The sequence below is a fragment of the Pseudorhodobacter wandonensis genome (genome assembly GCF_001202035.1).
GTDB classification, from domain to species: Bacteria; Pseudomonadota; Alphaproteobacteria; order Rhodobacterales; family Rhodobacteraceae; genus Pseudorhodobacter; species Pseudorhodobacter wandonensis.
Map to the genome: position 1 here is coordinate 1 of NZ_LGHT01000020.1, position 55,190 is coordinate 55,190.

Here is a 55,190-nt window from a genome sequence, read left to right on the forward strand (position 1 = left end):
CTTCGAAGACGCGGAATGCATGCCAGTGGGCATCAAACAGCATCTCATGCGTTTGCAACAGATAGGCCCGCACCAAAAATGCCCGGCTGTGCGACAGCTTGATATGCGCGACCTGCAGCTTGATACGCTCGCCGCCGACATAGGCCCAGTCCTCGCTCCAATCGAACTGGAAAGCCTCGCCCGGCGCGAACACCAGCGGCACGAAAGTCCCACGATCTGTCGTGTGATGCGCACGCTGCCGGTCACCCTTCCATTCCCGCACAAAGGCCGCAACACGTTCGTAGGAACCGTCATATCCAAGCTTTACAAGATCGGCATGCATCAGCTTCGCCGTTCGGCGTTCCTTGCGTGATTTGCGCTGATCAGTCGTCAGCCACGCAGTAAGATGCTTAGCATAAGGGTCCAGCTTGCTGGGGCGATCTGGCACCTGAAATGCAGGTTCAACAATCCCCTCCCGCAGATACTTCTTGATCGTGTTGCGAGATACGCCCGTCCGCCGCGCGATCTCGCGAATAGGCATCTTATCCCGCAGTGCCCATTTCCGAATTACCCTCAAAAATCCCATGTCTATCACTCCATGCGCCCCCAGCTGATTCAAGCCGGGGCAAGGTTACACATGGGTCAATTCTCAATGACAATTTCTGCTGGTGCCGGGTCAGTTCTCAATGACAATCAACAGTCTACGGATGCTCAACTTAGCCATATGCTAGCTTTTGAAGCAGCTTGGACGCGCGCGCTGGCTGCGACCAACCGGTTAGATGCGCGTTCTGCCGAGCATACTGCCATGGCGATAAGTTTGCACCGAACCGATATTAGCGACTTGGCAAACGGCGCGGCACAGGACGGATTGCCCATTCCTGCTTTGATCCGGCAATTGAAGAGAGGCGCAAATAATCCAGCAGAAATCCACACTGGGACGACCTCTCAAGATGTTTTGGATACAGCATTAGCCATTACATTGCGGGGTGTGACTGACCTCATCCAAACGCGGCTTGCAAATCTGGACAGCGAGCTGCGGCGGCTTGAAGATACATATGGAGCAAACGTCCTGATGGGGCGCACTCGCATGCAGGCGGCCATGCCAATCACGGTCGCTGACCGAGTGCGAACATGGCGCTTGCCCATTTTGGATCACAAGAAAAGGTTTGACGTGCTTCGTCTTAGGACAGAACGGGTACAGATCGGCGGTGCTGCTGGAGACAGAGCGGCGCTTGGAAAGGATGGCATGGCAATTGCAGCCCATGTGGCCCAGGAATTGGATCTTGGAAACCCTGCCTTCGCTTGGCATGCGATGCGCGATGGACTTGTTGAATATTCAGGTACGCTCTCGCTAACCACCGGGACGCTCGGAAAGATGGGGCAGGACATCTGCTTAATGGCACAACAAGGTATTGACGAGATCGTGCTTTCTGGTGGCGGCGGTTCATCCGCGATGCCCCATAAGCAAAACCCGGTGCTGGCCGAACTCTTGGTGACATTGGCGCGTTTCAACGCGGTACAGGTTTCAGGGATGCATCAATCGCTTGTGCACGAACAAGAACGGTCGGGCGCGGCCTGGGCATTGGAATGGATGCTCTTGCCGCAGATGTGCCTTGCCACCTGCCGAAGCTTGGCTGCCGCAATCAATTTATGTAAAGGGATCACTCGAATCGGCATGGAGGGCAATGAAGGATAAATTGGCGCCGCCGGAGTGATCGTAAAATCACTGTAGGCCAAGGTGAAAAACCTTGATGCCAGAGTTTTTTTGAAGGCATTGCGACAATTTTTGGTTCGAATATAAGGTTTTCTGCTGATTTGGGGCGCCAAGCGTTCTTGAGCCCGCGCGCGGACATTTTGATAACTATCTGTAACAATTAAAGAAACAAATTTTCATTAATCAAATTTTAATGTGTTTGCATCGCAAAAATCCGTGGTGATTTCAGAGAATTCTTGGCGAAGAAAGTTTGCACAAGTTACGCAGACGGCAGTCACGGCTTTGTCAAAAACTGGCACTGCCGCCAAAAGATTTTACCGGTGCAGCGTGCAAAAAGGTTTCCATCGTGATGTTTCGCGCGGGTCGAGCGTGGCCAACTCCTGAACGCGGGAAAGCCCTTGGCGTCGATTTGTTCTTTTCCGATCATTTGGGCATCTCTATCCCAGAGATTGTCGCCGTGGCGGATTGAAAAGATTTGCAACCGAGCATCGGCCTTGTGATCAGCTTGATAGATTGCTGATCTTGCTTGGAATATCTTTCATGTACGCGACTTGGCGAACATTCATTCTGCGCCAGCCTTTGGCGAATATCGGAAACGCTTTGGTACTGTTGAAATCTTTTGCGGGTTTCCGCTTTGGGCTCCAATTTGCGACGGATGGCTACGACAAGCAAGCAGCAGGATGTTTCGGTGACGGCAAATTTCAAAGGGGCGTGCTATCCGAAATCTGTACTTTTGTAGGCCTTTTCATTTAAGTGCGCAAAGCTGTGACTTACCGCGACCTTAAGGAATTTCTGGCCGCGCGCGATGTGGCCATTGATCATACGATCCTCTCAACCACTGGGTTATAAATTGCGCGCCCGAGATCGCCGCCAATGCGCTGCGCCAACTTTGAAGGGCTTTAGCCGGTCACTGTGATCCTTACGTCCGAGGGCATTGGCCCATTGATTACCATCAGGCAAAAGCAATACCTCAACAATATCCTCGAACAAGATCACGGGTTCATTAGGCGCATCACCGAGCTGATGCTCGGCTTCAAAGCCAGCCCACTCGGCCACAACAGCCATTATCGACATCGAGACCGCACAAATGACCCGAAAATGTCAGTTCGACCCAAACGGCCTTCTCGCTTTCCAGCAATTTGCCGCGCTAGCAGCATAATGCTGCGCAAACGTAGGCTCACCTCAGACCGAACACTTTCGCCAATGCTCACGCATCGCGTTTCATGATCCATTCGACCTCGGGGGCGGGAACGAAGCGCCATTTGCGCAAGGGGCCGGCCATGACGTTCAGGTAATACATCTCAAACCCGTAGGGGGCGCCGCAGGGGTGGTGGCCGCGCGGGACCAGAACGACATCACCGTCTGAGACCGCCATGGTTTCATCAAGGCTGCCATCATCGGTATAGACTCGCTGGACGCCAAAGCCCGAGGCAGGGTTCAGGCGATGGTAGTAGGTTTCTTCCAGATAGGTGATGCGGGGGAAGTCATCCTCATCATGGCGGTGGCTGGGGTAGGATGACCAGTGGCCTGCGGGGGTGAAAACCTCGGTCACCAGCAGGCTGTCGCAATAATCCTCGTTTTCCATCGCGATGTTGTTGATGTGGCGGGTGTTGGTGCCTTTGCCGCGTGTCGTCAGGGTGATGCCATCGGGGCCGATGCGGCGGGCCTTGTGGCCGCCTATGCCGGGGGCGGTGCAAACGGCGATTACGCAATCGGTTTCGGCGACGGCCTGCCAATCGGTGCCATTGGGCAAATAGAGGCAATGCGGCGGGGTCTTTTCAAACACGCACATCCGGTCGCCCAACACGCCCCAATCCTGCCCTGCCCCGCTGATCGCGGCTTTGCCTTCGATCATTACCAGAATAACCTCTCGGTCACCTGTAACTTCGGATGCTGTTTCGCCTTTGCGCAAACGGTGCAGCCCAAACCCGACATAGCGCCACCCCGCGCTTTGTGACGTGATATCGTGGACCTTGCCGTGGGTGCCAAAAGGCTTGCGCAAAAGATCGGTCATTTGGGTATGTCCTTATAGTTTTCTGGGTCGAAGACGATGAAAAACTGATAGCCGCACCACGCGGCCACAGCGCCAAAGATGGCGGCCCAACCGGGGCTGCCGGATACCAGTTCAAAGACGGCCCAGGCCGCAGAAACCCCCACAGTCACCAATCGTGGCAGCACGGGGCGGAAAAACGGGTGGTACACATTCAAGAATTTCATCCCTTACCTTTCAATAGTCAGGCCCGAGCGGGCGCAGATATCGACGATGTGATTATAGCCCATTTTCGAATACTCATAGGGTGGTGCTATGGCGGGGTCTTGCTCGGCTTCGACCACGATCCAGCCGTTGTAATCGATCGCCTTTAGCTGATCGGTGATCGCCTGAAAGTCGATACAACCTTGCGGATCGCCGGGCACGGAGTAAACGCCTGCGCGCACGCCATCCAGAAAGCTGCGGTTGCCATCGCGCACCCATTTCAATTTGTCGGGGCGCACGTCTTTGAAATGTACATGATGCACGCGGTGGCCCCATTTATCCAGCACGGCCAGCGGGTCGGCCCCGGCAAAGACCAGATGCCCCGTGTCAAAAAGCAGTGTCACTTCGGGGCCAGAGCCTTCCATCAGCCAGTCGATATCCTCGGCATCCTCGATCATGCCGCCCATGTGATGGTGGTAGGACAGCGTCACACCCTGATCTGCCGACCATTTGGCCAGCTCCGTCAACTTGGCGGCATAGGCCATAACGTCATCGCGGCCCAGCTTGGGGCGCGATGAAACCGGCGTGGTCAGCGCCCCCTGCACGGTGTTGGAGCATTCGGCATAAACAATGCAGGGTGCGTTCAGGGCGGCGAACTGTTCAACCTGCTGGCGGATCGCGGCCTGTTCCTCGGCGACCGAGGCAACCATCAGATTGCCAGAACACCACCCGCCACACAGCACCACACCGTAACGGTCCAGATAGGCGCGCAAACCTTCTGTGTCGGCAGGCATCCGTCGGCCGCGTTCGACCCCTGCATAGCCGATACGGCCCGCGTCTTCCATCGCGCCTGTCGTCGTGAAGTTTGCGGTTAGATCGGGCAGATCATCATTCTGCCATGCGATGAGTGAGATACCGATTTTGACCGACATCAGTCTGCCCTTTGCTTTGATTTGTTGGAAACATACACTACGCGCGCGGCATTGACCTGCGGGCGGGTAGAGATTTCTGGCACGCCAACCTCCCACCAAGTGCCGCCGTGGGGCGTACTGGGATAGGGGTCTGTGTCAATCACAATGACATAGGGGCCTCTAATGCTGGCGCGATTTGCCAGCGCTGACTCTAGCGCCGCGATGGACGTGACCTTTACGCTTGTAGCGCCCATGGCCTCGGCATGTTTGGCAAAATCAATCGCGGAAGCGGTGGCATGAATCGTGTGGTCCAGCAGATTGTTGAATTCGGCCCCGCCGGTGCCCATTTGTAAGCGGTTAATGCAGCCATAGCCGCGATTGTCCGTCACCACCACGGTAAAGCTGATGCCCATCATGGCTGCAGTCGCCATTTCGGAATTGGCCATCATATAGGTGCCATCGCCGGTAAAGCATATCACATCGCGGTCGGGTTGCGCCATTTTGATGCCCATCGCGCCCGCAATTTCATACCCCATGCAGGAAAACCCGTATTCCATGTGATAGGACATGGGGCGCGAGGATTTCCACAGCTTGTGCAACTCGCCCGGCATGGTGCCTGCGGCACACATCACCACCGTATCGGCATTTGCCGCGCGTTGCACCGCGCCCACGACCTGCATGTCAGTGGGCAGCGCGTTGCCGGTTGGCGCATCGGTAAGCGGGTCGACGGCGGCGAACCAATCGGCTTTCAAGCCTTCAATCCCGGCCGTCGATTTATGTGCGCCCAAGGTCTGAGACAGCTCGGCCAAACCAACCCGCGCATCGGCGACCAGCGGCAGTGCTCCGTGCTTGGTAGCGTCATAGGCGGCGATATTCAGGCAAGCGATTTTGCGGGCCGGGTTTGCGAACAGACCCCATGACCCCGTGGTGAAATCTTGAAAGCGGGTGCCGATGCCCAGCACCAGATCGGCCTCGGTGCAGACGGTGTTTGCCGGGTTGCCGCCTGTTACGCCAATGGGACCAAGGTTGAGCGGGTGATCCCATGGCAGCGCCGATTTGCCGGCCTGTGTTTCGGTTACGGGGATGTTGTGCGCCTCGGCAAAGGCGCGCAGTGCCTCAGTGGCGCCCGAGTAATGCACGCCGCCGCCCGCAACGATCACCGGCCGCTTGGCCGCTTTGATGGCCTCGGTCACGGCAGAAAGTTCGTCCAGGTCAGGGCGAATGCGGCGTGTGGCCCATATCCTGGGCGCGAAAAAGCTTTCGGGGTAATCGTAGGCCTCGGCCTGTACATCCTGACAGAAGGCCAGCGTGACGGGGCCGCACTCGGCCGGATCGGTCATGGTGCGAAAGGCGCGGGGCAAGGCGGTCAGTAATTGTTCGGGCCGCGTGATCCGGTCGAAATAGCGGCTGACGGGTTTAAAGCAATCATTGGCGCTGATGGTGCCGTCGGCAAAATCCTCAATCTGTTGCAACACCGGGTCGGGGCCGCGGTTGGCGAACACATCGCCCGGCACGAGCAGGACGGGCAAGCGGTTCACATGGGCCAGCGCTGCCGCTGTCACCATATTCGTCGCCCCCGGCCCGATCGAGGATGTGACCATCATCGCCCTTTTGCGCCCCGATTGCTTGGCATAGGCAATGGCGGCATGGGCCATGGTTTGTTCATTATGGCCGCGCCATGTCGGCAAGCTGTCACGCGCACCATGCAGCGCCTCGCCGATCCCCGCCACATTGCCATGCCCGAAAATTGCCCAGCATCCGACGATAAATGGCTCGCCCGTCTCGGCCAGTTGTGCGGCCACATATTTGACCATCGCCTGCGCGGCGGTCAGTCGGAGTGTTTTGGTCATCAGTTCATCCCCCCGTTTGCAGCGGCGGCGCGGGCCGCGTCCCAGATCTGGCTCAGACGGGTATAGCGTTCGGACATTTGGGCCACGGCATCTGCATCTGACATTTGCCCTTTCATCCACGCCCGTGCCGCATCGCCAAAAATCGTACGGCCAACGGCAAAGCCTTTGACCAATGGCTGTTCGGCCGCAAGTGCAAAACTGGCCGACAGCTCGGCCTCGGGCGCGTCCAGCCCCAGCACGACGATGCCGCGGGTGCGCGGGTCGTTGCGGGTAATCGCCTCCACAGCATTGGCCCATGCGGCGCGGGTCTTGAACGGTTCCAGCTTCCACCAATCGGGATAGATGCCAAGATCGTAGAATTGCTGTATCAGCGTTGGCGTGGTCATGTCATCGACCAGCCCAACCTTGGACGGGATCACCTCTAGCAAAAACTCCAGCCCGTTGCGGCGGCTCGCGGTCCAAAGGCGTTTGACGACGTCCTCTTGCCGCACGCGGATGGCAGCATCATCGTCAGGGTGGCAAAACACCAGCAGCTTGACCACATTTTCGGTCGCCCATTCGCGCAGCTTGCCGTAATCGGGGCCCAGCTCAGGCTCTAGTCTGATCGGGCGGGACCCCGGCCATTCTGTCGGCCGCCCGATCCACAGGCCCGTGCCAGAGGCGCGGTGCAACGCCGACCGCCCGATACGATTGTCGCACAAGATACCATAGCCAGGCTTGCCACCCTGCACCTGCAATGCCGCATCAAGGCACAATTGCTTGAACGCACCGCCTTTTTGGGGGGTATATCCCTCCATCTCCTCAAGCTGCAAGCGGTGGTCAAATGCGAAGGTTTTGACCGATGACCAATCGTGCGGGCGGTTCGTGGCCCAATGCACCTGCTCCAACTCGGCATCATTACGAAGGTCGGGCTGTTTTATGCCGCGCTCAAAGAAGAACTGAAGCTCCTCCCAGCTGGGATAGGCCGGGGTGCAGCCGTGGCGGCTGACCGCAAATGCCCCGCAGGCATTGGCGTATTTAAGCGCCGTGGGCCAATCCTCGCCGTCCAGCCAGCCCTTTAGCAGGCCGGACATAAAGCCATCCCCTGCCCCAAGCACATTGAACACCTCGATCGGGAAACCGGGACCGGCCGCGCCTTCGTCCAGCGTATCGGGAATGGCACCGGTAAAGGCCACCGCGCCCGCCGCCCCGCGTTTGCACACCAACGTGGCGTTGGACACGGCCCGCACGGCCCGCAACGCGGCAATCGTATCAGTGCTGCCACCTGCGATGTGAAACTCTTCTTCGGTGCCGACGATCAGGTCGAACAGGTGCAGGCTCGCTTGCAGCTTTGCCGTGACCGCTGCACTTTCCACAAAGCGACTTTCGCCATCACCATGCCCCGCCACGCCCCACAGGTTCGGGCGGTAGTCGATATCTAGCGCGGTCTGCATGCCTTCCGCGCGCGCGATGGTCAGCGCCTTGATCGTCGCCGCCTCGACTGATGGGTGGCTAAGATGAGTGCCCGTGGCCACAACGGCGCGGGCCTGCTTGATGAACCCTTCATCAATATCATCCACGGTTAGCCCCATATCGGCGCAGTTCTCGCGATAGAAAATCAGAGGAAACTGATCTTGGTCGCGGATGCCCAACAGCACCAGCGCGGTCAGTCGTGCCGGGTCAACCTTTACCCCGTCGGTGTTCACACCTTCGGCACGCAACTGTTCGACAATGAACCGCCCCATATGCTCATCACCGACACCGGTAATAACCGCCGACTTCATCCCCAATCGCGCTGTCCCGCAGGCAATGTTCGTGGGCGAGCCGCCGATATATTTGTCAAACGACCGCATATCCTCAAGCCGCCCGCCAATCTGCGCGCCGTACAAATCAACCGAACTGCGGCCAATCGTGATCAGGTCTAGGGTTTTCATAGCACATCCCGTATCAAAGTAAGAGGTTGCCTGCGCGAACGCTCCCAAGCATGCCCCGCCAACCAAACGGCGGCAGGGCGATATTGCATTTGGTTTCAGCTCAACCGGATTGTTTGCCCAGTGGCCACTGACGCTAATGCAGCATCGGCCAATTCGAGCGCTTTCAAACCATCAAGCCCAGTCGTTGGTGTCGGCGTATTATTAGCCACCGCAGCGACAAAGGCCGCAATTTCATTGGCATAGGCGGCCGTATAGCGGTTCATAAAGAAATCCAACAGTGGCGGGCGCGTATAGCCGTCTGCATTGGCAACCTCGATTCTGGACTGACGATGGTTTTCCGCCGAAACAGAGCCTTTGGAACCATGCACCTCGATCCGCTGGTCATAACCGTAAGTTGCGCGGCGGGTGTTGGTGATGGTGCATTGCTTGCCCGTTTTTGTCGTCAGAATGACGTTGACGCTGTCATAATCGCCAAGGCCCTTAATGGCAGGGTCTGTCAGAACCGAAGCCGCGGCCTGCACCGTTGCCACCTCTTCGCCCAGCAGCCAACGGGCCACGTCGAAATCATGGATCGTCATGTCGCGAAATATCCCACCCGAGCGTTTGATGTAGTCTGCAGGTGGCGCGCCGGGGTCGCGGCTGGTCAAGGTCACCATCTCGACTTCACCGATAACACCGTCATCGATTGCCTTCTTCAGCGCCATGAAATCGGGGTCAAATCGGCGCTGGAACCCCACCATGAGCTGGCCCTTTTCCGCTGCAACCGTTTCTACAACTTTTCGGGCGCGTTTCACGTCAAGATCTACAGGTTTCTCGCAAAACACTGCTTTTCCTGACTTAACAAAGCGCTCGATCAGATCTGCATGTGTGTCGGTGGGGGTGCAGATAATTACAGCATCAACATCAGCGGATGCCAGTATCGTGTCGATTGTTCGGATGTCGCAACCATAGCTGTCACAAATGTGCTGCGCGGCCGATTCAACAGGATCGGCGACTGCAACCAATATTGCGCCTTGAACTGACGAAACCGCTTTTGCGTGCACCTGTCCTATGCGGCCTGCACCCAGCACTGCAAATCTGATAGACATTCTTTTTCTCTCTCTTTTAAATTTCGGGCTAGGCCCAGCGTGTCTTATGATTCCGGATAGGCTCCGGCAACGTTTTGGTCAAAGTCTACGAGTGATCCGGTCATGACACCCGCCTCATCGCTCAGCATATAACTGGCCAACCCTGCAACATGGTCTGGCTTTACCAACATCTTGAACGGTTGCTGTGCCTCGGCCCTTTCCAACCAGTCATCGCTTGCATTGTGGAACCGCTTTTGCACTGCGTCCTCTCCCGGGGTATCCATCCACCCGCAGTTAATCCCGTTTACGCGGATGCGATGGCTGCGCAGCGTGTTGGCTGCGTTCTTCGTCACATTTGCCAGCGCAGCCTTGGATGCAGAGTAAGGCGCCAAAAAGGATTGACCGCAATGCGTTACCATCGACAGAATGTTCAATATTGCAGCTGGCTTTCCTGCAGCAATGGCAAGTTGTGACACCCGCTGAATCGCAAAAAACGGTGACCGCAGGTTGGCTGTCATCATGCGATCAAACTCTGCCTGGCTTGTGTCCAGCACCGAACCTCTGTCAGTCATCGCGCCTGCGTTGACCAAGGCATTTATCCGCCCCATCTGTTCGGCCGCACGATCCACAAGCGACAGAATACTGCCGGTATCCTCCAGATCGGCAGAAATGAAACTGGCCCCGATCTGATGTGCCGCGGCTTGGCCGCGCGGGGCGTTGCGGCCCGCAATGACGATATGGCTGCACCCCTCTGCCACCAGCCGAGTTGCTATGGCAAGGCCGAGCCCTTGCGTCCCGCCAATCACCAGCGCGGCAGTATCGGAGTGGATACCGTTCTTCATGCTGCGTCTTCGTAGCCGGCCTGAGTTTTGGCACCGGTGATGTAGGCCACAACATCCTCGCCCGTGACATCCTCGTTCTTGATGTCCAGATTGGCACAAATGCGGCCCCGCCGGAACACGACCACCCGATCCACAAGGTCAAAAACCTGCCGCATGTTGTGACTGATCAGGATGAGCGGCTCACCCGCTTCTTTCAAGGTACGAACGATATTTTCGACCTGCGCAGTTTCTTGCACACCCAAGGCAGCCGTTGGTTCGTCCATAATTGTCAATTTCGAATGGAACGTAGCAGTGCGGGCAATCGCCACACATTGCCGCTGTCCGCCCGACATGTTGCGGATTTTGTTGCGGATGTTAGGAATCTTGACCCCAGTCTTTTCCAAGGCCATCATCGTTCTCTCACGCATGGCTTTGTAGTCAAGAATGGAAAACGGCCCCAAGTTTACTTTGACCAGCTCACGCCCCAGGAAGAGATTATCGGGGACATCCAACTCATCCGCCAGTGCCAAGGACTGAAAGACGGTTTCAATCCCAGCTTTGCGCGCATCCATCGGGGTTTCGAAACTGACGGCTGAGCCATTGAAGATGATCTCGCCGCGGGTCCGCTGTTCAACGCCTGTGATCTGGCGCACAAAGGTAGACTTACCGGCCCCATTATCGCCCATAATGGCGACATGCTCGCCCTTGCGCAGAATGAAGTTGGCACCTGTCAAGGCATGAACGCCGCCGTAATGCTTGGTAAGGTCGCGTGTTTCCAGAATGATATCAGTCATGGTGTTTCCCCTTAAACCTTTGATCCGGCTCGGCGCTGGCGCCATTGGTCCAATACAACAGCCGCGACGATAATAAATCCCTTCACCATTTCTTGGTAATACGCATCGAGCCGCAAGAACGTGAAGCCCGAGATGATGACGCCAAAGATCAGCGCGCCCAACACCGTCCCGACAAGCGATCCACGACCACCCGCCAGAGAAATGCCGCCGATCACAGTCATCGCAATTGCATCAAGTTCATACATGACCCCCATACCTGCCTGCGCGGTCAGGTTCTTGGACGCCAAAACAATCGCCGACAGACCAGCGAGCATTCCCGCGATGGTGTACACCAAAACCTTGTGGCGGTTCACTTTGATCCCCGACATACGCGCTGCATCCTCATTGGACCCGATCGCGTAAGTATGTTTGCCATAAACCGTGTATTTCAGGATCAGATGAAACAGAACCGCAAGGCCCACAAAAATGATTACGGGCGCCCAGCCGTTCAACCCATTCCCGATGGAGCTGAACTGATCAGTTGGGAAAGAGATTGGGTTGCCCTTAGACCACCACTTTGCTGCGCCACGGGCCGCCACCATCATGCCGAGCGTCGCAATAAATGGGGGGATTTTAGTATAGGCTATCAGTGCGCCGTTTACAAAGCCGGCCAACAGCCCAACACCAAGGGCCACCAGAATTGGGATGATGACAGGCAAATCCATCCAACTCTCACCAAAGATTGCTTTCGGGTTCGGATTGCCGTTGACCATCGCGGTTTGGGCAAAACTCATGGCAATCATCGCGGTCAGGCCGACGATCGACCCCGGCGAAAGATCGATACCGCCGGAAATGATGACCTGTGTTGATCCGATGGCAATAATGCCAATGATGGAAACCTGAAGGATGATGATCTTGAGCCGCGCTTCGTTGAAGATCGTGTCAAATCGGCCATCACTGTCAAACAGAAAGCTCTGCCCCATTGTCAGTGCGCCAAGCAGTTCAAACAGGCCAATCATCAACAGCAATGCGAGAAGCACGTTCATCTCGTTCGGCCAAGCCCGCTTTTTTGAATCAAAGACAAGCCCACCGGTGCCATGTGAATTGTGGTCAGCCATTATTCCCCCCCAAACCTTGCATAATGTAGAACAGTGCCGAAGCATCGCTGTTGCAATGCTTCGACGTTTATCGTTCGTTATCGGGTCAGTTCTTCTTCAGGTAATTGTCAATATTAGCAGGTGTGACCAGTTCGAATGGAATATAGACTTTTTGGTCAACCGATTCGCCGCGGGCCAGGCTCAATGCGGCATTCAACGCGCCCGAACCCTGACCTGCAGCATTTTGAAATACTGTCACATCCAAATCACCGGCCTGCATGGCTTGCAGCGCATCTTGCGTGGCATCAACACCGCCAACAACTATCACATTCATGTCGAGACCAGCTGCCTTCATTGATTGGATCGCGCCGATTGCCATCTCGTCATTGTTGGCAATGACAGCATCAAAAGCTTCGCCCGTTGACAGCCAGTTGGTCATCAGGTTCTGCGCTTCGTCTCGCGACCAGTTTGCCGTTTGCTTGTCGACAACCGTGATAAAGCTGCACATATCTGTTCCGAGGATATCTTCGACGTCTTTGGTGCGCTGAACAGCTGCTTGGTTGGAAAGCTCGCCCATCATGACATAAGCGCGTGCGCCGCCGCCTTTACCCATTCCCCGCAGCATTTTGCAGACTTCAAACGTCTCCAGTGTGCCGGATTCGATTTCGTTAGACGCAACAAAGGCTTGGTTGTCAGGTAACGAATCTACGTTGATCGGCTGGCGGTTGACATAGACAAGCGGCACGCCTGCGGCTTCTGCGGCGGCGGTCATCGCTTGTGTTGCCGATGTATCAACGGGGTTCACAATGATCGCATCCACACCCGATGCGATAAAGTTGTTGATCTGGTCAAGCTGCTTGGCCACGTCGTTTTGCGCGTCTTCAATCTGAACACTGACGCCATCAGTTTTGTCGGCGACTTCTTGAATACCGTTGCGCAAAACGGTCAGGAAGTTGTCGTCAAACAACGCCATCGAAACGCCAACATTCTCAGCCATCGCGGTGGTCGACATCAAAGCCAACAGGCTTGCAGTCATAAAGGTCTTTTTCATCAGTTCCTCCCATATGTGGTGTCCGGCACACCGTTATATTCACCGGAACCCCGATAGCCGGGGTGTTCCGTCCAAAGCCTCAGGCTGATTGCAACTGCAATTGAGAGGCAATGAAGTCGATCGAGCGCTTTAGTTCGGAATAGGGGTCCGCCATGGCCTGTGTGACAGGCGAAAAACACTCGTATGAAATTGGACCGTCGTATCCTGCCTTAAACAAGGCACCAAGCTGGGCAATATTGCCCAAGCGGTCTGCGTCATCCACCAGAACGCGATGCTCATCCTCCATCTGATCAACGCGCAAGGTTGGATCGGTAACGCCCGAGATGTGAACGATGCCAGTACGTTCGGGATAAATGGCGCCGCCACCGGCTAGCGTGTGGTGAAATGTGTCATGGACCAGTTTGAAATTTGCATCGCCACCAATTGCGTGAATAGTCTCGTCCAATTCAGTTTTTGACCGCAATGAGGACCGCAAAAAGCCAAGTGGCTCTACCAGCGCAATTAGGCCAGAATCTTGCAACATAGGCAAAACGGCCTTCATCGCAACGCGCAGATTGGCCTGCCGTTCGCCATTGCCTACACCGGTTCCATCATTGCGGGGTATAAGGCTGATGGTTTCCGCGTTGGCAGCCTGTGCAATTGCGATCAAAGTCCGGACCGCGTGTTCGCGCTCGCCATCCCAACTGTTGAACGGGTAAACTTGGCTTAGGCCAACGATACGAATACCTTTATCAGCGGCATGCTTTCCGGCCGTGACCGGATCCATCCCGTCAAACAGCGGCCGTGTAATATCGTTACGCACCTCTACGCCGATACAGCCAAGCCTTGCGGCAAGGTCAAGGAATTCCAGATACCCCATATTGGGTGTCGTCATATGGTTTAGTGCTGTTTTCATTACCTGCCCCCGCCAATTCCAATGCTTGCGCGTTCTGCAAGTGCCACCGCTTTCCCGAAGTCGCGCATTACACTCTTGACGAGACACTGCATGCGGCCTCGGGATTCGGTCAATAAGGAGGGGTATATTTTATGCCATTAATGACGTATTAGCACCCAACAAAATGACGCATTTACGTCACTACAGGAGCTCTGGCAGAACCACTCTTGGTTCAAGGAAATGCTGCCCTGCCGTGCCGTCATCTCCTTCCAGACTTGACGTAACCATCAGGTCAATCAGCGCCCTGCACAGCTCGGGCAGCGGGGTAGAAATGGCCATGGTTGCATATCCATCAATCAAGGCACCGCGGCTTTCGGCGGTCACCTCATTGACCACAAGGGCCACGCGCGGTTGAGCATGTACTTCGCGCAACGCGGCGATAGCGCCCTCCATCCCGCCCCCCGCGACATATAGACCCTTAAGGTCGGGATGCCTGTGCAACAGATCCAAAGTTGCCTCATAGGTGACCTGACGTGTCTCTAAGTTCACCAATGTATCCAATACGGTAAACCCCTTTCCCGTCTCCCGCACAAATGATCGGAACCCGACCTCTCGCAGGTCATGCCCATGCCACCGGTTCCCGCCTACGAAAATGGCCAGTTTTCCGGGTTGATGCACTGTTTTACTGATCATCCACGCCGCAAGACGCCCAACTTTCATATTGTTAAGCCCAAGATACCCCTTACGAATCCCTTGGGCAAAATCGTTCAGCAATGAAACAACAATGACCCCGTTATCCTTGAGGGTTTGCACAACTTGATCCAGCCTTTGATCATTGACGGCGGTGCAAGCAATGGCATTGCACCGCTTTCCCATTTGGGTCAGTAGCTCGGCAAATTCGACGGGGGATTGCGAGGACGAAAACCGGATGTCCACTGTAATCCTGACATCGCGGCGTTCGGCAGCCTCAAGTTCAATCTGTTTTGCGAAATTCTTGTAAAACTCTTGGGTCTTTTTCAACAGAATAAACCCCAACCGCAATTCCGGCAGTGGTTGCTCAAGTTTATCCTGAAATATGCCTCTGCCATGATAGCGCAAGCGATGCGCTGCATCAGCGATCTTGCGCAAGGTTTCCTCACGCACGACAGCACGGCCGTTTAGGGCGCGGTCAACGGTTGTCGGGCTAAGCCCGGCTTCACGAGCCACGTCCTTTATTGTTGGTCTTTTAGCCATGAAGCCTCAATGATGGTTTTCCGTCATGATGACACAAAGACCATGACGTTGAAAACATCTATCTCCACGCCCTGCCCTAGTGTTGTAAAGATACCCCAAGCCGACCCAAACGACATCACGGTAGAACAATAGGGCAGGCTATGCCAATCTCGGCCTCCTCTATTTGAGTATCTTGGCCAATCAACCGATAATACTTGCTGAAATGCAGCGAAACGCGGCGGGCATCTTGGCGAAAGTTGTGGTGAATCACAAAGCTGATCTGCCTAGACGCCAGCAATGCCTTGTTCGTCCGGTCAAGGTCATGCGCGGCGAAAACATCAATGGTCCTCCCCGCCTGCGCAAACGCCGCCAGAATGGCCGCGTTGCCGCCGCCCACTGAATAAACGCAACGAATGTTAGGAAAATCCGCGAGGGCTTGCTGAATAAGGGAACCCGTAGCGCGATCGATGCCGAACCCGCCAGACACGGTGATGGTTTCCAAATGCGGGGCAGTTTTGACAAGATGGTCGATGAATCCTGTTCTTCGTGCGCTTTCCCCTTCGAAATCCAAACTGGACAGCGTGACCAGAACCCGCGCAGCCCCCGGCGGCGCCATCCGCCCCAAAAGATAGGCGGCGGTTGCCCCTGCCCGCGCGTTCGGCATGCCAACATAGGCCAGCCGCAACGACGCCAAGACATCGGTCACATAGGTGACAACCGGAATTCTCTGCGCGGCCAGATCCGCCAGACAGGCCTCGACCCCCAGTGTGGCAGGTGCTTTCAGCACAATCCCTTGCGTTCCGCGCCGTGCGATCCGGCGCAAAAGCGCAACGATTTCGCGCTCTTCCATCACCTCGGCCAGATGAAATCGCGCGCGAAACATTGTGGGGCGCATCAGCGGAAACTCTGCCTCGAACGCTGCCCGCACAGCCGATGAAAACCGACTTGGCGCCTGTATCACAACATCTATCGTCACCCGTGAGGTGGAAAGCATGCTTGCCGCATATTGCTGTTCAAGCTCTAGTTCGGCAGCGCGCACCCTGTCACGCGTGACCGCCCGTACATGGTCGCGCCCATGCACAACACGGTCAACGGTTGCAAGGCTTAGCCCCGCTTGATGTGCAATCTCTTTCAGGGTGAACTTTGTGGCCATCACGCCAGTTGAGGTGTTTTTGAGGGGAAATGCAACTATCGCGACATGGTTTATATAGGCAGAAGTTGGATGAACCTCGGAGGAAACCCAGATGACCAAACCCCAGCGCGCACCGGTATGGCTGAATGCAAACAGCGGTGATTTTGAGATGTTTAGCCAGATCGCCGGTCAACAGGCAGACCCGGCAGACACCCCGCATGCCGTTGACATTGTTCGCAATATCCCGATCTATAACGGGCCTTTCGTCGACAAGGTGGCCAATGATACCATCGGCCGGCAGGCCCTAATGGAGGAATGGGCACATGTCTTTGCGCATGGCGCAGGCATCATTGTTATTCGCCAAGGCGTGCCGGATCATGCGGTAATTGACCGCGCCACCGTGGTTTTTGACCAGATTATTGCCACCGAAAAGCTGGCGGCAAAAGGTGGAGGAGACCATTTCGCCAAACCCGGCGCGAATGATCGGATCTGGAACTCCCTAGAAAAGCATTGCCTGGCGGATCCGGTGAACTTCGCTGCCTATTTCAGCTCTCACAGTATCGCATTGGCGTCCGAGGCTTGGCTTGGCCCCGCCTATCAGATGACGGCGCAAGTCAACCGCGTCAATCCGGGGGGTGCGGCCCAGACGCCACATCGCGACTATCACCTTGGTTTTATGAGCGCAGACCGGATGGCACAGTTTCCCGCCCATATTCATGCCGTGTCGCCAACTCTGACGCTGCAAGGGGCGGTGGCCCATTGCGATATGCCGGTCGAAACCGGGCCAACGATGGTGCTGCCCTTTTCGCAGCAGTTCTTTGAGGGTTATCTTGCCTTTGCGCGCCCCGAGTTTCAGGCCTATTTTGCCGAAAATTATGTGCAGTTGCCGTTGAAAAAGGGGGATGTGGTTTTCTTCAATCCAGCCGTTATGCATGGCGCGGGCACCAACCATACCGCAGACAGATTTCGAATGGTAAACCTGTTGCAAGTCTCTTCGGCCTTTGGGCGCGCGATGGAAACCGTCAACCGCACGGCCATGCTGCGCGCTCTTTATCCGGCATTGCAGGCAACGGCAGGCCTGAATATAGCAAATGTTATTGCGGCCTCGGCCGAAGGATACCCATTCCCCACCAATCTTGACAGCAACCCGCCAATCGGCGGCCTAGCCCCCAAAACCCAAGCCGATTACCTGCGTGATGCGCTAGCAAAGAAGCAAAGCGAGGCCGATTTTTTCGCTATCCTGACAGCGCTTGAGATCAAGAACCGATCATAATGCACGCCGCAGCAACGCGAAGGCAACCATCCGGCGGTCGACATATGCAAAGTCGCGCCGCCGGGCTGTGCTACCCCATCTTTTCCGTCGCATATCCAGCCGGACCTGCGAGAAAATCCCTGCACCTCGGCCAACGCCTTGTTTTCTTAGGTAGCCTTCTTGCAATGAAGCGGGATGTCATGTTTCACCACAACTTTTTGATAGTCAGTATGGTTTGAAATAACCACTAAGATATCGATCGGCAGGACGCCGTTCCGCCAACGGCACAACAAGTCGTTCAAGCCCTGGCTAAAGCGCGATACCATTGTGACGACCTTCATTTTCGCCGCTTGGTCGTTGATTGCCCATTTCACCACAAAATCGGAGGGAATTGGGCCAAATCCTTTCTCCACTTCCGCCTGGGTAAATTCGGCAGCTGCAATGCAACTGATTCAGATACAAAACTTGCCCGACATCGGGTCATCGAATTGGGCGTTTTCGGCGATGCTGCCCCCCTTTGGTCGCCAGAAAGATCGCGATTGCAGCGACGCCCCCAATGCCCGACGTACAAAACCCAGTGAGCGCTAGGTTGGTTCTTTTGGGCCCTTCTTGAGCCTTGAAGCCCCAGAAATCAGATCCGAACCTTTTCCAAACCTTCAATGAATGCAGCAAGTTCCGTGTCTGAAATGGCAATGGAATGGCCTGTTTCGGGATAGGCGCCCGTATCAACATCTTGTTTAAACTCTCGAAACGCCGCGATGCGTTCGTATTGTAGGCGGTCAAACTCAGCCTGAAAATTGCGATAAGTCTTAGCGTGACGCGGTTTGTGCCCTGCCGTGCAGCCCAAAACATCTTCGGCAAACAAGTATTGAGCATCAGCGTATGGGCCGGCCCCCATCCCCAACAGCACAAGATTGGTGCGCTTGGAGATTTCAAGCGCCACACGGTCGGGAACGACTTCCAGCTCGGCCCCAAAACATCCAATCGCTTCAAGCTGTTCGATGTGCCGCATGACATCCAGCGCGCTTTGTGCTGTTTTGCCAACGGCCTTGAAACCGCCGGTCCATGTGGCCTTTGACGGGATCAGGCCAACATGGCTGACAACAGGAATCCCGTCGTCTGCCAAGGCCTTGATCGTCCCAAAGGATGACGCGCAATACACGCAATCTGCACCTGTCTGCATCGCAGCATGGGCGGCACGCTGATAATCCTCAAGTGTCACCAAAACCCCGTAAAGCAAACCTACCTGGACAAAACAGTCCCCCGCCGCCTCGCGCATTTCGGATGTCCAGACCGGAGCAATGATTGACAGCATGTCTATCCCTGCGGCAGCCGCAGCGGCAGCCTCATCCGGGGTTTCGACATAGAGCATCGTCAGTTGGCGTTTGCCCTTTTGCGCACGAATATCTGCAACCGTGGGTCGGTTGTTTTTCAGTCCCATAAGGGTTCCTCCGGCTGTCAGCTTACGGCGATGGGCCGAAGCATTTTTTTCAAATTGATGGCAGGATCGCCAAGCAGGGCGACATCAAGCGGCACCTCCGCTTCGATCAGTTTCTGCGCCAGTTTGATATCCTTGGCGACAGCATTTCCAATTCCCAAACCTGCCGCGCCAATAAGGCGGGCTTGTCCATCCAGATAGAAATGCAGTTCCGTCTCCGTATCGGTTTTGCGGATTGCGCTGGCCTGTCCGACCGTATCACCAACAGCTTGCAAGCCCAGATCGTATTGATCAGACCAAAACCAAACCGGCCCACCAAATTGCAAACCGGCCCCTGCCATATTGCGCCCGGCAATGTCGCCCTGAGTTTGGGCATTCTGCCATGTTTCAAACCTGCGATACACAGCGTCTTTACACAGCACGCTGGCACAATCGCCCGCCGCATATATATGCGGGTCCGTGCTGCGCAGCTGTCTGTCCACGCGGATGCCGTTCTCAACCGCCAAACCGGACGCCCGCCCCAGCTCGGTGTCTGGCACCACCCCAATCGCCGCGACCACAACATCTGACGGAATGGACCGACCATCGGCCAGTATAACTGCATTTTTGGTAACCTCGGCAATTTGAACACTGCACAAGATATCAACGCCTTCAGCCAAATGCTGACCTGTGATCCGCGTAGCCAAAGCCTCGGGCACGTTGCGCCCCAACGGGCGCGGACCATATTCCAACACAGTCACCCGCGCCCCCCGCCCGATAAGCACGGCGGCCAATTCCATCCCGATCAGGCCCGCACCGATTACCGTTATTTGCACGCCCGGCGCTGCCGCCCCGTAAATCCGCTGCGCGTCACCCAAACTGCGCAAAGACAGGGCACGATCGCCCCCGCTACAAGCCAATTTGCGCGGAACTGCACCGGTTGCCAAAAGCAGTTTGTCATAGTCCAGACCTGCACCATTTGACAAAACGACCCGCCGCCCGGCCCTATCAACAGAATGCACAGACACGCCCAGCAGCAAGTCAATCTTGCAGTCCTGCAACCGCTCGGGCGTACAGATCGGTTTTTCCGTGGCACCCAGTTCACCCGGCTTGGACAACGGCGGACGTTCATAGGGCATGCCGGGTTCCGCAGCAACAACCGTAATGGTGCCAGCATATCCCTGATCCCGCGCGGCAAAGGCGGCACGGATGCCGCAATCCCCGCCGCCCGCAATAACAATCCCGGCCATTCTAAATCTCTATCAACACGCGGCCATCCGCGAGCTTGACCTGATATATCGCCAAATTCACGCAGACAGGCACACGCGTAGCCTCACCCGTGCGGTAATCAAACTGACCATTATGTTTCGGGCATTCAATCGTGTGATCCATCACCAACCCATCCGCCAGATGAACGTTTTCATGGGTGCAAAGACCATCGGTGCAAAAATACTGGTCATCAGGTGAACGATAAATCGCAAAGGTGCGGCCGGCATGATCGAAGCGGATCACGTCTTCCTCTTCGATGTCATCTGCCGCACAAGCATCAATCCAATTTGCCATGTCGTTCTCTCCTTACTCTGCCGGAACGGCTGAAATGGGGTGTGTCGAGGCAGTTGCAGTCTCGCCCAAGGCGGCCTCATGCAAATCCTCTCGATAGGGCCGCGCGGTTGGCGGAAGATCGCGTTTCAGGAAATCATTGTGATAGGCCAGTTGTCGCCGCAGGACGGGCAAAACCTCGCGATAAGCGTTCCAGATAGATGTGTTCGGCGCGGGCAAATCATGCCCGATCATCGCATGCAGTTTGGGCAGCTGATGATATGGAACCATCGGAAACATGTGATGTTCGATGTGGTAATTCATGTTCCAATAGATGAAGCGACTGATCGGGTTCATGTAAACCGTGCGGCTATTAAGCCGATGATCAATTACATTTTCGGCCAGCCCAGCATGTTGCAAGACCCCTGTCATCACATGATGCCAAGCGCCATATAGGCGCGGCAACCCGATCACCATCAAAGGCAAAATCGATTGCATTGCCACGGCCAAAGTAATAACTGCCGCGTAGATCACCACCCAGGTCCGCGCGACAGTGACAACCTTGGACTGTTCGCTTTCCGGGATGTAACTCGCCTCTTCAGGATCTAGTTTGCCTGATGCGTTCAACAGCATCCTTTTCCACCCCTGCATCGCATCAATAAGGCCGAAAAGATTAAGGAATATGCGGAATAATGCTGGCGGGCGCATTGCCACGATTTCCGGGTCACGGCCCACAATGATCGTATCGGTGTGGTGGCGCGCGTGACTCCAACGCCAAGTCACCGGATTTCGCACCATACAAAACGACGCAATTTGATACACCCAATCATTGTATTTTGCTGTGCGAAAGGGCGTTCCGTGGCCGCACTCATGCCAGCGGCTATCCATTGCCGACCCGTAGAGCACTCCGTAAACAAGCCAGAATGGCGCAGACCACCAAGACGGCCAGAGGACCACGCCCAACCCCGCAAACAGGATCATCAACCCTAACAAGACAATCGTATCGCGGATCGCGGGCTGATCTTCGCGCTTCATCAGTGCCTTCATCTCCTTGCGGGAAATGTCGCTGTGATACCAGTCTGCTGCAGCCAGCCCGTTTTCAACAGCACGTGCTGCATCCGGCCCATTCATTGAATAATTGCGTTCAGTCATCTGGAACCCTCCCCACTTGCAAATGCTGACTCTCAATATCATAATATTCAGGAATGGGCGCGTGATCCGCTTGCTTTTACATCAAAACACATCAGTATAAGACTTCACAAATGATGTAATTCAATCAAGGCCCCCTATGCCGCGCCGACCGACGATCAAAGACCTTGCCTTGGCCGCAGGTGTAGGCGTTGCAACCGTTGATCGGGTGCTGAATGGCCGCCCCAATGTTAGCCTGGAAACGCTCGAAAAAGTGGCCGAAGCCGCCGAACGTATCGGCTATCCAACGCGCGTCTTGGCCGCCCGCAAGTTGGAGGCAGAAAGACCCCTCCTGCGGTTCGGGTTTGTTTTGCACAAGGGACGACAGGCCTTTTACCAAAACTTCGCCCGCACGTTGAAACTGGCAGTCGAGCAGCGCACAGATATTAGGGGGCGCGCGACCATTCGCTTCGCCGCCTCGCAATCCCCTGATGATTTTGCCAAAGAACTTCGTGATGTTGCGCGGTCTTGCGATGTGATCGCTACGTCTGCGATCAATCACCCCAGCCTGTCAGATCTGGTAACAGACCTCACCAAATCCGGCATCCCGATCTTTGCCGTTCTGAACGACTTTGCCCAAGGGGTCCGGCAGAATTACCTTGGGCTGAACAACGTCAAAGTCGGGCGCATGGCGGCATGGATGATAACCACGCAGGTTCGCGATCCGGGAAAGCTAGCCATCTTTGTCGGCGGCAATCGCTGGCACAGCCATCTTTTGCGCGAAACCGGCTTTCAAAGCTATATTCGAGAGTTTTCGCCTGATTTTCAAACCCTTGATACGGTCGTTAACTTGGAGACGCGACAAGTCACCTACGAGGCAACGCTCGACCTTTTAAACCGCCACCCAGATTTGCGCGGGATCTATGTCGCAGGAGGCGGGATGGAGGGGGCGATTGCCGCGCTGAGAGAAACCCGCCCACCGGGCAAGGTTTCACTTGTGGTGAATGAGCTGACCGAAGACAGCCGCAAAGCCTTGATCGACCGCTATGTCAGCATGGTTATTGCTACGCCCTTGCCCCAATTGTGCCGCGACCTCGTAGGTCTGATGATCACCGCCTCTCAGACTGGCCCCGACGCATCTGCCAGCCAGCACTTCCTCATGCCTGACATTTTTATCTCTGAGTCCTTTTAGCAACTGTATCGTCAATAATCGTGAAGACTGAAAGCAACGGCAGTGCAATGCGCACGCTTATTGTTTTCCTGTCACGAACCGAGCCCAATCCTGCATCATAGACCGTCGCTGCTCGAGTTGGTCAGTACGGTGATACGCTGCTTCTGTTGCATTTTGTATAGAGTGAGCGAGGGCGCGTTCGGCCTGATCTTTGGAATACCCGTTTTCCGACGCCCAATCCCTAAAGCTTGACCGAAAGCCATGAGCCGTGGCCACCCTACCGGGGTGATCACTCGGAATTTTCTGATCACGAAGAAATTTTGTAATTGTCATATCGCTGATCGGGGTATTGCCATTTCTGGAAAATATCAATGTGCCAGATAGAACAACTTTTGACCTTGCCTGAATGATACCAAGTGACGCGTCATTTAGCGGTACGCGATGACGTATACCTGCCTTCATTCTAGTCGCAGGAATTGTCCAAATCCGATTCTCAAAATCAATTTCATCCCATGTTGCACCGCGCACCTCTCCTGACCGAGTGGCTGTCAAAATCAGAAACAACAGCGCCTGCCGACTGAGGCTCAGAGTCTTTGGTGTCAAAATCACTTTTGCAACCTCTGGCAGATCCCGCCATGGCACTGCAGGAAAGTGTGCGACCCGCTCGCTTTTGGATTGCTGCTTTGGCAAAAGCGCATCTACAGCTGAAACAGGATTTGTCGACGCGAACTGATTGGCAATGCACCATGTCATTACACGCTCGCAGCGCTGTTTGACCCTACTTGCGGTTTCTTGTTTTTCGAGCCAGACTCCCCGAAGTACCTCCGCGAAATCTGCGGTGGTCAGCGCATTGACGGCCTTGTTTCCAATGTGCTGGAAAGCATAAGTTTCAAGTGTGCTGATCCACTGTCTGCTGTGTTTCAGATTTTTGAAACCAGCTGCGATTCCTTCATAAGTACGATAAGCCGCAATTTCGAAAGTCGGAATTTCGCGTAAGCTAGTTTCGGTGGAACTCTCAGCATTTCGCTGTTCGATCGGATCAAGCTTCATGCTGATGAACTCGCGGGCTTGTAACGCCTTTTTTCGCGCATCAGCGAGCCCCATTTCAGGGTATGTGCCCAACCCCATGTCCCGACGCTTTCCTGATGTCGGGGATACAAATCGCAAAATGAATTTTCCAGTGCCACGCTTTGAACCTGCACGCAAATAGAGGCCCGATACACCTCCTACAGATATAGGTTTCTCGCCCGGATTTAGCTTGCGGGCCTTTGCATCAGTCAGCATTCGATTACCTCTTGGCAACGGCCAAACAGTTAGCCACAGACCCACACCTAGACCCACAAATTGCATGAGATAGATTGCAACAGGATGCATCGAATTGGTAGAGAAAATTTTATTTTACTTAATAAAACAGCAGTTATAAGACTGTCCTGAGAGGCCTTGAAACAATTTGCATCATCAATATAGCGGACTGTCTCTCCGCCACACCTCATTAAATAATTCGATAATTTTAGCAGATTTCAAATTTGCTCCACATAAAACCCCACAAAAAAACGCTGTAACCGTTGCCTCTATTGCTTTTGATTGCATGGAGTGACCTGGCTTTGTCAGGTTATTGACGCGCCTAGGCTGCGGGCATAGCCAGTTCTCATGATCAGCAAAGTTTCACAGCCTCGCCTGATAGGTTTCCGGTTCCCTCGGTCCATCATCGCCTATGCCGTTTGGGCGTACGATCAGTTTGCACTGAGCCTGCGCGATGTCGTGGATTTGTTAGCCGAACGGGGCGAGATCGTTTCGTATGAAAGCATCCGAGTGTGGTGCCAACGGTTCGGAACGCAGATGGCGGCCAAGATCCGTCACAACCGCCCGGTTCCTGCCGACAAATGGCACCTCGACGAAGTCGTGATTTCAATTCGATGGCGAAAACACTGGCTTTGGCGTGCGATCGACGCCAACGGAGACGCGCCGAAGATCTTGATGCAAAGCCGCAGAAATGCCCATACTGCCAAGCGGTTCCTGATGAAGTTGATGAAGCGAAGAGGTGTGCCATGCGTCCTCGTGCCCCCCTCTCGTGACATTGCAGAGCAATGCACTGCCGGGCAGTGGACAAACTACGCAGTTATGGCGTGGCCGTCCGTGACCTTTGACCAAGCGTCGATTATCGTTCCCACAAGGGGTTGAACAACCGATCCGAGGCGTCGAATCGACACACGCGACGAAGAGAAAGGATCATGGGTCATTTCAAATCCCCACACAAGGCGCAGTGTTTTCAATCCGTCCATGATCAGACTTCCACCATCTTTCATCCAAAGCGCCAGCGCTTTTCCGCAGCATCCTACCGCCAATTTCGGGCTGACGCGTTCAGCCTGCGGAACAACTATGCGGCCTAAATTTCCTCGTGATCAGGGCGCAGATCTTGGTCACGTCGCGACAGAAGGACCTGACAAAGCCGCGCTGCGTAAAGGCGGAGTTGGAACACCCCCAATTTGTGGTGAGATCGTCTGCAGACGTCAATTTTCGAATAAAATTCGCATAAGTATCTGTTTTAAATAAAGCAATCTGCTTTTGGCCTCACGAAAAACCCAAGCGTGAGTCTAAAAACTTACAACTAAAGGCTGATGCTTCTTTTCCCCAAAGGTCGCGAATCTTGTGGTCCTTTCTGGTCTGCTCGACAAGATCTATGTGCGGTAACCTTTTCTTAATAACTTTTTAGATCCGCCAATCGGTAACTTACCAAAATTTGGCTGCCAAACGCCGATTAGCGCAACAAACCGACTTTTTGCCCGCGCAAGCGGTGCGACAAAGCTTCGAGTCGTCAGCTTGAAGTACATTCACCAACGGGGGAATTTAAAATGGCTACCAGCTTTCACGTCAACGTCGAAGACCTCATGTTCATTCTGCGTCAAATCAAGATTTCAGAGGCGCATTCTGGAGGGCTTTCACTTACTCAAGCGATACAGAATGAATATGGCGGAACTGTGGCAGACGCTAATCTTGTACCTTTCGGGTTGCGCACTGTCGATGGCAGTTTAAACAACCTTGCGCCCGGCCAAGAAGGTTTTGGAGCAGCTGACCAGACATTTCCACGCATGTTGGACCCGATTTATGTCAACGATGCCGATGGCGACAGCATCGATTTCAACGGGCCGGCGCCCGGCGGTGAAGTCGTACAGGGTAACTATGGCATCACCGGAAATGTCGTCGACGCAGATCCACGCACAATTTCAAATCTGATTGTCGACCAGAGCGTGAACAACCCTGCCGCGATCCTTGCGGCGTTGAAATATGCGGGCATTGAAGGCTCGGATGCAAGCGCCGCGCTGGCGGCAATTCAGGCCGCGAATGCGGCCGTCAAGGCGGCTCAACAAGCCGCTGCGGCGGCAACACCGACGGCGCTGGACGGGTTGCAGAACGTTATCGACACAGAGCTTGCTGAACTTGCTATTGCGCAGGCCGCTTATGATGCCGCCGTCGCTGCAGACACTTATGCGGGGCCTGCCAATCTTGCCGCAACTTCGCAAACAGCAGCCGACGCCCTTGTCGCGGCCATGAATGTGGTTGGTTCTGCAATTTTCGGAACAATTGTGGACCAAACGGATATCGACAATGCCTTTGCCGCAGTGACCGCTGCGCAGGCGGCACTTGCGGCTGCCACGGCTGCCACCAATGCCCTAGCTGCCTTGCCAGAGGCAGCTCAGGCACTATCCGTGCAGGGCGAAATGGCTTCGCTGGTCACGGTTCTTCAAGCATATGCAACGGGACTTTCGCTGGGCGAACCCGTCACTGCCGGCGATGAGTTGCAGCAGGTCGTTGATGCAACACGCTCCGCCGAATTCAATGCCGTGGAAGCTGCAGCTTTGGCGACGACGCTTCAGGCTCTTGTAGACCCGCTTGGCGACGTTGCAACGACTCTTGCCGCGCTAAACACCGCGCAAGCCGAACTTCTTGCCGCGCAGAATGCACTTGCCGCAGCCCAGAATGCTGCAGCGGATGTGATTGCGGCCAAGGAAAACCTGATCACAGTTGCAAACGATCACGACGTACAAATTGGCGCAGACGGCGGGCTCGAAATTCCGAACCTTTCGCCTGATATCGGGTTGTCACCTGCCTTCAATTCCTGGATGACATTCTTCGGCCAGTTCTTCGACCACGGTTTGGATCTTGTTCCCAAAGCTGCCAATGGCACCGTATACATCCCACTGGAGGCTGACGATCCTTTGATCGCCGGCGCAGATGGCGTGTTTGGCACTGCTGACGACTTGGACGCAAGTCTGCGTTTCATGGCTGTGACCCGCGCTGCGATCGACGCGGACGGCAATTCGATCAACCTGACAACGCCGTTCGTCGACCAGAACCAGACCTATACCTCACATGCATCGCATCAGGTTTTCCTGCGTGAATATATACGCGCCGACCTAAATGATGGCAGGGGCGTGGTCACGCTGTCGACTGGTGCCCTGCTGGATGGCACAACGGCCTCGGGGTCGCTGAACGGCGCAATCGCCAACTGGGGAGAGGTAAAGGCGCAGGCGCGCGAAATGCTGGGCATTGAGTTGACAGACATGGATGTCGGCAACGTGCCTTGGTTGCGCACCGATGCTTACGGCGAACTTATCCTCAGTGCTGACGGCTATGCGCAAGTCATCACCGGGGTAGGCGCGGACGGGATACCCAACACGGCGGACGACGTGGTTGTGTCCGGAACGTCTGCCTCTCCGGTCAACCCGACGACAGTTGGCGCGCTGCGCACGGGTCACGCCTTCCTTGATGACATTGCGCATCATGCAGCACCGGGCATGGTCGACCATGATCACAATCCAGCAACGCCTATGGTGATGAAAACCGAGGACGTCGATGTCGACCTCAATGGCGATGGCATCATTGACGCTGCTGAAATGATTGCAGATGACGGGATTTCCACGACCTACGACGGTGAAATGCTGGACGCGCATTTCATCACCGGCGATGGTCGTGGCAACGAGAACATTGCGCTGAGCGCCGTGCACTCGGTTTTCCACAGCGAGCACAACCGCATTCTGGAAGAAAACAAGCACACCATTCTTGAAACCGGCGATATGGCCTTTATCAACGAATGGCTATTGCTTGATCTTACAGAGGCGCAAGTTGCTGCAATTCCGACCGATCCCGCAGCGCTGGCTACTTTCATGGACACGCTTGTCTGGGACGGCGAGCGTCTGTTCCAAGCGGCGCGCTTTACCACCGAAATGCAGTATCAGCACTTGGTGTTTGAAGAATTCGCCCGGCGCATCCAACCTGCCGTCGATCCATTCGTGTTCACCCACTCACCTGATATCGATGCGGCCATCGTCGCTGAATTCGCGCATACCGTGTACCGCTTTGGGCACTCTATGCTCGTCGATACGGTCGACCGCTTTGACAACGACCTTCAGTTGGTGAACGGGACCAGTGAACAGATCACTTTGATCGATGCGTTCCTCAACCCTCAGGCATTCGTCGCCAGTGGCGCCAGCCTGGAAGAGGTGATCAGCAATATCGTCCGCGGTGCTACACGCGATGTTGGCAATGAGATGGACGAATTCGTCGTGCCTTCGCTGCAAAGCAACCTCTTGGGGCTGCCGCTTGACCTTGCCGCAATCAATATCGCGCGTGGTCGTGATACCGGCATCCCTTCGCTGAATGAGGCGCGCAAACAGTTCTACGCAGATTACGGTCTGGCCGATATTAAGCCCTATACAAGCTGGATCGACTTTGCCCAGCACATCAAAAACCCAGCCTCGATCATTAACTTTATTGCGGCTTACGGCACCCATGCAACGATCACCGGTGTCGACACGATTGAAGGCAAGCGCGCCGCCGCAATGCAATTGCTGGCCGACTATGGCGATAGCGGCTCGGTTGGTCACGCCGATGCCGTTGCATTCTTGAATGCGACTGGCGTGTACAACACGATTGAACTTGGTGGCATGAACAATGTCGATTTCTGGATCGGCGGCCTTGCCGAGGAACTGAATGAATTCGGCGGCATGCTCGGCTCGACCTTCAATCTGGTATTCGAATTCCAGATGGAAAAGCTGCAAACTGGCGACCGTTTCTATTACCTTAGCCGGACACAAGGTACCAACCTGCTCAACCAGTTGGAGCCAAACACGTTCACCGACCTTGTTATGCGGAACTCAACGCTGGGTGACGACTATGCGACCCATCTTAATCCAAACTTGTTCGTAACACCGGACCATATTTTTGAATTGGACGGTGCGATTGCGCAAACGGATTACAATGCCGAGAATACCGCATCGCAAGCCGATGGTGGCTTTGACCCGGTTCACGAAGACCCCTTCTTGCAATTGATCGACCCAAAGGTTGTGCGCGTTAGCGGTACTGTGGGTCCGGATGGTCATTACTCAGGTGGCTACCTCAAATACAGTGGCGGTGAGCATGTTGTGCTTGGCGGTACCGAAGGGAATGACACGCTGATTGGTGACAAAGGTATTGATGGAATCTGGGGTGACGGCGGCAATGACTATATCAACGCCGGCATGGAATCCGACAACGTCTTTGGCGGCGACGGTGACGACATCATCGAAGACCCCTTCGGCGATGACGTGTTGCGCGGTGAAGGCGGCAATGACGTCATCAGCGCGGGGTCGGGTCTCGACCTGATTTTTGGCGGCGACGGTCAAGATTACATCATCGTTGGCCAAGACGATAAAGAAGCGTTTGGCGACGAAGGTGACGACTTTATCCTTGGCGGCACTGGTAACGACTTCTTGCTGGGCAACGAAGGCAATGACTGGATTGAAGGTGGCGATGGCTTTGACGTCATTGCGGGTGACAACTCGGAACTGTTCTTTAACTCGTCGATCGTCGGCCATGACGTCGCTTGGGGTCAGTCCAACGACCAAGACTACGACCTTGAATCCGGTGATGATATTGCACTTTCCGGCCCTGGCATCCAGCGATTTGAAGGGATGTTTGGCTTTGACTGGGCCATTGGCAAATATGATGTCGAGGGTGTCAAGTTCGACTTCGCAGTCCCAATTTTTACCACGATTGTAACGGATATCTTGAAAGACCGGTTTGACCAAATCGAGGCAGCCTCGGGTTGGGTTTACGATGATATTCTTGATGGAGACGACCGTGGCCACACCAATGGTGGCTCGTCTGCACCGGATTCAGTACCGGTCGAGTTGTTCGCTGACCACATCCTGAATCAAGAAGGGATCGACAGGATCGACGGGCTGCGCACGCTTCTGAATGGCGGTCTTGAAAATGTGGCTGGGAATAACCTCGTCGCCATGAACTCCATCTTCGGAACCCAATCGGCAACCTTCCAAAACGGGAACATCTTGCTTGGCGGTGACGGGAATGACGCGCTGCGTGGCCGCGGTGGCTACGACATTCTGGACGGCGATGCCTGGCTGAATGTGCGTATCAAGATCATGCACGACGGTGTCGAATACTCGGCAGAATCGATGAACACCGATGAAAATGTCGCAGGGGAATTTTCCGGCTTTGTGTTCAATGTGGTCGATGGCGTGCCAGATCTTACAAGCAAAGCTTTCGGTGGCCGCACGCTGAACTCTCTGATGCTTGACGGAACAATTAACCCCGGCAACCTTAGCATCGTACGTGAGATCAAATACGATGACACCAATGTTTCCGGCGCCGGCCGCAATGTGGATACTGCGGTGTTCCAAGGCACACGTGACGAATATGACATTGAAGGCATCACGCAAAACCAAAACACTGGCGCCTATACTGGCACTGCGCGTGACGTAGATGGCGATGGCTTCATCAAAGTGCGTGACCGTGACACGGGTGCGATTGGTGCGACGGTCGTTCAGATCATAGACGGCGTGGCAACCCAGGTCACTCTTAACAGCCGTGGCGCGTTGACAGACGATATCGATCTGCTGCGGAACATGGAGCAGCTGCAGTTCGCAGATCAGACTATTGTGGTAGGCGTCCCTGCGAACAGCCTTGCCACGGGGACTGTCACGATCGACGATCAGACGCCAATCGTGGGTCAAGTATTGACCGCGACGCTGTCGAACTTTGCCGATGCGGACGGCCTGACGCTTGACACAAATGGTCTGCCTGTCGGTCTGAATTTCGAATGGCAAACCACGGAAGTGGGTAGCAATGCCGGCTGGACCACGATTCAGACAAGTCTTACCTACACCGTGCGTCCGGTCGACCCCGGCCATATCCTGCGCGCCGTGGCGGTGTTCAAGGATGATACCGGTGTTACTGAGCGGATCGCTTCCGCCCCAACTGCCGATCCGACGGCACCTTTCATCGTTGCCGAAAACAGCGCCGCGGGGACGGTCGTCGGCCTGACGATCCCGTTCAGCGTGGATTACGACCCGCAGCCAATCAACGGGCAACCACCTGCGGATGTGGATCTGGCAACGATTCACCACGAAATTGACCCGAACAACAATGCGGGCGGCCGGTTCACGGTTATATCGAACGGTTTTGATATCAACGGTTTCCCGCGCTTCTCGCTGGTGGTCAACCCGGCTCTCAACAATACGGGGCCGCTGGATGCGCTGGATACACGGGTGTTGCTGAACTACGAGGCACCAGTACATACGCCGGCCAACCAGTCGCACCAAAACCCAGACAACCAGTATGAGGTCGTCATCAATACTTATGACGTACCCGGCGGCACGCTGGTGGCAGTGCGGCAGTTCACCGTGTTGCTGACCGATGTGGCCGAAGGGACTGTTGACGCAGCACCTGTGCTGGATCTGGTCGGGATCACGACGGTTACCAGTGGCAGCTACCGTGAAGAATTCACCGCTGACAGCTATACCGGAATTGACCAACCCTCGCCTTCGAACACGGCTTGGACGACGGACTGGGTCGAAGGTGGCGGCGAAAATGACAACTCATCGAACGGTGGCGACATTGAAATCGTCAGTTTCAACGGCAGCAATCAGCTTCGGTTTGATGATGGCGTTGATGGTGGTGAGAATATCACCCGCGCAGTCGATCTGTCCGGCGCAACTTCGGCGACGTTATCGTTCAACTATTTCATGGGTGATCTAGAAACCGGTGAAAACATAGTCGTCGAAGCGCGGTTGGGGAATGGCAACTGGGTCGAAGTCGGCACGGAAAACTTGTTCAATGGTAATAGCAACAACGGTGGCCGCACGGTCAGCGGCGTATTCGAGTTCGATTTGCCACAAGCGGTGATCGGCGCTGCAACCGAGATACGGTTCCGTGCCGAAGGATCTTGGAACAATGGCGATGCATTCTATATCGACAACGTCAACATCGCCTATTCTTCCACAACCACGACCACGGCACCCCCTTATGGCTACGACACAGCCTACACCGAAAATGGCGCTGCCGTTGCAATCGCTGACAATCCGGCGATAGCGGATGCGGACAACGCGTTCGTCATGGGTGCCACGGTCAAGCTGACCAACGCCCAAGCGCAAGACGTGTTGTCGATTGCAGGCGCCTTGCCTGCGGGCATCACGATGAGCTTTGGTCCTGCTGTGGCGGGTGAGATTACCATGTATCTGGCTGGTCCAACATCATTTGCAGCGATGCAGACCGCAATTGGCCAGGTTCGGTTTGAAAACACCGGCGACAACCCGACGGCCATCGCCCGTATAATCAACGTGACGGTCAACGACGGCGAGAAGGAAAGCAATTTCGCAACCGCGACGATCAACGTGACGGAAATCTCAGAACCGTTCGTGGCGGGCGATGACCGTATCGTGACGAATATCGGCAACGGTCCTGCAATCATCGTCCCGGAATGGGCGTTGCTGGACAATGACATCGACCCAGACGGACCTGCGGCAGTGGCGGATATCACCGCCATCAGCGGTGCAAGCAGCCTGACCGCCACTCTGGCACCGGCTGGCAGCGTTTCAATCGTCGATACCGGGAATGGCTTCTTCAACATCGGCGGCTCGTTCAACTATTCCGCGAACTATGGTGCTCAGTCGGATGTTGCCAATGTTCAGGTAGTTCGTGACACCCTAGGGGCGATCAGCGGCAACAATGGCAACGACATCCTTGTCGGCGATGGTGGCAGCAGCACTTTCGATGGAGGCGCTGGCAATGACATTATCTTTGCAGGGGCTGGCGACGACACTATCATCTGGAGTGCTAACAATAACGGCACGACGGATGGCCACGATTTTGTGGATGGTGGCGATCATTCCAACCCGGCGACATCCGGCGACGTCGTCATCACCGGAAATGGCGGTGTCACGGGAAATCGGCTGAACTTTACCGACAGCACCGCTGGCAACGAAACGATCAGTCGCGCGGTCGCCCTGAACCCGTCAGAAACGGCTACGCTCAGCTTCACTTGGAGACTCGACGATACTGACGGTCCGTTCTTTATCTTCCCCGGTGACGACACGGATGTTCAGGCCTTTGACGGGACAAACTGGGTGACTATCGCTACTCTTGATGGTGGAATTGCCGAGGATACGGACCACAACTTCTCGCAGGCGCTGACCGCGCCGTTTATCGGCGCACACACTGCAATCCGGTTCGTCTCACCCAACCTAAGCAATGGCGAAAATATCTACATCGACAACGTTCAGATTGCCACACCAAGCGGCACCTACCGCGACGAGTTTGGCACCCAAGCCTACAACAACTCGAACGGCACTCTGCCATGGACGACCTCATGGACAGAGACGAACGAACCCGCCGGTGCGGACACCTTTGTCATCAACGGCAATGACGAGGACGAAACCTTCCGTGTCTATTCACGGGCGGCGGCTCTCGTTGTCGCCAGTCTTGCGGCGGCGATAAGGGCGGATGCCGAAATCATCATCACGCGGAATGTTGATGGTGGTGAGCCGGATGCCGACGATATTATTGCCCAGCTCGACAATGTTGAAGAGATCATCATCAACACCAATGGCGGCAACGACACTGTTATCCCGATCGGAAACTTCGATCCGACCAGTCTTGCCTATAATACCATCTGGGTGGACGGCGGCACGGGTGACGACACTGTCGACATCGCGGGACTGGCATCTAATCACCGCGTCGTGTTGACCACCGACGGAGGGAATGACCGGATCGTTGGAGGGGACCGGGCGCAGGATATGGTCCAAAACCCTGACGGCACTGAAGCGGAAACCGAAGAAGCAGAAGAGCCAGAAGAGAACAATGCTTCGGGCGAGGATACTTCAGGGTCACCAGAAAATCCTGAGCAGGATACAGGTACCTCTGACCAACCTGCCGGGCAACCCAACAGCAACGGAGGGACTTCAGGTGCCGATGTGCTGACGGGCACCGAGCAAGGCGAAACGATCATGTCCTTGGGCGGGAACGACATTGTCTTCGCTGCAGGAGGTGCTGACAACGTCCTGGCAGGTGCCGGCAAAGACATGGTCTTTGGTGACAGCGGCAATGACCGCATCTTCGGCGATGGCGGCGACGACTTCCTAAATGGTGGAGGCGGCAATGACATGGTTGTCGGTGGCGCTGGCAATGACCACTTTGTGGCCGAGGCTGGCGATGGCAACGACACCTACTATGGTGACGATGTCGATGGCGGCACGGGCAATGATACGCTCGACATGTCTGCTATTACCGCAAATATCAGTGCGGATCTCGGAAATGGCTATATGGAGCGCGGCGGTGTCTACAGCAGCGAAACCGGCCATGACACGCTCTGGAATGTCGAGAATATCGTCACTGGTTCCGGTGACGACATCATCACTGCGAGCAATTCCGTCAATGTGATTGATGGTGGCGATGGCAATGACATCTTCCGCTTTAACTCGGTTGCTGCCGCCAACGGCGATACAATCGCCAGCTTCCAGCCCGGCGACAAGATCGACCTAAGTGGGTTCGATGCAAATAGTAGCGCTGCGGGTCAACAAAGCTTCACACTGGTATCTGGTGGGATCACTGGCGGAGGCCAACTGGCGATCACGCATGAAATGCATGACGACGGCGATTATACGGTCATCTCCGGCAATGTGACGGGCGGTGAAGACGCCGACTTCAAGATCAACGTAAGGGGCACGCACGAACTGACGGCGTCCGATTTCAACCTCTGATTTGCGACATCTCGCGGGCGGATCGAAACCCGCCCGCGAGGATTTGGTAGAAATCACATTTTAGTCCTGTTGGGTTGGGGGAACACAATGAAATCGAAAGAGCAAATTAATGCGGCGAAGCGCAAACAGGTGGAGATGCTCACCAGCGGATTCCGTAGCGTATTCGTCTTCCTATTCGGCATGTCGGGTGTCATCAACATTCTAGCGCTGACAGGCGCTTTCTACATGCTTCAGATATATGATCGCGCGCTGGGTAGCGCGAGTATCCCGACATTGCTTGCCCTTTCGGCGCTGGCGATCGGGCTGTATGTTTTTCAGGGTTTCTTTGACATCCTCCGCTCGCAGATACTTATTCGTATCGGCGCGAGGCTTGATCGCAAGATCGCGCCGTTGGCGCATCAAGTGGCAATTGATATGCCACGCTTCGGATTCTCCACGTCGGAGTCTTTGGAGCGAGGACGAGATGTTGACACAGTGCGGGGGTTTCTCGGCAGCCAAGGACCGGTCGCACTTTTTGACCTCCCCTGGATGCCGATCTTTCTAGCTTTCACCTATTTCCTTCACCCGCTGCTTGGCGCGCTGACACTCGGCGGTGCTTTCGTCCTGACTCTCATTACAATTGCCACGGAACTTCTCACACGCAAACAGAGCAGCGCGACACACCAAGCGGCGATCACGCGCAATACAATTGCCGACTCCAACGCGCGAAATGCCGATGTCTTGCGGGCAATGGGGATCGCCGGGCGGGCTGTTCGTCGTTTCAATGCGGCTAATGAGGAGCATCTCGAACTTCATACCCGTACCAACGACATCAGCGGGACTCTTGGCGCACTTTCCCGCGTGCTGCGTATGATCCTGCAGTCTTCGGTTCTCGGCCTCGGTGCATTCCTTACTATCAAGGGTGAACTTTCGGCGGGTGCAATCATCGCGGCCTCTGTCGCCGCTGGCAGGGCTCTGTCGCCAATTGACCTTGCTATTGGCAATTGGAAACACATCGTTGCAGCGCGGACTGCTTTTACGCGGTTAAAGGAAACTGTCGTGGTCCTCGCGTCGGCGGACGAACCTATGCCACTACCAAAACCAAAGTTATCCCTGAAAGTCGAAGGAATAACGGTCGCTGCGCCCGGTTCAGGGCGGGTTCTTCTTAGCGATGTGGCGTTCGAAATGAAGGCCGGACAGGCCGTTGGCATTATCGGCCCAAGCGGTGGCGGTAAAACCACGCTGGTGCGGGCGCTGACCGGCATCTGGCCAACCCTGCGCGGCAGTGTCCGTCTTGACGGTGCAGAAGTTACCCAATGGGACAGCGAGGCGCTTGGCAATAGCATTGGGTATCTTCCGCAAGATGTGGCGCTGATGGATGCGACCATCGAAGAGAACATTTCACGTTTCAGCGAAAATGCCGATCCTGAAATGATTGTCGCGGCTGCTCAGGCGGCGGGCGTACACGAAATGATCGTCCACTTGCCCGAGGGCTACCGTACCCAGCTTGGTGCTTCAGGTACTGCGCTTTCGGGCGGTCAACGCCAACGCATCGGGCTTGCGCGCGCGCTGTATGGCGACCCGTTCTTGGTTGTACTGGACGAACCAAATTCGAACCTGGACGGCGAAGGGGAAAGCGCACTGACGGAGGCAATCAAGAAAATCCGCACCCGTGGCGGTATTGCCATCGTAATTGCCCACCGCCCAAGTGCGCTTGCCGCTGTCGATCTTGTGGCCGTCATCCAAGGCGGGCGGATGACGGGTTTTGGCCCGAAAGAGGAAATCCTGGGGCCCAAGCCGGTCGCGGGCGAACACGGCAAGGTTGCTGCGGATCGCGCTAAATCCAATCAGCGGACAGCAGTTGGAGGTGCATCATGATTACGGTTAAAGGCACAAAATCTGAGACCCAGCAAAACGATCCCGCAGATATTTATGCTTTAAAGGCTGAACCTCAAAACGCGCGCACGCCCTATGTGATAGGCGCGCTGATTGCGGCGCTTGTGCTCTATCTGAAATCAGCAATTTCTCCTAAAGCCGCTACGGCGGGTGAAGAGATAGACGAAGGCGCGGTTTCCCCCGTAGCAACAAGCACGCCCCTGACCCAAGATGTTCTTTCGCCGCCTCTTCTGGAGCACGCTCGCTCTATTGACCCGGAGCCGGAAATAACGCCACGCGTTTCGTTCAAGTTTTCAGCGACCGCGACCCAAACCAATTTTCACGGCAGCAAGGATGTCCAGAAAACGCTCACCTCGGGGTTTTCTGGTAAGATGGAAGCGCCAGCAAATTGGGACAGCGCGCCAAACGCACGACCAGATGAGGTGGATCTGCAGTCATTGTTCGGTAGCGCCGATGCCATCGCCGATGCTTGGCCCCCCGAAGAGCCCATAGAAGAGAGTGCGGTCATCGACGAAACCCATGTCCGAAATCGTGCACCACGATCTGGGCGTCCGAATTACCTGTTTGATGTGACCAGCGGTGCAATGGTTATGATAGCGTTGTCCGACCTCCTAGCCAATATCTCGGATCCTGATGGCGACGAGCTGACTATTCTGGATGCGTCAGTTACATCTGGCACGCTAACAAAAGTCGATGGTGGCTACCTGTTTCGTGCAGATCCTGCAATGCTTGGCCCGGTCCAAATGAAATTCACGGTCTCCGATGGGCAGGCCAGCATCCCGGAAGTTGCGCATTTTTCTATCGTTCCAAACGAGAAATCAGGAACGGATCAGGCTGATGTGCTGGCGGGCACTTTTTTTATCGATGAAATCCATGGACTTGCAAACGATGACAACATCGATGCGCGTGCGGGCAACGATTTCATCTACGGCGGCTCAGGCGATGATACTTTGTCAGGGGGTCAAGGGGATGATGTGATTTTCGGCGGTGCTGGGAACGATAAGATTCAGGGTGGTGCTGGCAATGACCTAGTTTCGGGCGGGGACGGAAACGACCATATATTTGGTGATGGAGGCGACGATATCCTATTCGGCGACGCAGGTGATGACTTTATATCAGATGGCATCGGCGCAGATATCGTTTTTGGCGGCGCGGGGGACGATCTGGTAGCCGCCACGGCGGATGTGGAGATGACTTCTTTGATGGTGGTGAGGGTGAGGACACCTTGGATTATTCCCAAGTTACCTCTGACATGAAGATCAATTTGGTCGCCCAGGTCGCCACAGGCAATGATCTCGGATCGGACACTATCATGAACTTTGAGATAGTTAAGGGCGGCGGTGGCAACGATCATTTCATTATTGGTGCCGAGGAGGTCACACTTTTTGGTGGGGGTGGGGCGAATACATTTGAATTTATCAATGTCGTTCCAAGTTCCACGTCGGCCATAACTGCTCATCAAATCCTGGATTTCAACATAGGTGACACGATCAAGACCAGCAAACTCCTGATCTTCGAAAAGCCGGACGATGATGACGACGATGACCTTTTCGACGTCATGAGTGGCTCCGCAAAAGAGGCCGATGACTCCAGCTACATTCGCTATAGGTACGAAAAATATGATGACGACCGCGAGGAAACCATTGTCGAATGGGACAATGACGACTTCTCTCAATTGACGATTGTCACTCTCAGCGGTCATCACTTCCTGACTTGGGCAGAGAATTCTTAAGTCGTTTTCAAAAGCAATTTGAAGGAGATCACCGGATGGAGACGCAACAAAAATTCGTACCTCAAAAGCCCGCCAATGCAGTGCGCACGACGACTTTTCGGTTCGGCCCACAGGTCATAACGGCGTGTATTCTTGGTGCATTGCTAATTGGCGGGATAGGAGGTTGGGCTGCAACGTCCAAGCTTGCCGGCGCAGTAATTGCGCCTGGCCTCGTGATCATCGACCAGAACGTCAAGTCGGTGCAGCACCGCGACGGCGGTATTGTCTCTGACATTGCGGTAAAATCCGGAGATCACGTTGAGGCCGGCCAGATTTTGCTACGGCTCGACGATGCACAGACACGGGCTGAATTGGCAATTGTGCAGTCTCAGTCCACAGAATTGACCGCACGCAAGGCGCGTCTACTTGCCGAACGTGAACAATTGCCTGACATCATTTTCCCGGTCGGCTACACAACGGACGCCGAGTCACAAGCCTTCGCTGCAGCCGAAAGCCGGTTGTTTAATGGACAACGTGAAAGCCGCGAAGGCCAGAAACAGCAGCTTGAATTGGGCATCGTGCAGATCGAGGAAGAAATCGCCGGGCTTCAAAACCAAAGGGCCGCAAAGGATGAAGAGATCGCTTTGGTCGAAGCAGAGTTCGACCGCACTGATGATCTGAACAAACGCAAGCTGATCGAGGCGAGCCGCCTCTACACAATTAGCCGCGAACGCGTTAATCTGCGCGGTGAGTTAGGAGAGATTGACTCGAGCATCGCCCGCGCCCGCACGCGTAGTAGCGAAATACGGCTTGAGATATTGTCGATTGACCAAACAGCGCGCACCGAAGCGCAGCGCGAACTAAGTGTCGTCGAAGCGCGCCTGCAAGAGTTGAATGAACGTGCCTCTGCGCTTCGCGACAGGCTGTCTCGCACAGATATCCGCGCGCCCCTTTCTGGCACTATTAACGAGTTGAACATCCACACCGTAGGCGGGGTCATCTCTCCAGCAGAGGTTCTCGCAACTATCGTGCCCTTGAACGCAAGACTTAAAATCGAGGTAAGGCTGGCACCTGTGAATATCGAACAGGTAGCCAAAGACAGTCCTGCACGGCTGCGGTTCTCTTCGTTCAATCAGCGAACAACTCCGGAACTTCTTGGCAATGTCAGCTATGTGGCACCTGCCACGACGCAAGACAAAGTAACGGGGGAGCGGTACTATATTGGCCATGTAGAAGTCTCGGCGCTTGAACTGGCCAAGCTGGGAGAAAGTGCATTGATGCCGGGGATGCCTGTCGAGGTCTATGTGCAGACAGACGAACGGACCGTGGTATCCTACCTTGCCAAGCCGGTCATGGACCAGTTCAGCCGCGCCTTCCGTGAGCGTTAAGTACCCCTTTCGGTCCTCTGTCGATGCAGAACCTTCCCTGAGTAGAATGACGCTAGTAGAATTTTCCAAAGGTTGCAATAGCCGCGATCTGCAATCCGGCGGGTTCCGCCCCCGCCCTTGTTAGATCGCGTCTAGGATGAATAGATCTATTTTTATGTTCAGACTTCGCAGGTGTATACGCGCGCATTGAAGACAACCGCTGCCATGTGCAGATTGATCTGGAGCTGATCCTCAATCAGTCAGCTACTTTGCGCCCCCCAGCCCAGACACTTAACCTAGGCGCCTACAATTCCAGGGGGTATTCCATCTGAGAAAGCATCAAGCCGTGGGATCATACGCCTATGGAGCTGGTGTTGCTCAACGAAATTTGACAGGTGCATTCTTCCGAATCATATGTCGTCTGGACCCTCGGTCCACGATCATGGGAAGTATGATTGTTTCGTAAACTCGACCAGTCTCGAGCATACCAGATGATTGTTTCCATATAAGAAAAAATCTTTTAGGAGAAACTTGCGAACCATATCCAATTGTGAACATTTGATCACATTCAGCAAAAATGCCGACAGCTTCCATCATTTAGTTTCACGAACATAAAGGCCAACCGATGTATCACTTCAGGGTTGTGCGCTTGCGGTGCCGGGCTGGAAGAGATTCAGAGGAGAGAAAGTGTCGGCTGTTTTTAAATTTGAATGATATTATATATTTAAGTCTGCTTCCTTCCGTCTATCAGTACGCTGATGACGAAATATTTGTGATCGTACGTTCGGCCGGCCCATCTTAGATTTCAATCCAAGGTAGAGCTGCCTTCTAAAGAATTGACGCTGTCAGGTGCTGATTTTCCATCGCAACCGTATGAATTGTTCAACAACAGAACAGAATATTGCCATTTACTTCTTGAAGATATTGCGTGGAGGTCATGTATAATAGGCGTTCAAGCCGCACTTAATTGTTTACTCGCGCGGTTCATGGATCGGATTTTTTGTACTGCTGAATTTGAAAATTATATTGGCACTTTGCGATATTAAATGGAGTTGAAGGTGGCATTGGAAATCATAAGCATAGCCTTTGTCGACGATCATCCGATCTTGCTATCGGGCATTGAACATGTGTTCAGCGAGAATTCCGGTTTTCGGACGATTGGTACCGGGACATGCGCACAAAGCGTTCTCGACATAGCGGATCGGGATCAACCGGATGTGATTGTGGCCGACCTCAATATGCCGGGAAATGTGCTTGAGGCGATTTCTAAGCTCGTCCAAGGCAAGTCAAAGACAAAAGTGTTGATTTTCACCGCTGTCACCTCGGTCGATCATGCCGTTGCAGCGCTTGAGGCCGGAGCAAGTGGCTACCTTCTCAAGGGCAGTTCCGAAAATGAACTGATCCGTGCGATACGTTCAGTCCACGACGGTGAGACCTATATATCACCAAGTTTTGGTGCAAAAGTTATTGCCGGACTGCGCAGTGCCTCTGTGCGCCGCGCCTCGGCTGCGGCCTTGCGCCTGAGCAACCGAGAGGTGCAAGTGCTGCGCCTTTTGTTATGGGGCAAAACCAATCAAGAAATCGCGGACTCTCTTTCACTGACTGAAAAAACAGTAAAGCATTATATGAGAATGCTTATGCAGCGACTGAATGCGCGCAACCGGATCGAAGTTGTGCTTGCCGCGCAAGAGCTTGGCATTGAAGCGTCTGGACAAAAACGCCCTTCAATGAACTGAGGCTACGCAACCCTTTCAAATCAATGGGATCTTGGCGAACAATTCGGTTCCGCCAGTTTCACGTTGCCTAATTTCCAGTGTGCCACCAAAGACGTCCAACCTTTGCCGGATTCCAAGCAACCCGATTCCACGGCTTGGACGCTTATCCCCCTCATCTCGGTTCAAGACGACAGATCCGCTATCGCTGACTGAAATGAGCAGTTCATTGTTCGACACGGTCGCCGAGACCCTCTGCTCAGCGCCACTGGCATGACGATGCGCATTCATCAACCCTTCTTGAACCAGACGGTAGCAACAAATCTTCAAGCCTTGGTCAACCGTTTCAGGAAGGTTCTCGAAGACAATATCGACCTTATTGCCTGTGAATTCTTCATGCCTGGTGGTGGCAAGACGCAGCGTTGCCTCAAGCGTCAGGTCGCGGATTTCGGGCAGGACAAGACCGGTAGAGATCGCGCGAAGGTCCTCAATCACGTGGTCTCCCAGCTCACGCTTGGTCAAGCCAAGCGGCATAGCCATCGAATTCTCCCGATCAAGCGTCAGCATGAGCAGGCTCAGCATTTGAATTGGGCCATCATGCAAATCCGCGCCGATCTGATTGAGAATCTTCTCATTCGCACCGCTGGCTTCGTTTCGGGCCCGGTCTGCTGCTTCTTTGAGAACTCTGTTCTGTCGGGCAATGGCGTTGATCTCAGTGACGTGTCGCAAATGTGCCGCCCTTTGGGAAATGACAAGCAGCAAAAGTCCCACTAAAGCAATTGTCGAGGATATACCAAGTGCAACCCAGATTGATGTTTCGACAATTGCTCGTTGACGAAAGAACCCAGTTGCATCCTGATATATTTCCCCGACCGCGATGACCTTGCTGTTGGTGGTGTCAAGGATCGGGGCGTGGATTTCCAAGTATGGCGGTTCGATCGTTGTGTCTGGGTGATCTTCGTTGTCGGTATAGACCTCTACCACAATCTCCCCCGCAAGGGCCTTTCTGAGGTCCTCAGGTGATTCATCTTCATCTAACACTGTTCCATCGGTGCTAAATATCATCTTCCCGTCCAGGTCCCAGATTTTCAGAATGTCAAAATGGCCCGCGACAGGCAGCCGCAGCAGAAACGATTCAAGCGCTTCTTTACTTTGAACGGAGAGCGCACCCTCTGAGAAAAACTCATGGGCATGGGGTGCAAGAAAACCCTCCACGTACAATCCGCCGGACTCCGCAGCGTGTTGCAACTGCAATTTGCGGTATTCCGTGGTGAAGTAAAGTCCCAGAAAAATCATTACCATACCGGCACCAACTATGGCGCAGAGCGTGATGCCCAACATCTGTCGCCGGTTCTGACGAGCTTCCGAAGCGTTCATTCTAAAATCTCCAAAAGTTTTGACGAAAATGGGCCCGTTCTTAAAAATCTATAGTTTCGAATAGGTGATGTCAGAAAAAATTTTCGAGGTCTTTGAGTAATAAACAATACGTTCCACCTGTGGGGTGAGTGAACGGTTCGGGAAGGCGGGGGATGGCCAAGACTATCGACAACATGAACTCTTACTTGCAACATGCAAACGCGTTGAATTACGCAGATCGCTACAAGTCGTACTAAGCGAGCAGATCGCTGAAATCGGCATTTCGGGAGTTTGATGAGGTATTTTTCGTGGTATGATATTTTTGCGTGATTAAATTTCTTTTATAAATAACGACTTATGGATATCAGTCTAAGGACCGCCTCTCACCATATTCCACTGAAATTATTAGGTAATATTGGGATTTTTTAGTCCAGCCCCTAATCAGCCCCTAAATCACGCAGCACTGTCTTCGTTCATTCTGTCAGCGGCTTCTCTCCAACGTTGGGCGCTTTTCTGCGTCAGAATATCGCACTGTGTGAGCGTCCGCATACGCTGATCTGGCACGCGGCATTGTCAGGGTATTCGGTCACGACAGTCACACTTGGTCAAAGCTGCGGGGGCATCCCTGCCCTGCTATACCCGCCCCGCGCGTCCATGACATTCATGTGGATTGAGGCGGCGATGCGGGTCGCGCGATCGATCACTAGGGCCGCACCTTCGGGCGGGCAAACCTCTTTTGCGGTCTGGCGGAACAGGTCCAGCCACCGCTCGAAATGCTCCGCCTCAACTGGCAAGGGCAAGTGCTTTGGCATCGGCGCGCCGTGGTAGCGACCGGTCATCAACGCCACCGAGGACCAGAAATCGACCATCTTTTCCAAATGCGGTGCCCAGTCATCGACATGCGCGGCAAAGATCGGACCCAGCAGTGGATCGGTGCGGATGCGGTCGTAAAACCCATGCACCAGCCGGGTCAGGTTTGCGTCATCCAGCCCCGTGCGCGCCATCAGATCAGCGGTGACGGCGGGGCGGGCGCTGCGGATATCATTGGGGGTCGTCATAAGGGCTGCATCCTTTATTCACTTTGCATCAGGGATAAACTCTGTTAATACGTATTGTAAATACTAATTCAATGGATGTTCCATGCGCCTAACCTCCTTCACCGATTATGGCCTACGCGCATTGATGCGAATGGCATCGGGGCCCAATCGCGCCTTTTCTACTGCTGTATTGGCGACGGAATTTGGACTGTCACGCCATCACCTGGCCAAGATCATGGCGACCCTTGCCAGTGGTGGCATCGTGACCACCCGGCGCGGTGGTGGTGGTGGTGCCATGCTGGCCCGTCCCGCCGATCAAATACCGTTGGGTGAAGTGGTGCGCCTGCTGGAAATGGGGCAACCGCTGGTCGATTGCTTTGCGGAAAGCGGCGGCACCTGCACCCTGATTGGCTGTTGCAGCCTCAAATCCCGATTGCGCAGCGCCGAAGTTGCGTTTCTGGCCGATCTTGACCGCTCCAGCCTTGCCGATGTCGCCCTGCCGCCATTGAACTCTGTTCCAACCGAAATGCCTGTTTTGGCATAGAATAATCCGGGGCTGATCTGTGTCAGCCACGCGATCCCTAATAGACCTAGTCTGAACCCCATGTCCTTGCGCGAACGGAATATTCCATGATTGCAATCCTTACCCCGCGTGAACGCCAGATCGGCATGGCGATGGCCATAGGCCTCGCCCTTCTGGGCCTGACCATGGCGGCCCTTGGGGGCCATGATCCGATTGCGGTGCATGGGTTCATGGCGCTAGCGTTGGGGTTGGCACTGGTATTCGCGGTCGGCAGCGTGCTGGAAGAACCAGCCCCGAACCCGGCCCGCTTGCAGCAATATTACGATGACCCGATCAAGGTGGGCATCGTGCTGGCGATGATATGGGGCGTGTTTGCAATGACCATCGGGCTGTGGGTGGCGGCCTTGATGGTGTGGCCGGATGCGACCTTTGGACAAGCGTGGTCCAGCTATGGCCGCCTGCGCCCGGTGCATACCACGGGCGTGATCTTTGCCTTTGGCGGCAATGCGCTGATTGCCACTTCGTTTCACGTCATGCAGCGCACCTGCCGCGCGCGGCTGGCTGATCAGTTGTCTCCTTGGTTTGTGCTGATCGGCTATAACCTGTTTCTGGTCTGGGCGGTGACGGGCTATTTCATGGGCGTCACGCAGTCCAAGGAATACGCGGAACCCGAATGGTATGCCGATATCTGGCTGGTGATCGTCTGGGTCACTTATCTTGTCCTGTATCTGCGCACGCTGAAACGGCGGGCAGAACCGCATATCTATGTGGCCAACTGGTATTACCTCGCGTTTATCGTGGTGGTGGCGATGCTGCATATCGTGAACGCCGCAGCCATCCCGGTCAGTTGGACCGGGGCCAAAAGTTATCCGGCGTTTTCGGGCGTGCAGGACGCGATGGTGCAATGGTGGTATGGGCACAATGCGGTGGCGTTCTTTATGACCTCGGGTTTTTTGGGGATGCTGTATTACTACTTGCCGATGCGTGCGCAGCGGCCGATCTTTTCCTATCGCCTGTCGATCATCAGCTTTTGGGGGATCACGTTTTTCTACCTCTGGGTCGGCTCGCACCATCTGCATTACACGGCCTTGCCGACTTGGGTCCAAAACCTTGGCATGACGTTTTCAATCATGCTGCTGGTGCCAAGCTGGGCATCTGCGGGCAACGCGCTGGCCACACTGAACGGCGCATGGCACCGGGTGCGCGACGATGCCACGCTGCGCTTTATGTTCATCGCGGCAGTGTTCTACGGGCTGTCGACATTTGAAGGCTCGTTTTTGGCCATTCGCCCGGTCAACGCGCTGTCGCATTATACCGACTGGACCGTGGGGCACGTCCATTCCGGCGCGCTGGGGTGGCTGGCGATGGTGACCTTTGGCGCGTTCTATTCGGTGATCCCACAAATTTGGGGCCGCACGGCGATGTATTCGCCCAAGCTGGTGGAATGGCACTTCTGGTTGGCGCTGGCGGGGCTGCTGACCTATGTGTTCTCGCTGTGGAACGCGGGGATTACGCAAGGGCTGATGTGGCGGGCCTATAATTCTGCCGGCACACTCAACTATTCCTTCATAGAGAGCATGGAGGCGATGCGCCCCTATTACATCGCCCGCGTGCTGGGTGGCGCGCTGTTTCTGGCGGGCATCTGTGTGGGCGCAGTAAACATCTGGCTGACCATTCGCGGGGCGCGCGACGCCGCCCCCGACCGCCCCCTTTCCCCCCAAGCGGCGGAGTAGCCCCATGTCGATTTTCAAATTCCACTACAACCTTGAGAAGAACTCGGTCGGCTTTGTTGTCGCCATCATTCTGGCGGCCAGCGTGGGCGGCTTGGTCGAAATCGCGCCGCTGTTCACCATTGATGATACGGTGGAAACGCTGCCCGATATGCGGGTGTATACGCCCTTGGAACTAGCCGGGCGCAACATCTATATCCGCGAGGGCTGCTATGCCTGCCACAGCCAGATGATCCGCACCCTGCGCGACGAGGTGGAGCGTTATGGCCCCTATTCGCTGGCCGCAGAGTCGCAGTATGACCACCCGATGCTGTGGGGGTCAAAGCGCACCGGGCCGGATATTGCCCGCCTGGGCGGCAAGTATTCTGACGATTGGCACGAAGCACACCTGATCTATCCGCGCGCGGTAGTGCCAACCTCGATCATGCCCGCCTATCCTTGGCTGGCGACCACACCGCTGGATGTAGAAGGTCTTGGCGCGCATCTGGCGGTGCTGGCCCAACTTGGCGTGCCTTACACGGATGATATGATCGCAAATGCATCCCGCGATGCCACCGCACAGGCCCGCCCTGATAGCGATGCAGCCACAGGCCTCGTGGACCGCTATGGCGAGGCGACAACCATACGCCGCTTCACCGATGCCCGCGAAGTGACCGAGATGGATGCTGTGATCGCCTATCTTCAAATTCTGGGGCAGTTGACCCAAGCGCCCTATGCGGCGGAGGTGCCCCAATGACCCATGATTTCGCGCTGTTTCTGGCCAAGACCGTGGGGCTGTTCTACCTGATGGGATTTTTCATCATCATCGTGATCCACACCTATCGCCCCTCTCGCAAGGCCGCAGCGGATCGGGCCGCAAACGCGATCCTGACAGCGGAGGATAAACCATGTCCGTAACCGAACGCGACATATTCTCGGGCTACATGACCACAGGGCATGACTGGAACGGGATAAAGGAACTGAATTCCCCCATCCCGCGCGTTGTACTGTGGTTCATGCTGGTCACACATGTTTATGCGGTGATCATCTGGACGCTCTATCCGGCGTGGCCTTTGGGGAACACGCACAGCATGGGGCTTTTGGGCGGTGACCAAAAAATCGCCGTGGCCGCCGATGTTGCCACAGCCACAGCCGCCCGCGCAGATTGGACTACCGCACTGGCCACCGAAGACTTTGACACCATCCGCGCCAACCCCGACCTGATGGGCCGCGCGCTGGCCACTGCCGGACAGCTTTTTGGTGAAAATTGCCAGGCTTGCCACGGCGCGGGCGGTATGGGCGGCCCAGGCTTTCCCCGTTTATCGGATGATATCTGGCTGTGGGGCGGCACGGCAGAGGATATCACGGTGACCTTGCGCTATGGCATCAACAGCCCACATCCCGACACGCATGTTGCACAGATGCCCGCCTTTGGCCGGGATGGCCTGCTATCAGGCCCAGAGATTGCCGTGCTGACAGGCTATGTCCAGACTCTTGGCGCGGGGGTGGTTCCAGATGACCCGTCTGAAGGTGCCGTGCTCTTTCAGGAAAACTGCGCCGCGTGCCACGGCGCCGATGCAAAAGGTGTGGAAGGCCTTGGCGCACCGAACCTGACCGATGCCGACTGGATATATGGCGGCGATTCGGCCACCATCCGCCTTACCCTGTTGAACGGCCGCCAAGGCGTTATGCCCGCATGGCAGCCGCGCCTGACAGATGCCGAAATCCGCATGCTGGCGCTGTATGTCGAAGGCCTGCACACCAAGGGAGCGGAGGATGCGCAATGACCCGATCTCCCCGGTTTTGGATCGCCGTGGCCTTTGCTGCCTTGGCCTTGGTGATCGGCGCGAACTGGCATCTGGTCACTGTGGCCTTCACCTCGCAACCCGGTTGTGTGACGACCGCACCCGACATGGCAGCCGCAAAGCCGGGCTGCTGAAAGGGAGAACCCATGCTTGAACCCCTTCCCGCACTTGAAGCGCGTCACCGCCCGCCAGACCGTTTCGCACGAAACCTTTCGCAAACGGCGGCGCTGGATTGGCTGGCGGCAGGCTGGCGCGACTTGCGCCAAAGCCCCGCCACCAGCCTGATCTACGGATTGGCCATAACGCTTTTATCAGTGGCCGTGATTGCGGGGCTGGTCCAGGTGGGCCTGAGCAACCTGATCTTTCCCGCCCTGTCGGGGTTTCTCGTCATCGGCCCGCTGCTGGCCATCGGCCTGTATGAAAAAAGCCGCTGCTTGGGGTTGGGCACGAGCCCCACGTTCGCGCAAATGCTGTTCGTGCATCCCCGCGCGGGCGGGCAAGTCGCGTTTGCAGGTCTGCTTTTGTGCTTGCTGATCATGCTATGGTTGCGCGCCGCCGATCTGCTTTATGCGCTGTTTTTCGGGATGGTGGCATTTCCGGGGTTTGACAATCTGGCCAGCCAATTGCTGACCACGCCGCGCGGCTGGGCGATGATTGCAACCGGATCGGCCATCGGCGGGCTGTTTGCGTCCTTTGCCATGGCGATCAGCCTGTTTTCCATCCCCATGCTGCTGGAACGCCGCGTTGATGCGCTGACGGCACTTGGCACATCCTTTGCCATGACCACCCAGAACCTACGTGCCGTGCTGCCATGGGGCGCGATTGTCACCCTTGGGTTCGCATTGTCGGCTGCCACCGGGTTGTTGGGTTTGATCGTGATCTTTCCGCTGCTCGGCCACGGCACTTGGCACGCATGGCTTGCCCTGCGCCCACACAAGCAGGAGGAGGCGAAATGAACTACTACTTCCTCATCCCCGTCTCAATCGGCCTTGGCCTGACAGGTTTGGCCGCATTTTTCTGGGCCATGCGCCATAATCAATACGAAGACCTTGACGGTGCCGCCGCCCGCGTGCTGAACGCCCCCGACAAACCTCTCACCACCCTGCCTGCAAAGGACACGACCCATGGATAACTGGCTGCCCACCCTGATCACACCGACACCGACAGAAGGCTATAACCTTGCGCTGAAGCTTTCACGCATGACCATCAAATTAACGCAACCCGATGCCGCCGCGCGCGAACGGATGCGCCCGGATTATGCCGAGGATGCAAACTCCCTGATTGCGGTCAGCGCAGTGGTCGCGACCCATTTCGCCACCATCGCCGCCGCCAACGGCCACTGGCGCGAAACCAAATGAGCAGTATTACGGTTACGGCCCAAGGCTTTGAGGTGGACGCAATCCTTGTCGCCGCAGCTTTCGGGCTGGACCCTTCGCAGTTGCAAGAAAAAATGCGCGCAGGCGAAGTGACCAGCCTGTGCGAAAAGGGTGAGGGCGATGATGAAGGCCGCTTTCGCCTGACCTTTCGGCATGATGGGCACGCGCTGAGGCTGACCGTAGATGCGGAAGGCAGCGTTCTGTCGCGCGCAACCTTTCCCGCAGGGCGTGTAAAGCCCGTGGATTAAGGTCCAAAGGCAACTTTGGTATCGTTGGAGCCTTTACGCGTTCGACAAAATGAGTTTGCGCTTGCGTTTTGGTCCATGCAGGCGTCCCGTGTAACAGCAGCTGATTGACCAGCTGTTGCCAAACATCTCGAAATCAGATGGTCGCTGGAAAGCTGTCTTCCTGTCCTATCGCCAGTCAGCATCCGCGCGCGAACTTCATGAGAGGTTCGTAAAATGTTGAGCGTTGTCAAAAGGCGCTGGGGTATTGCTGCGAAAGCCGGGTCCATGGCAGCACCACACGACAAAGCATGAAGAGGTATCGATGGAAAAAATCACACTTCCCGCCGACAGATTTGAGCCTGATATGACTGCAGTGGCCGAGGCATTTGACATCAGTACCAACGAGTTGCATGACGGCATAGAAATTGGCGCGATCAGCCGGTGGCTTGAAGTGGGGACCGGCGACGCGGATGACAAACCTCATCAGATCTTCGCCTCTGCTGTGCTTGGGATCAGGGTCGATGTAGATGAACACGGCAACGTGCAATCGACCAGCAAATACGATATAATCAGCGCCGCACCGCAATCGTATCCAGTTTCAGGCTCCGACAAAGGCGCGGTGCAAAAGGCCTTGGCCACCCCTTTGCAACATGGCCCTGATACCACCCACAAAACCCACATCGATGCACTTCTTGACGAGGCGCTGAACGAGAGCTTTCCCGCCAGCGATCCTATGGCCATCAGCGTGCCCCGCTTGCGGACGAGGTCTGATGATGAATGAAGGTTCTGTTTCAGAAACCATTCACATGCATTGGGCCACATAATGGTCGAACACTCTGACGAAGTGGACGAAATCCCCCGCCTGAAATGGCCGCGTCGCTTTCCGGTGCCAAGCGATTTTGCTGTTGCAAAGGCATCTCGGATCACCGAAGGGAAATTCCGGCCCGCGCCCGAGGGGGCGACCCGGATCGCGACCTTGCGCATTCACCGCTTCAATCCGGACGGTAAGGACGGCCCGCAGATGGACACCTTCCGCGTTGATCTGGACGATTGCGGGCCGATGCTGCTGGATGCGCCGATCTGGATTAAGTCCAGGTTCGATGCGACGCTGACCTTGCGCCGCTCTCGCCGCAAAAGGTTTGCGGGCCTTGCGCGATGACCATTGACGGCACCAACTGGACGGTTTGCACACGCGCCATGGATGAGTTGTCCGATCCTGTCACCATCTACCCGCTGGTCAACCTGCCGGTGATCAAGAATCTGATCACCGATCAGACGCAACTTTTCGCTCAGCACGTCCTGACCGAGCCCTTGCTGAAAACCGAAACGCCTGCGCCAGAGCATGAGCGCCTGCAGTCGGTTGCGCAGCGCACAGCCCTTGACGGCTATTACGAATATATCATGTGTTTTTGCTGCACCTCGGGATGTCCCAGCCATTGATGGAACGGCGACCGTTTCCTTGGTCCCGCCGCCTTAATCACCTCTTGGCGCTGGCTGGCCGACAGCCGCGACGAGAGTCAGGTTGCGCGATTGGAGGTGCTGAACGAGCCGTTCCGGCGTTATCGCTGCCACACGATCCTGAACTGCACCCGGACCTGCGCGCGCGGCTTGAACCCCGGCAAGGCCATAGCCGAAGTGGAGCGGTTGAAGATTGAAGCGTTAGCGGTGCGCCCAGCCCACCTTCCTTGTGCGCCGCTGATCTGAGATTCAGCCCCCATGGATGGATGATCAGGGAGGTTCTCCATGGAGCGCTCAACGGAGTTTCTCAGCAACATTGATATGGTTGTGTGGCCGCGTGGTCACCGCCGGTGGCCGGATGCAGTGAAGGCGCAAATTGTGGCCGAGACGTTGGTTGAGGGTGCCTCGGTGGGCGCGGTTGCGCGGCGTTATGACATGCGGGCCAATCATTTGTCGGAATGGCGGCGCATGGCGTGCGAGGGCAAGCTGGTTTTGCCCGCTGTGACCGAAGAGGCGAGCTTTGCGGCGTTGGTTGTGCGCGAGGAAGTTGATGCGGTTCCTGAACCTGCGCCCCCGTTGGATCTGCTCTGTGGCAGCGTCCATGTGCGATTGGACGCAAACACATCTGCGGCACGCATTGCCGAGATTGTCCGTGCCTTGAATGCGCCCTCATGATGTTCCCTTCGAACCGAGTGCGGATCGTTGTGGCGACCAAGCCTGTCGACTTCCGCAAAGGGCATGACGGGCTCGCAGCGCTGATTAAGAACGAGCTGCGCAAGGATCCGTTCACGCGTTGCCCGGCAGGCGATTTGCAAAGTAAATCTGCCGTGAGGGGGGACAGTTTTTGTGTTCCGCTCAAGACGGGCAGATCGGATTAAGCTGCTGTATCGGGATGGCACTGGTTTGGTCATGGCTTACAAAAGGTTGGAGGAGCATATCTTCACCTGGCCCGCGATCAAAGATGGGCTGATGGCCTTGAACCACGCTCAGTTTGAAGTGCTGTTCTCGGGTTTAGACTGGCGCAAAGTAAGGGCTTTGTCAGTGCGCCCCCCCACTGCGGCAGAGTGAATCAGGTTGTCTTTTGTAGGGGTGCTGAGGTGTTGGAAATGATAGTCATTCCCCATGTCAAAACTTGCCGATCTCCCTGATGATGTTGAAACCCTGAAAGCGCTTCTTGTTGCCTCAGAGAACCGCAATCTGCGCAAGCAGGATCGTATCGATCAGTTGGAGAAACTGGTTTCTGACTTCAAACGTGCCCTGTTTGGCGCAAGGTCTGAGAAGGCCGACCCGGAGCAATATGAGCTGGCGCTGGAAGATATCAAAACGGCTATGGCGGCGGTCCGCGCTGAAGATGACGCGGTGGATCCGCCTGCATCGCGCCCGGCAAAACCGCGCAATACCAACCGTGGCTCACTGCCCAAGCATCTGCCCCGCATTGAAGAGGTGATTGCGCCCGATAGCATGACCTGCGGCTGCGGCGCTGAACGGCATGTGATCGGTGAGGACATCAGCGAACGCCTCGACATCGTTCCTGCGCAGTTCCGTGTGATTGTCACCCGCCGCCCGAAATATGCCTGCTGATCCTGCACCAATGGCGTGGTGCAAGCGCCTGCACCAGCGCGCCTGATCCCGGGCGGCATGCCAACTGATGCAACAGTGGCGCATGTTTTGGTGAGCAAATACGCAGATCATCTGCCCCTGTATCGTCAGGCGCAAATTTACAGCCGCCAAGGTATCGATCTGGATCGTTCCACTCTCGCCGGATGGGTCGGCAAAGCGGCCTATGAGCTGCGGCCCGTGTTTGAAGCGTTGATGGCCGATCTGAAGCAGTCGACCAAGCTATTCATGCCCTCCCGGCCGATTGCCCTGCAATCGCCTGCTGGGTAACAGACGAGACCCGCGCCCCGGTGCTCGATCCGGGTAAACGCAAAACCAAAACTGGATACTTCTGGGCACTTGCCCGCGATGACCGCCCATGGGGCGGCACGGCTCCACCCGGTGTGGCCTTCACATATGCGCCGGGACGGTCCGGCCAATATGCTGATGACATTTTGAATGGCTTCACGGGCATCCTCCAAGTGGACGGGTATGCAGGATACAATCGCCTACTCAAACGTGTCGATGACAAGGTTGGGTTGGTATACTGCTGGGCTCATGCGCGGCGCAAACTGCATGAGGTTGCGCAAGCGGGCTCAGCCCCCATCGCTGAGGCGGGATTGAAACAGATCGCTGCACTCTACCAGATCGAAAAGAGTATCCGTGGCTTGACCGCCGAGGAACGTCTGGGCGCACGGCAAGACCGCTCAGCACCATTGATCGTCGCGTTTGAGGCGTGGCTCACGACCAATCGAGCGCGCCTCTCAGCCAAGGCCCCTCTCGGCGAAGCGTTCAAATACATTGCAAAATACTGGGATGGACTGTGCCTGTTTCTGACTGACGGTCGCATCGAGATGGACAATAATACCCCCTCTCATCGATACTTTGTATCGATTGCCGGGCAATGGTGCGAACGCACGATCCGGCCTATCGCTTTGAACCGCAAAAATGCACTCTTCGCTGGTCATGATGCCGGTGCCGCAAACTGGGGCGTCATCGCGTCCTTGATCGAGATCTGTAAATTGAACGATCTCGATCCGCATGCCTATCTGGCAAACACGCTCACAGCCATCGTCGAAGGCCAAAAACAAAGCCAGATTAACGATCTGCTACCGTGGAACTACGTCAAATAGGTGGGATCAGCGCACCGGTTACAAGACAGTGTTGGTTGCGGGAGCTCGATTTCAGAAATACTTGCCGTTGTATGACGTCCGTAATTAGCAGAGATCAACTTCCCGTATCATATTGAAATTAATCACTTTAAAAATAAATTTGTAAGAACGTGCATCAGCACAAAGGGCGGGTTGCCGGGCAACGATTGGCGGCGCCCCTGAATTTCGTGTTTGCGCCTGCCCTTCACCATCGCCCAAGAACTTTATCCCAGTGCTGTCGATCAGGGGCTTCAGCCGGCCGATAAAGGTGCTTTCGCGCCATCTTGTCGCCCTGCTTCGAGATGCGTCCATTTCTGCTGGTGTCGCCGGACTCGTGTCGTCTTGGCGTCAGCCCGAGATATGCGCCCGCACCTGATGACCTTTTGAAGCGTGATGCGTCATCGAAGTAAGCGGTCGCTGGGCAGCACGTTCAACTCAGCTTGACGGCCTGAAGTTCCATGGCAGCAGATCGTCGATGCGGCTTTGAGGATGGCCATTGGCGATCGCGGTCAGGGTTGCCTTCAAGTAGGCGAAGGGCTCGATGCCATTGATCTTGCAGGTTTCGATCAGGGAGGCGATGCGGCCCCAGGCGATTCCGCCTTCGTCATGGCCCGCGAAGAGTGCGTTTTTACGATTGAGGGCGATGGGGCGGATCAGGTTTTCAACCCTGTTGGAGTCGATCTCGACGCGGCCGTCGGTCAGGAATGTTTGCAACCCGTCCCAATGGTTATGGATGTAGGTCAGCTTTTCGCCCAGCCGGGATTTGGCGGAGATCTTGCGGCGTTGTGCCTGCAGCCAGTCACCGAAGGCCGCCACCAATGGCGCAGCTCGGGATTGTCGGGCAGAGAGACGCTGACCGGGCGAGATGCCACGGATGTCGGCCTCGACGGCGTAGAACTCGGCGATGCGACGCAGACCTTCGGCCGCGATCTCTGATCCGTCGCGGTCAAATACTTCCTTGAGCTTACGCCGCGCATGCGCCCAGCAAGGCGCCACCCGAATGGGCACGCCGCCCTTGCGCGAGGGTTTGGTCAGCCGATTGTAGCCAGTATAGCCGTCGATTTGCAGGATGCCATTGAAGCCTGTGAGGAAATTTTCGGCATTCTCCCCCGCCCGACCGGGGGCGTAAAAGTAGACTACGCCAGGCGGGTCATCGC

At 55.6% G+C, this 55,190-nt stretch carries 46 protein-coding genes and 5 pseudogenes; 27 read left to right on the forward strand and 24 right to left on the reverse strand.

Going from position 1 to position 55,190, the window contains the following annotated elements:
• A partial coding sequence (gene istA, locus AKU79_RS02725) for an IS21 family transposase (RefSeq protein WP_156209416.1) occupies positions 1 to 565 on the reverse strand: 565 nt, incomplete at its 3' end.
• Positions 566 to 616: 51 nt separating this feature from the next.
• On the opposite strand from istA, the gene AKU79_RS02730 reads away from it, so the two are divergent.
• Together AKU79_RS02730 and AKU79_RS19680 are read left to right on the forward strand one after the other, a co-directional pair.
• Positions 617 to 1,675 carry a 3-carboxy-cis,cis-muconate cycloisomerase gene (locus tag AKU79_RS02730; protein WP_156209419.1) on the forward strand — a complete coding sequence of 353 codons (1,059 nt, stop codon included), beginning with the start codon at positions 617 to 619 and terminating at the stop codon, positions 1,673 to 1,675.
• A gap of 924 nt (positions 1,676 to 2,599) precedes the next feature.
• Positions 2,600 to 2,852 (forward strand): annotated as a pseudogene (locus AKU79_RS19680) (IS6 family transposase); the annotation flags it as partial.
• 48 nt (positions 2,853 to 2,900) lie between these two features.
• Here AKU79_RS19680 and iolB read toward each other — a convergent pair.
• The 13 genes from iolB to AKU79_RS02805 form a co-directional block, all read right to left on the reverse strand.
• A complete protein-coding gene (gene iolB, locus AKU79_RS02745) occupies positions 2,901 to 3,707 on the reverse strand; it encodes a 5-deoxy-glucuronate isomerase (protein WP_050522061.1) in 807 nt (268 codons plus the stop codon).
• Positions 3,704 to 3,910, reverse strand: a complete 207-nt coding sequence (locus AKU79_RS02750; protein WP_050522062.1) for a hypothetical protein — start codon at positions 3,908 to 3,910, stop codon at positions 3,704 to 3,706. Before AKU79_RS02750 ends, iolB begins: the two co-directional genes overlap by 4 nt.
• Positions 3,911 to 3,913: 3 nt before the next feature.
• On the reverse strand, positions 3,914 to 4,819 hold the full coding sequence (gene iolE, locus AKU79_RS02755; RefSeq protein WP_050522063.1) for a myo-inosose-2 dehydratase: 906 nt from the start codon (positions 4,817 to 4,819) through the stop codon (positions 3,914 to 3,916).
• Entirely contained in the window at positions 4,819 to 6,648 is a 1,830-nt protein-coding gene (gene iolD, locus AKU79_RS02760) for a 3D-(3,5/4)-trihydroxycyclohexane-1,2-dione acylhydrolase (decyclizing) (protein ID WP_050522064.1), read from the reverse strand. Before iolD ends, iolE begins: the two co-directional genes overlap by 1 nt.
• Positions 6,648 to 8,561 (reverse strand): bifunctional 5-dehydro-2-deoxygluconokinase/5-dehydro-2-deoxyphosphogluconate aldolase, encoded by a 1,914-nt coding sequence (locus AKU79_RS02765; RefSeq protein ID WP_050522065.1) that lies wholly within the window; start codon positions 8,559 to 8,561, stop codon positions 6,648 to 6,650. Before AKU79_RS02765 ends, iolD begins: the two co-directional genes overlap by 1 nt.
• A 95-nt stretch (positions 8,562 to 8,656) precedes the next feature.
• Complete coding sequence (gene iolG / locus AKU79_RS02770; protein WP_050522066.1) at positions 8,657 to 9,649, reverse strand: inositol 2-dehydrogenase; 993 nt, start codon at positions 9,647 to 9,649, stop codon at positions 8,657 to 8,659.
• A gap of 44 nt (positions 9,650 to 9,693) precedes the next feature.
• Positions 9,694 to 10,470: an SDR family oxidoreductase gene (locus AKU79_RS02775; protein ID WP_050522067.1), complete on the reverse strand. Its 777-nt coding sequence runs from the start codon at positions 10,468 to 10,470 to the stop codon at positions 9,694 to 9,696.
• The gene (locus tag AKU79_RS02780; RefSeq protein ID WP_050522068.1) at positions 10,467 to 11,243 is read right to left on the reverse strand and encodes an ATP-binding cassette domain-containing protein; all 777 of its coding nucleotides are present in this window, start codon (positions 11,241 to 11,243) and stop codon (positions 10,467 to 10,469) included. The genes AKU79_RS02775 and AKU79_RS02780 overlap by 4 nt, the downstream gene beginning before the upstream one ends.
• A gap of 11 nt (positions 11,244 to 11,254) precedes the next feature.
• Positions 11,255 to 12,268 carry an ABC transporter permease gene (locus AKU79_RS02785; protein ID WP_456238879.1) on the reverse strand — a complete coding sequence of 338 codons (1,014 nt, stop codon included), beginning with the start codon at positions 12,266 to 12,268 and terminating at the stop codon, positions 11,255 to 11,257.
• Positions 12,269 to 12,425: 157 nt separating this feature from the next.
• Positions 12,426 to 13,370 carry a sugar ABC transporter substrate-binding protein gene (locus AKU79_RS02790; protein ID WP_050522070.1) on the reverse strand — a complete coding sequence of 315 codons (945 nt, stop codon included), beginning with the start codon at positions 13,368 to 13,370 and terminating at the stop codon, positions 12,426 to 12,428.
• A gap of 79 nt (positions 13,371 to 13,449) precedes the next feature.
• Entirely contained in the window at positions 13,450 to 14,265 is an 816-nt protein-coding gene (locus AKU79_RS02795; RefSeq protein WP_050522071.1) for a TIM barrel protein, read from the reverse strand.
• Between the two features lie 180 nt (positions 14,266 to 14,445).
• Positions 14,446 to 15,477: a LacI family DNA-binding transcriptional regulator gene (locus AKU79_RS02800; protein ID WP_050522072.1), complete on the reverse strand. Its 1,032-nt coding sequence runs from the start codon at positions 15,475 to 15,477 to the stop codon at positions 14,446 to 14,448.
• A 115-nt stretch (positions 15,478 to 15,592) separates the two neighbouring features.
• Positions 15,593 to 16,609 carry a LacI family DNA-binding transcriptional regulator gene (locus AKU79_RS02805; protein ID WP_050522073.1) on the reverse strand — a complete coding sequence of 339 codons (1,017 nt, stop codon included), beginning with the start codon at positions 16,607 to 16,609 and terminating at the stop codon, positions 15,593 to 15,595.
• Positions 16,610 to 16,700: 91 nt separating this feature from the next.
• On the opposite strand from AKU79_RS02805, the gene AKU79_RS02810 reads away from it, so the two are divergent.
• Entirely contained in the window at positions 16,701 to 17,861 is a 1,161-nt protein-coding gene (locus AKU79_RS02810; protein ID WP_050522074.1) for a phytanoyl-CoA dioxygenase family protein, read from the forward strand.
• 146 nt (positions 17,862 to 18,007) lie between these two features.
• Here AKU79_RS02810 and AKU79_RS19170 read toward each other — a convergent pair whose 3' ends face one another.
• From AKU79_RS19170 to AKU79_RS02835, 5 genes are all read right to left on the reverse strand, one after another.
• Positions 18,008 to 18,253, reverse strand: a complete 246-nt coding sequence (locus AKU79_RS19170) for a hypothetical protein (protein WP_197087200.1) — start codon at positions 18,251 to 18,253, stop codon at positions 18,008 to 18,010.
• A gap of 218 nt (positions 18,254 to 18,471) precedes the next feature.
• The gene (locus tag AKU79_RS02820; protein WP_050522076.1) at positions 18,472 to 19,281 is read right to left on the reverse strand and encodes a 3-methyl-2-oxobutanoate hydroxymethyltransferase; all 810 of its coding nucleotides are present in this window, start codon (positions 19,279 to 19,281) and stop codon (positions 18,472 to 18,474) included.
• 17 nt (positions 19,282 to 19,298) lie between these two features.
• Positions 19,299 to 20,507 (reverse strand): NAD(P)/FAD-dependent oxidoreductase, encoded by a 1,209-nt coding sequence (locus AKU79_RS02825; protein WP_050522077.1) that lies wholly within the window; start codon positions 20,505 to 20,507, stop codon positions 19,299 to 19,301.
• Position 20,508: 1 nt separating this feature from the next.
• A complete protein-coding gene (locus AKU79_RS02830) occupies positions 20,509 to 20,820 on the reverse strand; it encodes a MocE family 2Fe-2S type ferredoxin (RefSeq protein ID WP_050522078.1) in 312 nt (103 codons plus the stop codon).
• Between the two features lie 12 nt (positions 20,821 to 20,832).
• Positions 20,833 to 21,948: a fatty acid desaturase family protein gene (locus AKU79_RS02835; protein ID WP_050522079.1), complete on the reverse strand. Its 1,116-nt coding sequence runs from the start codon at positions 21,946 to 21,948 to the stop codon at positions 20,833 to 20,835.
• Positions 21,949 to 22,084: 136 nt separating this feature from the next.
• On the opposite strand from AKU79_RS02835, the gene AKU79_RS02840 reads away from it, so the two are divergent.
• Positions 22,085 to 23,116, forward strand: coding sequence for a LacI family DNA-binding transcriptional regulator (locus tag AKU79_RS02840; RefSeq protein ID WP_050522080.1), 1,032 nt, complete (start codon positions 22,085 to 22,087; stop codon positions 23,114 to 23,116).
• Positions 23,117 to 23,173: 57 nt separating this feature from the next.
• Here AKU79_RS02840 and AKU79_RS02845 read toward each other — a convergent pair whose 3' ends face one another.
• Positions 23,174 to 24,379, reverse strand: coding sequence for a tyrosine-type recombinase/integrase (locus tag AKU79_RS02845; protein ID WP_050522081.1), 1,206 nt, complete (start codon positions 24,377 to 24,379; stop codon positions 23,174 to 23,176).
• Positions 24,380 to 24,745: 366 nt separating this feature from the next.
• On the opposite strand from AKU79_RS02845, the pseudogene AKU79_RS02850 reads away from it, so the two are divergent.
• The 7 genes and pseudogenes from AKU79_RS02850 to AKU79_RS02880 all read left to right on the forward strand — a co-directional run bounded on the left by AKU79_RS02850 (position 24,746) and on the right by AKU79_RS02880 (position 41,819).
• Positions 24,746 to 25,485: pseudogene (locus AKU79_RS02850) on the forward strand (IS6 family transposase).
• Between the two features lie 462 nt (positions 25,486 to 25,947).
• Positions 25,948 to 35,130 carry a peroxidase family protein gene (locus tag AKU79_RS02855; RefSeq protein WP_050522082.1) on the forward strand — a complete coding sequence of 3,061 codons (9,183 nt, stop codon included), beginning with the start codon at positions 25,948 to 25,950 and terminating at the stop codon, positions 35,128 to 35,130.
• 87 nt (positions 35,131 to 35,217) lie between these two features.
• Positions 35,218 to 36,987, forward strand: a complete 1,770-nt coding sequence (locus AKU79_RS02860) for a type I secretion system permease/ATPase (RefSeq protein WP_050522083.1) — start codon at positions 35,218 to 35,220, stop codon at positions 36,985 to 36,987.
• Positions 36,984 to 38,261 carry a calcium-binding protein gene (locus AKU79_RS02865; protein WP_050522084.1) on the forward strand — a complete coding sequence of 426 codons (1,278 nt, stop codon included), beginning with the start codon at positions 36,984 to 36,986 and terminating at the stop codon, positions 38,259 to 38,261. The genes AKU79_RS02860 and AKU79_RS02865 overlap by 4 nt, the downstream gene beginning before the upstream one ends.
• A complete protein-coding gene (locus AKU79_RS02870; protein WP_050522085.1) occupies positions 38,258 to 38,737 on the forward strand; it encodes a calcium-binding protein in 480 nt (159 codons plus the stop codon). The genes AKU79_RS02865 and AKU79_RS02870 overlap by 4 nt, the downstream gene beginning before the upstream one ends.
• 35 nt (positions 38,738 to 38,772) lie before the next feature.
• Positions 38,773 to 40,104: an HlyD family type I secretion periplasmic adaptor subunit gene (locus AKU79_RS02875; RefSeq protein ID WP_050522086.1), complete on the forward strand. Its 1,332-nt coding sequence runs from the start codon at positions 38,773 to 38,775 to the stop codon at positions 40,102 to 40,104.
• Positions 40,105 to 41,129: 1,025 nt separating this feature from the next.
• Positions 41,130 to 41,819 (forward strand): response regulator, encoded by a 690-nt coding sequence (locus AKU79_RS02880; RefSeq protein ID WP_050522087.1) that lies wholly within the window; start codon positions 41,130 to 41,132, stop codon positions 41,817 to 41,819.
• 15 nt (positions 41,820 to 41,834) lie between these two features.
• Here the strand turns inward: AKU79_RS02880 and AKU79_RS02885 are convergent, their stop codons facing one another.
• Both AKU79_RS02885 and AKU79_RS02890 read right to left on the reverse strand, forming a co-directional pair.
• Positions 41,835 to 43,172 (reverse strand): sensor histidine kinase, encoded by a 1,338-nt coding sequence (locus AKU79_RS02885; RefSeq protein WP_050522088.1) that lies wholly within the window; start codon positions 43,170 to 43,172, stop codon positions 41,835 to 41,837.
• 584 nt (positions 43,173 to 43,756) lie between these two features.
• Positions 43,757 to 44,209: a group III truncated hemoglobin gene (locus AKU79_RS02890; protein WP_050522089.1), complete on the reverse strand. Its 453-nt coding sequence runs from the start codon at positions 44,207 to 44,209 to the stop codon at positions 43,757 to 43,759.
• A gap of 82 nt (positions 44,210 to 44,291) precedes the next feature.
• On the opposite strand from AKU79_RS02890, the gene AKU79_RS02895 reads away from it, so the two are divergent.
• The 16 genes and pseudogenes from AKU79_RS02895 (at position 44,292) to tnpC (AKU79_RS02955) (ending at position 54,015) form a co-directional block, all read left to right on the forward strand.
• Positions 44,292 to 44,732, forward strand: a complete 441-nt coding sequence (locus AKU79_RS02895) for an Rrf2 family transcriptional regulator (RefSeq protein WP_050522090.1) — start codon at positions 44,292 to 44,294, stop codon at positions 44,730 to 44,732.
• Between the two features lie 86 nt (positions 44,733 to 44,818).
• Entirely contained in the window at positions 44,819 to 46,444 is a 1,626-nt protein-coding gene (gene ccoN / locus AKU79_RS02900; protein ID WP_050522091.1) for a cytochrome-c oxidase, cbb3-type subunit I, read from the forward strand.
• 4 nt (positions 46,445 to 46,448) lie between these two features.
• Complete coding sequence (gene ccoO, locus AKU79_RS02905; protein WP_050522092.1) at positions 46,449 to 47,177, forward strand: cytochrome-c oxidase, cbb3-type subunit II; 729 nt, start codon at positions 46,449 to 46,451, stop codon at positions 47,175 to 47,177.
• The gene (locus AKU79_RS18845; protein ID WP_082223902.1) at positions 47,174 to 47,338 is read left to right on the forward strand and encodes a cbb3-type cytochrome oxidase subunit 3; all 165 of its coding nucleotides are present in this window, start codon (positions 47,174 to 47,176) and stop codon (positions 47,336 to 47,338) included. Before ccoO ends, AKU79_RS18845 begins: the two co-directional genes overlap by 4 nt.
• Positions 47,329 to 48,207, forward strand: coding sequence for a cytochrome-c oxidase, cbb3-type subunit III (ccoP, locus tag AKU79_RS02910; RefSeq protein ID WP_050522093.1), 879 nt, complete (start codon positions 47,329 to 47,331; stop codon positions 48,205 to 48,207). Before AKU79_RS18845 ends, ccoP begins: the two co-directional genes overlap by 10 nt.
• On the forward strand, positions 48,204 to 48,359 hold the full coding sequence (locus AKU79_RS19450) for a hypothetical protein (protein ID WP_197087201.1): 156 nt from the start codon (positions 48,204 to 48,206) through the stop codon (positions 48,357 to 48,359). Before ccoP ends, AKU79_RS19450 begins: the two co-directional genes overlap by 4 nt.
• A 12-nt stretch (positions 48,360 to 48,371) precedes the next feature.
• Positions 48,372 to 49,181, forward strand: coding sequence for a DUF2189 domain-containing protein (locus AKU79_RS02915; RefSeq protein ID WP_050522094.1), 810 nt, complete (start codon positions 48,372 to 48,374; stop codon positions 49,179 to 49,181).
• Complete coding sequence (gene ccoS / locus AKU79_RS02920) at positions 49,178 to 49,357, forward strand: cbb3-type cytochrome oxidase assembly protein CcoS (protein ID WP_050522095.1); 180 nt, start codon at positions 49,178 to 49,180, stop codon at positions 49,355 to 49,357. Before AKU79_RS02915 ends, ccoS begins: the two co-directional genes overlap by 4 nt.
• Positions 49,350 to 49,583 carry a hexameric tyrosine-coordinated heme protein gene (locus AKU79_RS02925; RefSeq protein WP_050522096.1) on the forward strand — a complete coding sequence of 78 codons (234 nt, stop codon included), beginning with the start codon at positions 49,350 to 49,352 and terminating at the stop codon, positions 49,581 to 49,583. Before ccoS ends, AKU79_RS02925 begins: the two co-directional genes overlap by 8 nt.
• On the forward strand, positions 49,580 to 49,849 hold the full coding sequence (locus tag AKU79_RS02930) for a DUF6522 family protein (protein WP_050522097.1): 270 nt from the start codon (positions 49,580 to 49,582) through the stop codon (positions 49,847 to 49,849). The genes AKU79_RS02925 and AKU79_RS02930 overlap by 4 nt, the downstream gene beginning before the upstream one ends.
• A 301-nt stretch (positions 49,850 to 50,150) precedes the next feature.
• Positions 50,151 to 50,609 (forward strand): DUF6522 family protein, encoded by a 459-nt coding sequence (locus AKU79_RS02935; RefSeq protein ID WP_050522098.1) that lies wholly within the window; start codon positions 50,151 to 50,153, stop codon positions 50,607 to 50,609.
• Positions 50,610 to 50,714: 105 nt separating this feature from the next.
• Positions 50,715 to 51,532: pseudogene (locus AKU79_RS02940) on the forward strand (succinate dehydrogenase iron-sulfur subunit).
• Positions 51,533 to 51,571: 39 nt separating this feature from the next.
• Positions 51,572 to 51,961 carry a transposase gene (locus AKU79_RS19175; protein ID WP_050522099.1) on the forward strand — a complete coding sequence of 130 codons (390 nt, stop codon included), beginning with the start codon at positions 51,572 to 51,574 and terminating at the stop codon, positions 51,959 to 51,961.
• On the forward strand, positions 51,961 to 52,164 hold the full coding sequence (tnpB, locus tag AKU79_RS19985) for an IS66 family insertion sequence element accessory protein TnpB (protein WP_408002828.1): 204 nt from the start codon (positions 51,961 to 51,963) through the stop codon (positions 52,162 to 52,164). Before AKU79_RS19175 ends, tnpB (AKU79_RS19985) begins: the two co-directional genes overlap by 1 nt.
• Positions 52,133 to 52,354, forward strand: coding sequence for an IS66 family insertion sequence element accessory protein TnpB (gene tnpB, locus AKU79_RS19990; protein ID WP_156209426.1), 222 nt, complete (start codon positions 52,133 to 52,135; stop codon positions 52,352 to 52,354). The genes tnpB (AKU79_RS19985) and tnpB (AKU79_RS19990) overlap by 32 nt, the downstream gene beginning before the upstream one ends.
• A 54-nt stretch (positions 52,355 to 52,408) precedes the next feature.
• Positions 52,409 to 54,015: pseudogene (tnpC, locus tag AKU79_RS02955) on the forward strand (IS66 family transposase).
• 223 nt (positions 54,016 to 54,238) lie between these two features.
• On the opposite strand, the pseudogene AKU79_RS19685 reads toward tnpC (AKU79_RS02955), so the two are convergent.
• Positions 54,239 to 54,433: pseudogene (locus tag AKU79_RS19685) on the reverse strand (transposase); the annotation flags it as partial.
• Positions 54,434 to 54,468: 35 nt separating this feature from the next.
• Positions 54,469 to 55,190 (reverse strand): IS66 family transposase (gene tnpC / locus AKU79_RS02965; protein WP_156209428.1); only part of this gene is annotated, 722 nt, incomplete at its 5' end.

Coding starts and splice junctions, on each gene's coding strand:
- AKU79_RS02765 (WP_050522065.1), bottom strand. CDS start 8,561: ATGAAAACCCTAGACCTGATCACGATTGGCCGCAGTTCGGTTGATTTG.
- AKU79_RS02805 (WP_050522073.1), bottom strand. CDS start 16,609: ATGGCCACAAAGTTCACCCTGAAAGAGATTGCACATCAAGCGGGGCTA.
- AKU79_RS19175 (WP_050522099.1), top strand. CDS start 51,572: ATGGAGCGCTCAACGGAGTTTCTCAGCAACATTGATATGGTTGTGTGG.
- AKU79_RS02925 (WP_050522096.1), top strand. CDS start 49,350: ATGGATAACTGGCTGCCCACCCTGATCACACCGACACCGACAGAAGGC.
- AKU79_RS02750 (WP_050522062.1), bottom strand. CDS start 3,910: ATGAAATTCTTGAATGTGTACCACCCGTTTTTCCGCCCCGTGCTGCCA.
- ccoO (WP_050522092.1), top strand. CDS start 46,449: ATGTCGATTTTCAAATTCCACTACAACCTTGAGAAGAACTCGGTCGGC.
- AKU79_RS18845 (WP_082223902.1), top strand. CDS start 47,174: ATGACCCATGATTTCGCGCTGTTTCTGGCCAAGACCGTGGGGCTGTTC.
- AKU79_RS02890 (WP_050522089.1), bottom strand. CDS start 44,209: ATGACGACCCCCAATGATATCCGCAGCGCCCGCCCCGCCGTCACCGCT.
- AKU79_RS02810 (WP_050522074.1), top strand. CDS start 16,701: ATGACCAAACCCCAGCGCGCACCGGTATGGCTGAATGCAAACAGCGGT.
- AKU79_RS02800 (WP_050522072.1), bottom strand. CDS start 15,477: ATGGCTAAAAGACCAACAATAAAGGACGTGGCTCGTGAAGCCGGGCTT.
- iolG (WP_050522066.1), bottom strand. CDS start 9,649: ATGTCTATCAGATTTGCAGTGCTGGGTGCAGGCCGCATAGGACAGGTG.
- AKU79_RS02885 (WP_050522088.1), bottom strand. CDS start 43,172: ATGAACGCTTCGGAAGCTCGTCAGAACCGGCGACAGATGTTGGGCATC.
- AKU79_RS02865 (WP_050522084.1), top strand. CDS start 36,984: ATGATTACGGTTAAAGGCACAAAATCTGAGACCCAGCAAAACGATCCC.
- iolB (WP_050522061.1), bottom strand. CDS start 3,707: ATGACCGATCTTTTGCGCAAGCCTTTTGGCACCCACGGCAAGGTCCAC.
- AKU79_RS02880 (WP_050522087.1), top strand. CDS start 41,130: ATGGAGTTGAAGGTGGCATTGGAAATCATAAGCATAGCCTTTGTCGAC.
- AKU79_RS02855 (WP_050522082.1), top strand. CDS start 25,948: ATGGCTACCAGCTTTCACGTCAACGTCGAAGACCTCATGTTCATTCTG.
- ccoS (WP_050522095.1), top strand. CDS start 49,178: ATGAACTACTACTTCCTCATCCCCGTCTCAATCGGCCTTGGCCTGACA.
- AKU79_RS02915 (WP_050522094.1), top strand. CDS start 48,372: ATGCTTGAACCCCTTCCCGCACTTGAAGCGCGTCACCGCCCGCCAGAC.
- iolD (WP_050522064.1), bottom strand. CDS start 6,648: ATGACCAAAACACTCCGACTGACCGCCGCGCAGGCGATGGTCAAATAT.
- ccoP (WP_050522093.1), top strand. CDS start 47,329: ATGTCCGTAACCGAACGCGACATATTCTCGGGCTACATGACCACAGGG.
- AKU79_RS02790 (WP_050522070.1), bottom strand. CDS start 13,370: ATGAAAAAGACCTTTATGACTGCAAGCCTGTTGGCTTTGATGTCGACC.
- AKU79_RS02845 (WP_050522081.1), bottom strand. CDS start 24,379: ATGCTGACTGATGCAAAGGCCCGCAAGCTAAATCCGGGCGAGAAACCT.
- AKU79_RS19450 (WP_197087201.1), top strand. CDS start 48,204: ATGACCCGATCTCCCCGGTTTTGGATCGCCGTGGCCTTTGCTGCCTTG.
- tnpB (WP_408002828.1), top strand. CDS start 51,961: ATGTTCCCTTCGAACCGAGTGCGGATCGTTGTGGCGACCAAGCCTGTC.
- AKU79_RS02780 (WP_050522068.1), bottom strand. CDS start 11,243: ATGACTGATATCATTCTGGAAACACGCGACCTTACCAAGCATTACGGC.
- AKU79_RS02775 (WP_050522067.1), bottom strand. CDS start 10,470: ATGAAGAACGGTATCCACTCCGATACTGCCGCGCTGGTGATTGGCGGG.
- AKU79_RS02935 (WP_050522098.1), top strand. CDS start 50,151: ATGGAAAAAATCACACTTCCCGCCGACAGATTTGAGCCTGATATGACT.
- AKU79_RS02860 (WP_050522083.1), top strand. CDS start 35,218: ATGAAATCGAAAGAGCAAATTAATGCGGCGAAGCGCAAACAGGTGGAG.
- AKU79_RS02795 (WP_050522071.1), bottom strand. CDS start 14,265: ATGAAAACAGCACTAAACCATATGACGACACCCAATATGGGGTATCTG.
- AKU79_RS02730 (WP_156209419.1), top strand. CDS start 617: ATGGGTCAATTCTCAATGACAATTTCTGCTGGTGCCGGGTCAGTTCTC.
- AKU79_RS02835 (WP_050522079.1), bottom strand. CDS start 21,948: ATGACTGAACGCAATTATTCAATGAATGGGCCGGATGCAGCACGTGCT.
- AKU79_RS02785 (WP_456238879.1), bottom strand. CDS start 12,268: ATGAACGTGCTTCTCGCATTGCTGTTGATGATTGGCCTGTTTGAACTG.
- ccoN (WP_050522091.1), top strand. CDS start 44,819: ATGATTGCAATCCTTACCCCGCGTGAACGCCAGATCGGCATGGCGATG.
- AKU79_RS02870 (WP_050522085.1), top strand. CDS start 38,258: ATGAAGATCAATTTGGTCGCCCAGGTCGCCACAGGCAATGATCTCGGA.
- AKU79_RS02820 (WP_050522076.1), bottom strand. CDS start 19,281: ATGGGACTGAAAAACAACCGACCCACGGTTGCAGATATTCGTGCGCAA.
- AKU79_RS02930 (WP_050522097.1), top strand. CDS start 49,580: ATGAGCAGTATTACGGTTACGGCCCAAGGCTTTGAGGTGGACGCAATC.
- AKU79_RS02875 (WP_050522086.1), top strand. CDS start 38,773: ATGGAGACGCAACAAAAATTCGTACCTCAAAAGCCCGCCAATGCAGTG.
- AKU79_RS02840 (WP_050522080.1), top strand. CDS start 22,085: ATGCCGCGCCGACCGACGATCAAAGACCTTGCCTTGGCCGCAGGTGTA.
- iolE (WP_050522063.1), bottom strand. CDS start 4,819: ATGTCGGTCAAAATCGGTATCTCACTCATCGCATGGCAGAATGATGAT.
- AKU79_RS02830 (WP_050522078.1), bottom strand. CDS start 20,820: ATGGCAAATTGGATTGATGCTTGTGCGGCAGATGACATCGAAGAGGAA.
- AKU79_RS02825 (WP_050522077.1), bottom strand. CDS start 20,507: ATGGCCGGGATTGTTATTGCGGGCGGCGGGGATTGCGGCATCCGTGCC.
- AKU79_RS02895 (WP_050522090.1), top strand. CDS start 44,292: ATGCGCCTAACCTCCTTCACCGATTATGGCCTACGCGCATTGATGCGA.